Here is a 40,481-nt window from a genome sequence, read left to right on the forward strand (position 1 = left end):
AACGCCCGCAACATATCTGTAGGAGTGAGCTTGCTCGCGAAGAGGCCGTTACATCCGCCGCTGGTGCAGCGGCCGGTACATCCACCGCAGGTGCAGCGGCTGGCAAAGCGTTGCCTCAGTAGGACCGGCTTCAGCCGGGAAGAGGCCAGCGTGAGCACCCCGGGCGGTGTGCATCGGCAGCGGTACACGTGGGTACCCTTTCGCTGTTTACACCTCCCCCGGACAACCCGGTATCCTCCCTCTCATTCCCCTGTCAGGTGCATGTCGATGCTGCAAGTCCAAGGCGTGTTCAAAAGCTATGCCACGGCGCAGGGTCCGTTGGCGGTATTGCGGGGCGCGGATCTGCAGCTGGAACAGGGTGGCAGCCTGGCGCTGATGGGTGAATCGGGCAGCGGCAAAAGCACGCTGCTGCACCTGGTCGCCGGGCTGGATCAGGTGGACAAGGGCAGTATCGAGATCGCTGGCGAGCGTCTGGATCAGATGAACGAGGCGCAACTGGCGAACTGGAGGCGCACGCAGATCGGCCTGGTGTTTCAGCAGTTCAACCTCATCGGCAGCCTCAGGGTCGAGGACAATCTGGCGTTCCAGGCGCGTCTGGCCGGACGCTATCAGCCGCACTGGCAAGCAGAGCTTGTCGAACGGCTCGGTCTGGGCGCCTTGCTCAAGCGCTATCCCGAACAACTGTCCGGCGGGCAGCAACAACGTGTCGCCATCGGTCGGGCGCTGGCGTCGCGACCCAGCCTGCTGCTGGCCGACGAGCCCACCGGCAATCTCGATGAAGCCACCAGCGATGAAGTCCTGCAATTGCTGCTCGACATCCTCGCGGACAGCCCGACCAGCCTGTTGATGGTGACGCACAGCCCCAGGGTCGCCGCGCGCCTGCAGCGTCAGGCAGTTTTGCATCTGGGACGCCTGCTCCCGGAAGGCGAACGCTGAGATGCCCGTTTTCTACTGGACGCTGAAGGCGCTGCTCAGCCATTGGCGCCGCCATCCCGTGCAGTTTTTCAGCGTGTTGACCGGTCTGTGGCTGGCCACCAGTCTGTTGACCGGCGTGCAGGCGCTCAATAGCCAGGCTCGAGACAGTTACGCCAAGGCCAGCCAACTGATCGGCGGTGAGCCGCAGAAAATTCTGGTGTCACCCAACGGCGCGAATTTTTCACAAGAACTGTTTGTCACGCTGCGCCGCGCGGGCTGGCCGGTCTCCCCCGCGCTCAGAGGGCGCGTGACACTCAAGGAAGCGCCAGACCTGCGCCTGACGCTGTTGGGCATCGAACCCGTGTCGTTGCCCGTCGACACCGCACTGGCCGGGGAGTCGCTGAGCACCGCGCAGATCGTCGACTTCTTCACGCCCCCCGGCGTCACCTGGATTTCCCCACAGACCCTGTCCGCGCTTGGCCTGCACGAGGGGCAAAGGCCGTTGACCGAGTCGGGCCGCGCGTTACCGCCGTTGCACGCACAGGTGGACATGGCGCCAGGGCTGTTGCTGATGGACATTGGCTTCGCCCAGCAACTGCTGAACCAGCCCGATCAGATTTCGCGACTCGTGCTGCCCAAGGACTTCGCCGACAACGCCCCCGCTCTGCCGGCCGCGTTGAACGGCGAGCTGGTCATTCGCAAAAGCGGCGAAGACAACGACCTGGGTCGCCTGACCGAAAGCTTCCACCTGAACCTGGATGCGCTCGGTTTTCTGTCATTCGTGGTCGGGCTGTTCATCGTCCACGCCGCCATTGGCCTTGCGCTGGAGCAGCGTCGCGGACTGCTGAGGAACTTGCGTGCCTGTGGCGTCAGTGCCCGAAGCCTGATCGTCAGTCTGATCGTCGAACTTGGCGTGCTGGCCCTGCTCGGCGGTATTGCCGGGGTGATCAGCGGCTATTGGCTGGCGAGTGTGCTGTTGCCCGATGTCGCCGCCAGCCTGCGCGGCCTGTACGGCGCCGAAGTGGCCGGGCATTTGAACCTGAGCCTCTGGTGGTGGCTGAGCGGGTTGGGCGTGAGTCTGCTGGGCGCCTTCCTGGCCGGCGCCAGTAGCCTGCTGCGCGCCGCGCGGTTGCCGTTGCTGGCACTGGCGAACGCGCAGGCTTGGCACGAAACCCACGCCACCTGGCTCAAGCGGCAGGGCTGGATCGCCGGAGTTTCCGCGCTGATTGCAGTACTCGCCGCACTGTTTGGCAACAGCCTGGCGGCAGGCTTCGTGCTGATGGCCAGCCTGCTGCTCGGTGCGGCATTGGGGCTGCCTGTGCTGCTCAACGGCTTGCTCAATGGTCTGCTCGGCAAAAGCCGTTCCGTGCTGGGCCAGTGGTTTCTCGCTGACTGCCGCCAGCAGCTGCCGGCGTTGAGTCTGGCGTTGATGGCACTGTTGCTCGCAATGGCCGCGAACATCGGCGCCGGCAGCATGACCTCGGGTTTTCGACAGACCTTCACGCACTGGCTGGAGCAACGCCTGAGCGCCGAGCTGTACATCAATCCGCAAAACCCGGCTCAGGCCGCGCCGCTGCAAAAATGGCTGAGCGAACAACCGCTGACGTCCGCGGTGCTGCCCAACTGGCAGGTTTCGGTGCAACTGCACGGCTGGCCGGCCGAGCTGTATGGCGTGATCGATCACCCGCACTACCGACAGCACTGGCCGTTGCTGGAGTCGGCAGAAGGCGACCCCTGGGCTCGACTGGCCAGCGAGGACGCGTTGATGCTCAGCGAACAGTTGGCCCGACGGTTGAAGGTCAGTGTCGGCGACGAGCTCAAGGTGCCTGCGCCGGACGGCGACTGGCCGCTGCGCGTGGTGGGCATTTACGCGGACTATGGCAACCCCAAGGGGCACATGCTGGTGAACGCCGAGCATTTGCTCAAGCACTGGCCGCAACTGACGCCCAACCGCTTCAATCTGCGTATCGATCCACGGGCGATCCCGCAACTGCTACGGGTCCTGCACAACAAATTCACCATCGACGACAGCCGCATCGTCGATCAGATCCAGCTCAAAGCCTGGTCGCGCCAGGTCTTCGAGCGCACCTTCGCCGCCACCGCCGCCCTCAACAGCCTGACCCTGGGCGTGGCGGGCGTGGCACTGTTCATCAGTCTGCTGACCCAGAGCCAGAGCCGGCTCGGTCAGTTGGCACCGCTGTGGGCGCTGGGCGTCACGCGGCGGCAACTGATGTTGCTCAATCTTGCGCAGACCTGGCTGCTGGCGGTGCTGACGCTGGTGCTGGCGATTCCGTTGGGATTGTTGCTGGCCTGGTGCCTGGATGCCGTGATCAACGTGCAGGCATTCGGCTGGCGGCTACCCTTGCAAGTGTTCCCGATGCAGCTGTTGCGCCTGATGCTGCTGGCGATGCTCGCTACCCTTCTGGCCTCGGCGTGGCCGTTGTATCGCCTGTATCGCACCCGCCCTGCCGACCTGCTGAGGACGTTCGCCAATGAAGGTTAAGGCGCTGGCCGTGCTCCTCGTCGGCCTCTTGCTGAGCGCGTGCGACGACAAACCGGCTGAAGAAAAAGGCTTCGCCGGGCTGGCCGACGATGCCGCAAGTTACGCCCAGGTAACGCCAGGCAAGCGTTTCGCGTTTCCCGACGATCACGGCGCCCACGACGACTTCCGTATCGAGTGGTGGTACGTCACCGCCAATCTGACCGATGCCGACGGGCAAGCGTTCGGCGTGCAGTGGACGCTGTTTCGCAATGCCCTGCCGCGCGCCCGAGACGCAGCGGGCGCGACCGCCGGCTGGAGCAATCGCAACCTGTGGATGGGGCATGCAGCGGTGACGTCGAAGGATGAACATTACGCCGCCGAACGTTACGCCCGCGGCGGTGTAGAGCAGGCCGGAGTGAAGCTGGCGCCGTTCAGTGCCTGGATCGACGACTGGTCGCTGACCAGCGATGCCGCGCACGCCGATCCACTGGCGGACATGCACCTGCAGGCCGCAGGGCCGCAGTTCAGCTATCGCCTGCACCTGAAGGCCGACAAGCCGCTGGTGCTGCAGGGCAAGCAGGGTTTCAGTCAGAAATCCGAGGAAGGTCAGGCCTCGTACTACTACAGCCAGCCGTTCTTTCACGCTGACGGCAGCGTCGAGATCGACGGCAAAACGTATCAGGTCAGCGGGCCAGCTTGGCTGGACCGCGAATGGAGCAGCCAGCCGCTGACCGCCGATCAGACGGGCTGGGACTGGTTTTCCCTGCACCTGAACAATGGCGCCGAAGTGATGCTCTACCGAATGCGCAACAAAAACGGCGAACCGTACCTCACCGGGACCTGGATCAACAGCGACGGCAGCACCGAAATGCTCGCGCCCAGCGACATCGGACTCGAGCCCGAAGACACCACAGAGGTGGAGGGCCGCGACATGCCCACCCGTTGGTCGGTAAAAATCCCCGGCAAGGGCATCGATCTCTCGGTCGAGGCGCTCAACCCGAAGGCGTGGATGGACCTGCAGATCCCCTACTGGGAAGGCCCGGTGCAAGTGAGCGGAAGCCACGACGGCGTCGGGTATCTGGAGATGACGGGCTATTGAGGTTCAGGGGTGCACACATGCCCTGCGCAAGTGGGCTTGCTCGGGGCCGACATCGGACGAAGATTGATTTCCAACTACTGCATCTCCATAGGCTGCGCCGGCCTTTTCCCGGCTGAAGCCGGTCCTACGGACGTCCGGCAGATATTGAAAGCTGTTCGTAGGACCGGCTTTAGCCGGGAAGGCGACGGGTGTTACGCCGTTGATCGAAGGCCGAGTTAAAGGCCGCTGGCTCACTCCCACAACAGGCCGCACGCCTTGCCGGATGTGGCCTATGACACAGTCCCCCCACGCCACTTATAACTGATCGTTCTAAAACTCTGGCAAATCCTGCCGGTCAGTCTTTGGGTAGCCGGACTTCCCGTCTACGTTCCCCAACGGAAAACCGGTAAGGATTATATGTGCGGATTAGCTGGTGAATTACGTTTCGACAATCAACCTGCGGACCTCGCCGCAGTAGAACGCATCACCCATCATCTGGCGCCTCGTGGCCCGGATGCGTGGGGCTTTCATAGCCAGGGGCCGATTGCCCTCGGCCATCGCCGATTGAAAATCATGGACCTGTCTGACGGCTCTGCGCAGCCGATGATCGACAGCCATCTGGGCCTGTCACTGGCCTTCAACGGTGCGATCTACAACTTCCCGGAACTGCGTGCCGAGCTTGAAAGCCTGGGCTATCAGTTCCATTCCGGTGGCGACACCGAAGTGCTGCTCAAGGGCTATCACGCCTGGGGCGCAGACATGCTGCCCAAGCTCAACGGCATGTTTGCCTTCGCCATCTGGGAGCGCGACAACAACAGCCTGTTCATCGCCCGCGACCGTCTGGGCGTCAAGCCGCTGTACTTGTCGCGCACCGACAAGCGCCTGCGCTTCGCATCGGCGTTGCCCGCCCTGCTCAAAGGCGGCGACATCAACCCGATGCTCGATCCTGTGGCGCTCAATCACTACCTGAATTTCCACGCGGTCGTGCCGGCCCCGCGCACCTTGCTGGCGGGCGTCGAAAAGGTACCGCCTGCAAGCTGGATGCGCTTCAGCGCCGACGGCAAGGTCGAGCAGAAAGTCTGGTGGACGCTGCCGTACGGCCCGCGCGCCGACGAAGCCAATCTGACTCTCGAAGACTGGCGCGACCGCGTTCTGGACAGCACCCGCGAAGCGGTCGCGATTCGTCAACGGGCGGCGGTCGACGTCGGCGTGCTGCTGTCGGGCGGCGTGGATTCGAGCATGCTGGTCGGCCTACTGCGCGAAGTCGGTGTGAAAGACCTGTCGACCTTCTCCATCGGTTTTCAGGACGCCGGTGGCGAACGGGGTGACGAGTTTCAGTATTCGGACCTGATCGCGAAGCACTACGGCACCCGCCACCATCAGCTGCGGATCAAGGAAAGCGAAATCATCGAGCAGCTGCCAGCCGCGTTTCGCGCCATGAGCGAGCCGATGGTCAGCCACGACTGCATCGCGTTTTATCTGCTGTCCCGCGAAGTGGCCAAGCATTGCAAAGTGGTGCAAAGCGGCCAGGGCGCGGACGAGCTGTTCGCCGGTTATCACTGGTACCCGCAAGTCGATGGCGCGGCCGATCCTTATGCCGCTTACCGCGATGCCTTCTTCGACCGCAGCTACGACGAGTACGCGCAGACGGTCGCTCCGCAATGGCTGACGGCCAACGACGCCGCCGGTGATTTCGTCCGCGAGCATTTTGCGATGCCGGGCGCCGATGCGGCGGTCGATAAAGCGTTGCGTCTGGACAGCACCGTGATGCTGGTGGACGACCCGGTCAAGCGCGTCGACAACATGACCATGGCGTGGGGCCTGGAAGCGCGCACGCCGTTCCTGGATTACCGGCTGGTCGAACTGTCGGCCCGCATCCCCGCGCGCTTCAAGCTGCCCGACGGTGGCAAGCAGGTGCTTAAGGAAGCGGCGCGCCTGGTGATCCCGTCCGAAGTCATCGATCGCAAGAAAGGCTATTTCCCGGTACCGGGTCTCAAGCACCTTGAGGGCGACACGCTGAACTGGGTACGCGACCTGCTGCTCGATCCGAGCCAGGACCGTGGCCTGTTCAACCCGAACATGCTCGACAAGCTGTTGACCGATCCCGATGGTCAATTGACTCCGCTGCGCGGTTCCAAGCTGTGGCAGCTCGCGGCCCTTAATCTGTGGCTCAGCGAACAAGGACTCTGACCGATGAAAGCCAACGCTTCGATCTATAACCAGCGCCTCTTGCGTGGTCAGCCGCCGTCCTACGAGCGCCTGCAGGCGCGGCTCGCCGAGGATGGCAGCGCAATGGACGCCGAGCCTCTGGCCCTGCATTGCGGCTGGGGACGCCTGTTGATCGGGCATACCTATCCCGATCCTGCGACGCTGGCTGACGACCTGCTCAACGAAAAACCCGGGGAGCGCGACATCGCGCTGTATGTCGCAGCGCCCCAGCAAGTGCTGGCACAGTCGCCGCAGCAGCTGTTTCTGGATCCGTCCGACACATTGCGCCTGTGGTTCAGCGACTACCGCCCTGCGCAGCGGGTGTTTCGCGGCTTTCGCATTCGCCGTGCGCAGAATCAGGACGACTGGACTGCCATCAATAACCTGTACATCGCGCGCGGCATGCTGCCCATCGACCCGAGCCTGCTGACGCCCCGCCATCTGGGCGGCCCGGTGTACTGGATCGCCGAAGATGAGAGTACCAATGCGGTGATCGGCAGCGTGATGGGACTCAATCATCAGAAAGCGTTCAACGACCCGGAAAACGGCAGCAGCCTCTGGTGCCTGGCGGTCGACCCGCAATGCACGCGGCCCGGTGTCGGCGAAGTGCTGGTGCGTCATCTGATCGAACATTTTCAGAGCCGCGGTCTGGCGTATCTGGACCTGTCGGTCCTGCACGACAATCAACAGGCGAAAAACCTGTACGGCAAACTCGGCTTTCGCAACCTGCCGACGTTCGCCATCAAGCGCAAGAACGGCATCAACGAGAAGCTCTTCCTCGGCCCCGGTCCGCAGGCGGAATTCAACCCTTACGCGCGGATCATCGTCGATGAAGCCCATCGTCGAGGCATCGAAGTGCAGGTGGACGATGCCGAGGCGGGCCTGTTCACGCTGATTCATGGCGGGCGCCGGATTCGTTGCCGCGAGTCGTTGAGCGACCTGACCACGGCGGTCAGCATGACGCTGTGTCAGGACAAGCGACTGACGCAGAAAGCCCTCAAAGCCGCCGGTCTTGAAGTGCCGGTCCAGCAGATGGCGGGCAATGGCGACGACAACCTCGCGTTCCTCGATGAACACGAGCGGGTGGTGGTCAAGCCGGTGGACGGTGAGCAGGGCCAGGGCGTGGCCGTGGATCTGCGCACCATCGATGACGTGCAGGCTGCGGTCGAGCGCGCTCGGCAGTTCGACAGCCGTGTGTTGCTGGAAAGCTTCCACGAAGGGCTCGACCTGCGCATCGTCGTCATCGGCTTTGAAGTGGTCGCGGCCGCCATTCGCCGTCCCGCCGAAATCATGGGCGATGGCCGACACGCCATCGGCCAGTTGATCGAAGCCCAGAGCCGCCGACGCGCCGCAGCGACGGGGGGCGAGAGCAAGATCCCGATGGACGACGAAACCCGCCGGACTGTGGAGGATGCCGGCTTCACGTTCGACAGCGTGCTACCGGCCGATCAGCGTCTGGCGGTCCGTCGCACCGCCAACCTGCACACCGGCGGGTGCCTGGAGGACGTCACCGCGATCCTTCATCCAGTGCTCAAAGACGCGGCTGTCCGCGCCGCCCGCGCCCTCGACATCCCGGTGGTGGGCCTGGACCTGATGGTCCCTGCCGCCGATCAACCGGAATACGTGTTCATCGAAGCCAACGAACGCTGCGGCCTCGCCAATCACGAGCCGCAGCCGACCGCTGAACGCTTCGTCGATCTTTTGTTTCCCCATAGCTTGCCTGTGCACGGCTGAATAACAGCAGCGGCAAGCTTCAAGCCATAAGCTGCAAGCGAGGTCAGCGCGACCACTTGCAGCTTACAGCTTGAAGCTTGTAGCTGCTCTGATAGGAGCCTCCCATGACCACTGCAAAAAAAATCCTCGAACCGGATCTGAATTACCTGCAGAAAGTCCTGCTGGAAATGCTCGCAATTCCCAGCCCTACGGGCTTTACCGACACCATCGTGCGCTACGTCGCAGAGCGCCTGGAAGAGCTTGGCATTCCCTTCGAGCTGACGCGCCGGGGGACGATCCGCGCCACCCTCAAAGGTAAGCAGAACAGCCCGGACCGGGCCGTATCAGCTCACCTGGACACCATCGGCGCCAGCGTGCGCGAGGTCAAAGACAACGGCCGGCTAGGGCTGGCACCGGTAGGTTGCTGGTCGAGCCGCTTCGCTGAAGGCAGCCGCGTCAGCGTGTTCACCGACACCGGTGTGATCCGGGGCAGCGTGCTGCCGCTGATGGCATCGGGGCATGCGTTCAACACCGCAGTCGATACCATGCCGATCAGCTGGGATCACATCGAGTTGCGCCTGGACGCCTACAGCGCCACCCGCGCCGACTGCGAATCACTGGGCGTCAATATCGGCGACTTCGTGGCGTTCGACCCATTGCCGGAATTCACCGACAGCGGCCACATCAGCGCGCGCCATCTGGACGACAAAGCAGGCGTGGCCGCCCTGCTCGCTGCGCTCAAGGCGATTGTCGACAGTGGCGCGGAACCGATGATCGACTGTCATCCGCTGTTTACCATTACCGAGGAAACCGGCAGCGGGGCAGCGGGCAGCCTGCCGTGGGACGTCAGCGAGTTCGTCGGCATCGACATCGCCCCGGTGGCCCCAGGCCAACATTCCAGCGAACACGCGGTCAGTGTGGCGATGCAGGATTCCGGTGGGCCTTATGACTATCACCTGTCCCGTCACTTGCTGCGTCTGGGTCAGGAAAAAGAGCTGTCGGTGCGGCGCGACCTGTTCCGCTACTACTACAGCGATGCCCACTCGGCGATCACTGCCGGTTACGATACCCGCACTGCGCTGCTGGCCTTCGGCTGCGACGCGACTCACGGTTATGAACGCACGCATATCGACAGCCTCAACACCCTGAGCCGGCTGCTGACCGCCTACATCATGAGCCCGCCGGTCTTTGCCTCCGATGCGCATCCGTCCAACGCTTCACTGGAAAACTTCAGTCATCAACTGGAGCACGACGCGCAGATGGAAACCGACACCCGTGTGCCGTCCGTGGACACCTTGATGGGCCAACGCTGATCGGCCTGGTTGTGGAAGCCCGCTCGCGCTGAGCGGGCTTCCTACAGTCGCTTCCTACAGTCGAACGTAACCGGTGTGGGAATCTCACTCTGCAGATGTAGCCTCGATTCTCGGGCCGAGTTAGCATCGCCGCCATCCGCCTCTGCGCACACCGAGAATCCCATGCTGATCCCTCACGACCAACTCGAAGCCGACACCCTGACGCGACTGATCGAGGATTTCGTCACCCGCGATGGCACGGATAACGGCGATGAGACGCCGCTGGAAACCCGGGTTCTGCGCGTCCGCCATGCGTTGAGCAAGGGTCAGGCGGTGATTTTCTTTGACCTCGACAGCCAGCAGTGCCAACTGATGCTCAAGCACGACGTACCAAAAGAATATTTCGAAGAGTGAACCCGTCGTCTACCTGCCAGCCCCCTGAGCGGCCAGTTGCTGCAGGCGAGCAGTGATCCGTCGGTAGACCTCGGCACGATGGATCTTCACGTGCTGCGGCGCATCGATGCCGAGACGAACCTGATTACCCGTGATGCCCAGAATCTGCACAGTGATGTCGTCGCCGATGGAGAACGTGTCTCCGATTTCCCTCGTCAATACCAGCATCTTTCCTACTCCCTTGGAGGTAACCAAGTCAGCAGGTTGACCCGGAGGCATCAGTGCATCAATGCGTACAGGACAAATCAGTAACGCCCTTCAAAGATTCGCGCACATGGCCGACAGACGATTCCTACAAATGGCCGCGTCGGCTGGACTTCGCGTGAAATCCGCCTTACAGACGTCGGATTTTTCCAGGCCCGAAAAGGCTTGCGTCAAAGGGTCTGGGTCCAGCGAGGGCCCAGCAGAATGATGGTTGCGCCGATCACACAGAACGCAACACCGATCCAGTCGGAGCTCAAAGGCCGCGCGCGCTCGATGATCCCCAGCCAGACAATCGAGGCAATGATGTAGATGCCGCCGTAAGCGGCATAGGCCCGGCCGGCAAACTGAGCTTCCACACGGGTCAACAGCACGGCGAACAGGGTCAGACTGACCAGCGCTGGCACGATCCAGAGCGCACTTTTGCCCTGTCGCAGCCACATCCAGAAGGCGTAACAGCCGGCGATTTCGAACAGCGCCGCGAGGAAGAACCAGAGGTAGTTGAGCACGGGGAAATCTCTACAAAGGTGGCCAGAACGATGCCGGCCACCCTATCAGAAATGCCCGACTCCAGGCCGTCACGAACTGACCGATCTGACCTTCGCGCGCATCTTCTCAGCCATCGTTGCCATCTCGTCGTACAGCATCTGCGGATTTTTCTGCTTGAGCTGCCAGGCCATGCGCCCCTGTTCGTGAGGCAGAATCATGAACTCGCCTTCGGCCACTTGCCGGAAGATGTAATCGGCGATGTCACTGGCGCTGATCGGTGAGCTTTCCAGCAGCTTGCCGACTTGGGCCTTCATCGCAGGCGTCGGCCCGCGGAAGGAATCAAGCAGATTGGTCTGAAAGAAGGAGGGACACACGACGTGTACGCCGACCTCCGATTGACGAAGCTCGACCAGCAGGCTTTCCGACAACGCAACCACACCGGCCTTGGCAACGTTGTAATTGCTCATCGCCGGGCCCTGCATCAGCGCCGCCATCGAGGCGATGTTGATGATCTTGCCCTTGCTCTGCGCAAGCAACGGCAGGAACGCTTTGCAGCCCTTGACGACGCCCATCAGATTGATCGCGATCTGCCAGTCCCAGTCCTCGAGTGAAAGCTCGTCGAAAAATCCGCCAGAGGCGACACCCGCGTTGTTGACGATGACGTCGATGCCGCCGAACTTCTGCTCGCACGCCTGGGCCAATGCGGTCAACTGGCTGTAGTCCCGAACATCGCAGCGTTGCACGAAGCCTTCCCCGCCCGCCTCGCGCACACCCTTCAACGTCTCTTGTAGCCCGCTGTCACTGATGTCCGACAGCGCCAGTCGCCAGCCCTCACGCGCCCAGCGCAGCGCGATCTCGCGACCCAGTCCGGACCCGGCGCCAGTGATCATAATGCGATTTTGCATAGCAATTGCCTTGTCGGTTTCGAGGAAGTGGCCTCAGTTTAAACAGACAAATTGTCCGACAACCCCTTCATCAGCTCGCTGAATATGCAATGCAAACCGCCGCCCGCCTGAGCGGATTTCGCTTCATCTCCTCAGCAACGGCGGGCGAACAAAGACAATAAGCAAAAGATGCGACGGTGAGTCGACGTACCAAACCGAGGACGACTGTTAGCTTGCTTGCTATTACGGCAGGTTCAGAACTTTCTGCCGACCCATCCGTCAATCATTAGTTCCGGACTCAAACCGCGTCTTACAAGAGGAGATAAAGCGATTTAACATCATGCAAAGCCACTCAGTAAATATTACAAGCCTATGATTTTTAAGATATTTTTTCTGTTGTTAATTTTTATTTCTCGAATTCAGAACCTTTTGATTATGCCGACAGTCGGATTAATCAGGCAGCACAACATTTCGCCAAGTTGGCAGAATCTTGAACTGCACGGCCATCTACCAAGTACACAAGAAGGAACTCGTCATGGGCATCGGCACAATTCTTATCATCATTCTGATCCTCCTGTTGATCGGCGGTCTTCCCGTCTTCCCACACTCCAGAAGTTGGGGCTACGGTCCGTCGGGTATCATCGGTACGATCCTGGTGATCCTGTTGATTCTGGTGCTGCTCGGCAGGATATGACCTCCTGGCAACCAGTGAAAAAACCCGCCTTCGTGGCGGGTTTTTTTATGGGTGGCAAATAGAGATCCCTCCACTCCTCTTAAGGCCAGATGCGATCTGCACCAGCGGCGACTTGTTCCGCGAAGAGTTTCGTGCGCTGGCGATACATCGATCAACCCCACTTCCGCGGCCCTGAAACCCATAAAAAAACCCCGCCGAAGCGGGGTTCCTATGTCGTTGAAACCTCAAATCAGTGAGAAACCGCCCCACTGGCGCCAAGGCCGGTCTGCGAACGCACGAACTGCGGGAAGAACAGCGCTCGCTCGCCCTCGGCCGCTTTCGACTTGTCGGTGATCGAGAAGAACCAGATCCCCACGAACGCGATGATGATCGAGAAGAACGCCGGGTACTCGTACGGGAAGATGGCCTTCTCGTGGTGCAGGATCTGCACCCAGATGGTCGGGCCGAGAACCATCAGCACCACGGCGCTGATCAGCCCCATCCAGCCGCCGATCATGGCGCCGCGGGTGGTCAGGTTTTTCCAGTACATCGAGAGCAGCAGCACCGGGAAGTTGCAGCTGGCTGCGATCGAGAACGCCAGGCCCACCATGAACGCGATGTTCTGACTTTCGAAGGCGATACCCAGCACGATGGCGACGATTGCCAGCGCGACGGTGGTGATCTTCGATACGCGGATTTCATCTTTCTCGTTGGCTTTGCCCGCCTTGATCACACTGGCGTACAAGTCGTGGGACACCGCCGATGCACCGGCCAGCGTCAGCCCTGCTACCACCGCCAGGATGGTCGCGAACGCCACCGCCGAGATGAAGCCAAGGAACAGACTGCCGCCCACTGCGTTGGCCAGGTGAACCGCCGCCATGTTGTTACCGCCCAACAGAGCGCCCGCTGCATCCTTGAACGCCGGGTTGGTGCTGACCAGCAGAATCGCGCCGAAGCCGATGATGAAGGTCAGGATGTAGAAGTAGCCGATGAAGCCGGTCGCATAGAGAACCGATTTACGTGCTTCCTTCGCGTCGCTCACCGTGAAGAAGCGCATCAGGATGTGCGGCAGACCGGCGGTGCCGAACATCAGCGCCAGACCGAGGGAAAACGCAGAGATCGGATCTTTCACCAGACCGCCCGGGCTCATGATGGCCTCACCCTTAGGGTGAACCTTCACGGCTTCGGAGAACAGGACGTTGAAGTCGAAGTTGACGTGCTTCATCACCATCAGCGCCATGAACGATGCGCCGGAGAGCAGCAGCACGGCCTTGATGATCTGTACCCAAGTGGTTGCCAGCATGCCGCCGAACAGCACATACAGGCACATCAGGATACCGACGAGCACGACCGCGACGTTGTAGTCCAGGCCGAACAGCAGCTGGATCAGCTTGCCGGCACCGACCATTTGCGCGATCAGGTAGAACGCCACCACCACCAGCGAACCGCAGGCGGACAGGGTGCGGATTTCCTTCTGCTTCAGGCGGTAGGACGCCACGTCAGCGAAGGTGTACTTACCCAGGTTGCGCAGGCGTTCAGCGATCAGGAACAGAATGATCGGCCAGCCGACGAGGAAGCCGATCGAATAGATCAGGCCGTCGTAACCGGAGGCGTACACCAGAGCGGAAATACCCAGGAAGGACGCAGCCGACATGTAGTCACCGGCAATGGCAAGGCCGTTCTGGAAACCGGTGATCTTGCCGCCAGCTGCGTAATAGTCCGCTGCCGACTTGTTTTTCTTGGCCGCCCAGTAGGTCACGCACAACGTGGCGCCGACGAAGATCACGAACATGACGATCGCGGCAACGTTGAGCGGTTGTTTCTGCACAGCGCCAGTCAGGGCATCCGCCGCCCAGAGTGTCGGTGCAAAGGCCGCAAGGCCCAAAGCTGCAAACAGGCGCCTGATCATTGTTGTGCCTCCTTCAGGATCGCGTTGTTCAGCTCATCGAATTCGCCGTTTGCGCGACGAACGTAGATGGCGGTCAACACGAACGCGGAGATGATCAGACCCACGCCGATTGGCATTCCCCAGGTAATGGATGATGTGGCGCTGAGTTTGGCGCCAAGCACTTGAGGCCCGTAAGCGATCAGAAGGATGAAAGCGGAATAGAGCCCAAGCATGATCGCCGAGAGAATCCAGGCGAATCGTTCCCTTTTCGAGACCAGCTCCTTGAAACGGGGGCTGTTCTGAATCGAGAGGTAAATGCTGTCGTTCATTGTTTTTGTCCTCGCAGCACAGATGGATGTCACGTATTGCACTTTAGTCGGCTCTGAGCCGCACTCCAGACGACCTTAGTATTAGAACGACATTAGCTGATGTGCGCGGAGCTGCACGATTGCCGCCCCATCGAAAAATCAGAGGCACATTTGGCTGAATAACCGTGAATGCGACGGCGCCGGGATGCCACTCCAATGGAAGGCATGGCGTACTGGCATCCCAGAAAAGGCCAGACCGCGCGACCGCGGATAGCGCCCAGGGCAGGCAACGAGCGCCCCTCATCTTATCTACCAACAACGAGCACGGTCCCTGCACGGACAGCAGCCACTACTGCGCAGGGCGGTTCAGGTTTCGTGAGGTTCAACACTGGGTCACCGTTGATGGATCGCGGAGAAACCGGTCGAACAAGGTTTGCGTTTTTGCTCACTCGATAAATTCGAATGAATTTAGGCATAGCTCAAAGCCGCTCCCCCCTCCCGGATTAAGCCTGACTTTCATAACAGCACACTTCAGATCGTCCCCTCCCTCAAATACAATACTCAGATAATCTGGAACGCCCGCCACTGGATAGATGATATCTTCTTTATCGACAATCGCATCGCTCTCATTGAGGTAAGAAACCAACAACTTAGCCGACTCTTCATTGGGAGCTGTTCTATGTTGAAGTTTCATCTCTAGATGCCGAACTGGCTTCTTGAAATTAACCGTTAACTCTACAGCGGCTGTGCCGTTGAACTTTAGCGCGAGTCCATATGGAGTAACGGATCTACCATACAAACATACTCGATCACTACTCACATACCCGCTGGAATTACGGCAATAAAAAGGTGAAAGTTCTGTCCATCCGTCCCCAAGAACAGACATTGAGTTTTCATCAAGGTCTTCAAAGTTATAGCTAGTATCCGGGAGAATAGTGAACACACGTTCAGGGTCGCTGATGGTCCCGAGATAACCGGGTGCAATTTTATGCGGACCAGGCGACGAGCATTTATACTCCCAGCTTCCGTCTTCGTTCACCGCAGCATCGCCAATCCTTTCTCCATGATCGTAAATGTCCACACGCCTATCGCTCTTCCCTGACGTTGACTTAGTCATCGACGTACCCTTTAGCAGATTTGAGAATCTAGCTTAATTTAACAAGGCTGAATCACCGATTGTGGATTACAGAGAACCGGTCGAATAAGGCTTGCATTTTTGGCTCACTTAATAAACTCAAATGAGTTAAGACATAGCTGGACGAAGCCCCCCGCTCCCGGCACAAGCTTGACTTTTATGCCATAACACTTCCGTTCTGCACTTCCATTAAATTCAACAGGCAGGAACTCAGCAACGCCACCTACTGGATAGATGATGTCTTTTGTTTCTATAACATCACTCTCACCATTCACACCCCAGTAAGAAACCAGCAAATGAGCGGGCTCAACTGGAGGGGCTCTTCTATGTTGAAATTTCATTATCATCTGCTGAAAAGGCTTCTTGAACTGAACCGTTACCTCCGTAGTGGTTGTGTCGGTGGACAGGAGGGAAAGTCCATATGGATTCACGGATTTACCATACAAAAATACGCCTTCACTATTCACAACGCCGTCCGAATTTCGGCAATAAATATGTGAGAGTTCTAAAAATTTATCCTTAAGGAGAACGACTGAACCCTCATCAAGGTCTTCAAAGTTATAGCTAGTATCCGGGAGAACAGTGAACACACGTTCAGGCTCGCTGATGGTCCCTAGATAACCCGCCGTCATTCCATGCTTCCCAGGTGATGAACACTCAAATCTCCAGCTTCCGTCGTCGTTCACCTTAGCATCGCCAATCCTCTCTCCATGATCGTAAATATCCACACGCCTATCGCTCTTCCCTGACATCAACGTAGTCATCGCCATACCCTTGAGCAGATTTCAGAATCCAGCTAATCCGGCAGAACCTGACATACCGTCAGAGTGTTCAACCTGGCATCAGCACTTCTCTGAGTAAAAGACAAAAGCCTCGATCCTTCAACTCTTCACGGACCAGCTAACCAATCTGCCCATTAAGCAATGCAACTTAATAATCAATGAATTAGCGATAACGATGCGAATTGGCGATAATATCTATAGCTAATCGGTCTACAGGTACAGCCTCACAATCGCGGTCGCTGGACAATAAAAAACCGCTTGGCGATCACTCACCAGGCGGTTCGGGTACAGATTAAGTCTTTGTGGCGATTTACTTACCGGTCCACTCTTTCACGCGATCAGGGTGCTTGGCGACCCAGTCCTTGGCGGCAGCTTCAGGCTTGGCGCCGTCCTGAATGGCGAGCATGACTTCGCCGATCTCGTCTTTGCTGGTCCACTGGAATTTCTTCAGGAAGTCAGCCACGTCCGGCGCTTTCTTGGCCAGGTCCAGGCTGCCAATGTTGTCGACGGTTTCTGCTGCACCGTAAACGCCTTTTGGATCTTCCAGGAATTTCAGCTTCCATTTGGCGAACATCCAGTGAGGCACCCAGCCGGTCACGGCAATGGATTCCTTCTTGTTCTCGGCGCGGGTCAGCTCGGCGATCATGCCGGCGCCCGAACTTGCCTGCAGTTTGTAACCGTCCAGGCCGTAGTCTTTGATGGCCTGATCGGTCTTGATCATGACGCCCGAGCCTGCGTCGATACCGACGATTTTTTTCTTGAAAGACTCATCGGTCTTCAAGTCAGCCACCGAGTTGGCTTTCACGTACTCCGGCACGATCAGGCCGATTTTCGCGTCCTTGAAGTTAGGGCCGTAGTCGGTGACCTTGTCCTTGTTCTTGGCCCAGTATTCGCCGTGGGTCACAGGCAGCCAGGCGGACAGCATCATGTCTAGTTTGCCGGTTGCCACGCCCTGCCACATGATCCCGGCAGCGACCGCCTGCAGTTTCACGGGGTAGCCCAGTTTTTCCTTGATCACTTCGGCGGCCACGTTTGTGGTCGCAACGCTGTCGGACCAGCCGTCCACATAGCCGATGCTCAGCTCCGGTTTAGTGTCGGCAAGGGCCAGCGTGGAACTGATGGCAAGCGCCAGAGCGGCACCCGCACCCAGGATTTTTCGCATCTTCATCTTTACTTCCCCGGTAGTCCTGAACCCGACGGTCGTCGGGAATCGTTAACGTTTTTTTTGTCCGCGGCCCGCGCCCGCATTTGGCGCATCGCAGGACATTCACGCTTCAACCACTTGCCTGCGCAGCTGCACACGCTGCGTTGACCAGCCGATCATCTGCCCCCACCGACCTTGTGCCTTTCCTGTCAGCGACACTCAAACAGGTGGAAACGACATCACCAGGCCATCAACGACAGACAGGTCGTAAAACGAGGAGCAGTCAGTCCGGAAATTGCATGGTTAATCGAATATCCCGCGTGACGCACTTTGGCAGGAGCGTGGTCATCCCCGTGATGGGCTGCGAGGCAGTCGTCAAGACAGACGTTTGGCGTGCGTCAGCAATGACCGCAGTCCGAGGTTTCACGGCCGGTTCACGGCGGATCGTGCGACAAGCCAAGCACCTACAGATGTAACGGCGCCGTCTTGCTAGACTGCGGCCCTCTGCCCCCTCTCGGCTCCATCATGTCCGCCACTTCCCGCTCGCCTGTTGTGATCTACCTGTTCTCCTGTCTGATTGCGCTGATCGCGATGTGCGGCTACTGGTATGGCCTGGGCCGGCCGGTGGTTCTGCCGGATGCCGCGACGCCAACCCATAAACTGCAATGCGCCTCTTACACGCCGTTCGATAAGGATCAGTCGCCTTTCGATCAGCCGTTCACCCTGCGTCCGGCACGCATGGACGCCGACCTCGCCTTGTTGGCGACGCGTTTCGAGTGCATTCGCACCTACTCGATGACAGGCCTGGAAGCGATTCCGGAGATCGCCCGCAGACACGGTCTGAAAGTCATGCTGGGGGCGTGGGTGAATGCCAATCCGGTGGACACGGCGAAAGAAATTGCGGCTCTGATCAAGGCAGCCAATGAGGCACCGGACGTTGTCACCTCAGTCATCGTCGGTAACGAAACCCTGTTACGCAAGGAAGTGACTGGCGCTCAACTCGCCCGGCTGATCGGCCAGGTCAAAGCCCAGGTGAAGCAGCCGGTCACCTATGCCGATGTCTGGGAATACTGGCTGCAGTACCCCGAAGTCGCGCCGGCCGTGGACTTCCTGACGATCCATTTGCTGCCGTACTGGGAAGATGACCCCACCGGTATCGATGACGCGCTGGCCCATGTCGCGCAGATCCGTCAGGTGTTCGGTCACACATTTGCGCCCAAGGACATCGTCATAGGCGAGACCGGATGGCCGAGCGAGGGGCGTCAGCGAGAAACGGCACTGCCGAGCCGGGTCAATGAGGCGAAGTTCATTCGCAGTTTCGTGGCGATGGCGGAACAGAACGGCTGGCATTACAACCTGATCGAAGCGTTCGACCAGCCGTGGAAACGTGAGGCCGAGGGCGCGGTGGGCGGTTACTGGGGGCTGTTCGATGCCGACCGCCAGGAAAAGGGCGTGCTGGCGGGACCGGTTTCGAACTTGCCGTACTGGCCGCACTGGTTGGCAATCAGCGGCGCGATCGGCCTGCTTGCGCTGGCCATCGCAGGCCGGACCGCCCAGGCCCGCCAGGCGCTGGTGCTGCCGTTGATGGCCGCGTTCGGCGCTTGCTGCATCGCCACGTGGGGCGAACTGGCGCGGGTGAACAGCCGCTTCGTGGGCGAGTACATCTGGGCGGCGGCGCTGGTGGCACTGAATCTGGTGGTGCTAGCGCATGCCGCGCTGTCCCTGTCGGAAAGAACCGGCTGGCGCGGTCGCGCCTTCAACTCCCTTGAACGCCGCGCGGGCTGGTGGCTGAGCGCGGCAGGTTTCGCGGCGGCAGTGATGATGCTGGCGATGGTATTCGACCCGCGCTATCGCAGCTTTGCCACGCCAACGCTGTGGTTGCCCGCCCTCTTTTATCTGTTACGGCCAGTGAGCGCGCCACGCCGGGAGATCGCCCTGCTGGCGTCCATCGTCGGCGTCGGCATCGTTCCACAGTTGTTTCGTGAAGGGCTGAGCAATCCACAGGCCTGGGCGTGGGCGGCGGCCAGTGCCGTCATGACTCTGGCGCTGTGGCGCAGTCTGCGGCTCACACGCACGGTCGCGGCTACCGAAACGCCGCCGTTACCCAATCCAGAGCGTTCGGCGTGATGATGGGGCAAGGAACACATTGTGTTACCGATGGACCGATTCCAAATCAGAATGCGGGTAACACGGAAACAGAATAGCGGCGTCAAACGTGGGCTCCCAAAGCTGATCTTGTCCAAACCGTTGATTTCAAAGACTTTGCAAAAGTTGGCACGGCACCTGCTATATCTCCTGCATAACAAGAACAAAATGTGAAAACCCAATAAAAATAAGATGAATCGGCTCTGACATAACAAGAACAACGGTACAGAGACGCAGCCAACAGATTTTTTTGGAGTAGATGTGCTTTACAGAGGCCTCAAGCCTCACAGCCCGACCGAGAACAATAAAACTACCCTCAGGTAGCGTCCAGAACGGGTTGGATCCTTCGCCAAACGAAGGCATCGAAGCAGATCAGCGCTCAAAAAAATACGTTTGCTCTTGTGTCCCGGATGGGGACCACTGAAGACGCTGTAGAGGGACCGGTTGCCAAAAACAACAACAGACCGCCCTACAACAATAAAAAAGAGCACGTGCAACGATTTAAAGGGGAGCCTCGGCTCCCCTTTATGCTGTCTGGAGTATGGATTGCTGCGGTCGGACGCGACTCCGGGCAGATCGCCTGCAAGCAAGGCGCCTGCGCCCTCCCGGCAGAATCAAAAGCGGATCACCGCGCCCGCACCAACCGCAACCCCGCAATCACCACCGCGAACACCGCCAGACTGGCCGTGTACAGCACCAGTGCCAACACGCCCAGCAGCAATCCCACGATGGCCAGCCCGCGGCCGAGGCGTCTCGGAACGAACAACGCGACCAGCGACACGACCAGCGCGCCCCAGCCGAACACGCCGAAATGGATCAACAACCCCAGTTTCGCCCGCACAACACATTGCCATTGCGAAGCACCGTCGGCACACAAACCGACCCATCGCACCTCCTCCATCAACCCGTAACGCAAGCCGTAACTGGCGGCCAGCCAGAGAGCCAGTGCAATGAACGCTAAAACCAGCGGCAAACGACGCGACACGGAACGCTCCTGAGGGGAAAAACGACGCCCAGCATAGCCGCTGGCAGCACGGGATACGCACCTGTATGCATTAAAAGCACATACGCACACGCCATCCGAGCCAGAACGTGTATTGTCGCCTAGGATTTGTACGGGGCAGCGCGGTAAATAATGCAAAATGCCACTACGGCACTTTTCGCCCTCCCCCTGTGTCATAGCCTGCGTATCTCAACAGCACTTCTTTCCCAAGGGATTCAGTCATGCTTCGTTTTCTACGCCTCGCCGCCCTCTCCGGCGGCCTGTTTTTGAGTGCGTCCGTGATGGCGGTCGACATCGACCCGTCCAGCTATGGCTTCCCCTTGACCAATCCGTTCGAAGCGACGATCGCCACGACCCCACCGGATTTGCGTGCCAAGGTGCCTGAAGACGCCGACATCGATCAGGACGATTACAGCCTGACGCTGCGCCCCGAGCGCGAGTTCACGCTGCCGGACAACTTCTGGGCCGTTAAAAAACTGCGTTATCGCCTCGCCAAACAGGACCACCCTGCCCCGCTGATCTTCCTCATCGCGGGCACAGGTGCTCCTTACAACAGCACGCTCAACGAATACCTGAAGCGGCTTTATTACGGAGCTGGGTACAACGTCGTACAGCTCTCGTCGCCAACCAGCTACGACTTCATGAGCGCTGCCTCACGCTTTGCCACGCCAGGCGTGACCAAGGAAGACGCTGAGGACTTGTATCGGGTGATGCAGGCGGTGCGTGCCCAGCAGAACAAACTTCAGGTTACCGAGTATTACCTCACCGGTTACAGCCTCGGGGCGCTGGACGCAGCGTTCGTCAGTAAGCTGGACGAGACCCGTCGCAGCTTCAACTTCAAGAAAGTGCTGCTGATCAACCCGCCAGTGAACCTCTACACCTCGATCACCAACCTGGACAAAATGGTTCAGACCGAGGTTAAAGGCATCACCAACAGCACCACATTCTATGAACTGGTGCTACAGAAACTGACGCGCTACTTCCGCGAGAAAGGCTACATCGACCTCAACGACGCGCTGCTGTATGACTTCCAACAGTCCAAGCAGCACTTGTCCAACGAACAGATGGCGATGCTGATCGGCACCTCCTTCCGCTTCTCTGCCGCCGACATCGCGTTCACCTCGGACCTGATCAATCGACGCGGCCTGATCACGCCGCCGAAAACCCCGATCAGCGAAGGCACCAGCCTCACGCCGTTCCTCAAGCGTGCGCTGCAATGCGACTTCGACTGCTACGTCACCGAGCAAGTCATCCCGATGTGGCGTGCGCGCACTGACGGCGGCAGCCTGTTGCAACTGGTCGATCAGGTCAGTTTGTACGCGCTGAAGGATTACCTGAGCACCAGCAAGAAAATCGCCGTGATGCACAACGCCGATGACGTGATCCTCGGCCCAGGCGACCTCGGATTCCTGCGCAAGACCTTTGGCGATCGCTTGACCGTTTATCCCTACGGCGGTCATTGCGGCAACATGAACTATCGCGTCAACAGCGACGCCATGCTGGAGTTTTTCCGTGGCTAAACGTCTATTGCTTATCGCTGCCCTGCTGTGTGCAGGCGTGGCTCATGCCGACGACGCTCCCATCGTCTCCAAAGCCGCGCCGGTGCAACGCGTGGACAATCCGGACGGTTTCACCGAGCCGTTGAAGTCGCTGAAATTCAATCCGGGCCTCGACGCCCAGGAGTTCGAGCGCTCATCGCTCAACGCGTTGAATGTGTACGACCCGCTGGAGTCCTGGAACCGCCGGGTCTACCACTTCAACTACCGCTTCGACGAGTGGGTGTTCCTGCCTGTGGTCAACGGCTACAAGTACATCACCCCAAGCTTCGTTCGCACCGGCGTGAGTAACTTCTTCAGCAACCTGGGCGACATCCCCAATCTGGTGAACAGCCTGCTGCAGTTCAAAGGCAAGCGCTCGATGGAAACCACCGGACGCCTGATCATCAACACCACGCTGGGCATCGCCGGGCTGTGGGACCCGGCCACGAAAATGGGCCTGCCCAAGCAGAGTGAAGACTTCGGCCAGACGCTGGGCTTCTACGGCGTGCCTGCCGGCCCGTACTTCGTGTTGCCGATCCTGGGGCCGTCCAACTTCCGCGACACCGGTGGCCTGGCGTTCGACTTCACCGCGGAATCGCAGATCAACTTCCTCAACGTAGCGCAGGTCAGTCAGGACCATCCTGAGCTGTACCTGCTGCGCGCGATCGACCGCCGCTACTCCACCAGCTTCCGATACGGCCAGATGGATTCGCCGTTCGAGTACGAGAAGGTGCGGTACGTGTACACCGAAGCGAGGAAGTTGCAGATCTCGGAATAACCCCAGCCCTCTCGTAGGAGCGCGCTTACCCGCGATTGCAGTTTTCCGGCACACCGATGCCGACTGACTGAACGCCGTCGCGGGCAAGCGCGCTCCTGCAATGCTCCCTCAAAACAATCTATAAAATCGATCGATCCCTCGCAAAAACGTCACCCATCCATCGCCTCAACAGGCATACCATAGGCGCCATTCCCACCTGTTCTGGAGTGAGCCTCATGACTCAATTTCGTAAAGTGCTGTCGATCCAGGCCGGCCAGCCGACTTCGGACGGCGCTGGCGTCAAACTGACACGGGTCTTTGGCGGCCCGGGCGTCGAACTCTTCGACCCGTTCCTGATGCTCGACGAATTCGGTTCGGATAAAGCCGACGACTACATCGCAGGCTTTCCTCCCCACCCGCATCGTGGCTTCGAAACCGTGACGTACATGCTCGAAGGCCGCATGCGCCATGAGGACCACATGGGCAACGTCGGCCTGCTGCAAGGCGGTGGCGTGCAATGGATGACCGCCGCACGCGGCGTGATCCACAGCGAAATGCCCGAGCAGGAAGAAGGCCTGATGCGCGGTTTCCAGCTATGGCTGAATTTGCCGGGCAAGTCGAAGATGGGCGACGCCGGTTACGACGACATCCAGCCCGAACGCATTCCTCGTGTCACCACGCAGAACGGTGTCGAGGTGATCGTGATTGCCGGTCAGTTCGACGACGGTCAGACCCGTCAGGCAGGCGCAGTGCAGCGGCCTGATACCGAACCGCATTACTTCGACTTCCATATGCCGGCAGGCTCGACCGTCAGCCCGCGTGTACCGGAAGGTCATCGAGTGCTGCTTTATGTGTACGAAGGCGAGGTGGAGATCGCCGGACAGCCTCAGAAACTGGGCAAGAGTCGTCTGGCAAGGCTGTCGGAAAACGGCGAGCTGCAGCTGACGGCAGCAGTGGACACCAAGGTGTTGCTGATTGCCGGCAAACCGCTGCGCGAACCGATCGTGCAATACGGCCCGTTCGTCATGAACAGCCGCGAAGAGATCGAGCAAGCGTTGCGCGATTTCCGGGATGACAAACTCACGGCGTAGCCGATTGCGAGACGCCGCTGATGCTGCCGGGAACGCCTGACCTGAGGGAGTAAGGCAACTGTGTTTAACGCCTTCGATCAACGGCGTAACACCCGACGCCTTCCCGGCTAAAGCCGGTCCTACGGAAAGCTTGCAGCGTCTGTAGGACCGGCTTCAGCCGGGAAGAGGCCAGGGCTTATTTCGGCAGTGGACGGAAATCAGTCTTCGTCCGATGGCAGCCCCGAGCAAGCTCACACTCACAGAGTCCGCAGACACTTCAATCCAGACGCAAAAACTTCATCAGCTGTTCCTTCTGGGCCATCGCATCGCGTCGGCCCAGTTCGATCAGTTCGCTGCAATACCCTGACTCGAACAACAGATAACTCAGCACCCCTGCCCCGCTGGTCTTGGTCGCGCCCGGACCTCGCAGAAAAGTGCGCAAGGCCGCTGGCAGTTCCCGGCGATGCCGGGCAGCAATTTCATCGAGCGGCTGACTGGGCGAGATCACCAACACCTCCACCGGCGCCAGCGACTGAACCGGCGTGGGCTGCTCGGAAATCTGCGGGGATGGCTGATGAGGCATGCTCGGGGGCAGCATGCGGCTCAACAGATTCAAGCGCTCGAGCAATTCGATATCGCTTTCGAGGCTGTCGATGAACGTGCTGTTGAGCATGTGCCCGCTGATCTGCGCAAGGCTCGGCTGTGCGCCGCTCACGACCCGGTGAACGGGCTTGTTCGCGCCCGGTCCGCGCGGATTGCCGCTGACGCCCACGACCAGCACCCGATTGGCGCCCAGGTGCAAGGCCGGGCTGATGGGCGCCGACTGCCGCACAGCGCCATCGCCGAAATACTCGTGCTCAAGCTTGACCGGGGCGAACAGCAACGGGATCGCGGAACTGGCCAGCAGATGATCCACCGTCAGTTGCGTCGGCTGACCGATACGCCGATGGCGCAGCCAGGCGTCGATGGTGCCCTTGCCCTGATAAAAGGTGACGGCTTGCCCTGATTCGTAGCCAAACGCGGTCACTGCCACGGCGCGAAGATGCCGGTCGTTGATCGCCGCTTCGATGCCAGCCAGATTCAGCCGTTCGGTGAGCAGTTCCTTCAGCGGCGAGCTGTCGAGCAGCGCCACTGGCACCTGTTTGCGGCCGATCCCCAAGAGGCTGCGAACAAAAAACCGCGATGCCTGGCGCATGACCCCGGCCCAGTCGCTGCGCAACACCTGATGACTGCGAAAGCTCTGCCAGAACAGGGTCAGCTCGTGAATCGCGGTCCGAAAATGCGCCGCGCCGCTGGCCAGCTTGACTGCGTTGATGGCGCCAGCCGACGTGCCGACGATGACCGGGAAAGGGTTTTGCGCACCCGCGGGCAGCAGATCGGCGATGCCCGCCAGTACGCCGACCTGATAGGCCGCGCGCGCGCCGCCGCCGGAGAGAATCAGGCCGGTGACCGACTCCGCGACGGCAGGGGCATCGCAAGCGCTGCGCACGGTTTGTTGTTCGATGGCGCTCGTTGTCATGGGCATTCAGCTCTGGGTATCAACCACGCTTTTTATACAGTTTCGGCTCGCCGGGCGGTCGGCTCTTGAAGCGCCGATGCGCCCACAGATACTGTTCCGGGCATTCGGTGACGGCCCGCTCGACCCATTGGTTGATGCGCAGGCAGTCGGCCTCGTCGCTTTCGCCGGGGAAGTCTTCAAGGGGCGGATGGATGACCAGCTTGTAGCCGCTGCCATCGTCCAGACGCTTCTGGGTGAACGGCACGACCCGCGCGCGTCCCAGGGTGGCGAACTTGCTGGTCGCCGGCACCGTGGCTGCCGGAATGCCGAACAGCGGGACGAAGATGCTCTGCTTGGCGCCGTAGTCCTGATCCGGCGCATACCAGATCGCGCGGCCTTTGCGCAGCTGCTTGATCATGCCGCGCACGTCCTCGCGCTCCACCGCGATCGCGTCCAGATTGTGACGCTCGCGTCCGCGGCGCTGAATGTAGTCGAACAGCGCATTCTTGTGCTCGCGGTACATGCCGTCGATGGTGTGTTGCTGCCCCAGCAGCGCGGCGCCGATTTCCAGCGTGGTGAAATGCAGCGCCATGAGAATCACGCCTTGCCCGTCCTGGTGCGGCTGCTGGAGGTGCTCCAGCCCTTCGACATGGGCAAGCCTGGCGAGGCGTTGCCTGCTCCACCACCAACTCATGGCCATTTCAAAAAACGCGATGCCGGTGGACGCGAAATTCTCCTTGAGCAGGCGTTTGCGTTCCGCTTTCGAGTACTGCGGGAAGCACAGCTCCAGATTACGCGCGGCAATGATCCGGCGATCCGTCGCAAAGTAGTACATGACCGACCCCAGCATCCGGCCGATGGCCACCAGCATGCGAAACGGCAGCTGCACGACCAGCCAGAGCAGGCCCAGCCCCAGCCAGAGCGGCCAGTAGCGCGGATGAAGAAATTCGGCACGAAAACGCGGGCGTTCCATTACAGCTTCCGTCAGGGCAAAGGCGGGCATTCTACATGGGTTCGAGTGGATCGGTGACGCTTCGTCGGATGCGGCTCCCTTGCGGCTGGCGGGCGATCTCGTTATAAGTCTCGGCACTTTTAGCGACAAGCCGCTGTATGCCGACATGAGCCAAATCGAATTGCAAGATCAGGATCCCGTGTTTCAGTTGAAGGGCAGCATGCTGGCCATAACCGTGCTGGAGCTGGCCCGCAACAACCTCGAAGCGCTGGATCGTCAACTGGCGGCCAAAGTCGCCCAGGCACCCAATTTCTTCAGCAATACTCCGCTGGTCCTGGCGCTGGACAAGCTGCCGCCCAATGAAGGCGCGATCGACCTGCCGGCGATGATGCGGGTCTGCCGCCAGCATGGCCTGCGCACCTTGGCCATCCGCGCCAACCGCATCGAAGACATCGCCGCGGCCATCGCCATCGACCTGCCGGTTCTGCCACCCTCCGGCGCCCGTGAAAGACCGCTCGATCCGACGGAAGGCGAAGTCCGGAAAAAGCCTGAAGTCATCGAGAAACCGCCTGAGCCTCTGATCAAGCCGACCAAGATAATCACGGCTCCCGTGCGTGGCGGTCAGCAGATTTACGCCCAGGGCTCCGATCTGGTGGTGATTTCCTCGGTCAGTCCCGGCGCGGAACTTCTCGCCGATGGCAACATCCATGTGTATGGTCCGATGCGGGGCCGGGCGCTGGCAGGCATCAAGGGCGACACCAAAGCCCGTATTTTTTGCCAGCAGATGGTCGCCGAACTGGTCTCCATCGCGGGCCAGTACAAGGTTTCCGAAGACCTGCGCAGAGATCCTCTGTGGGGCGCCGGGGTACAGGTCAGTCTGTCCGGCGACGTGTTGAACATCACCCGTCTTTAACGGATACTGCGCCATTTTCAAAGCCACTCTGATTCGTCGCGAAAACGATGCAAAGGGAAAGGAAAACCGGGAAATTCGTTTGTTTTCTCGAAACATGAGCCCCAGCCGGGCTCTGGCTTCCACCGTTGCTCGCGTACCGTTGCGTCACGAGGGGCTATTCAGGGACTAGATTCGTTCGAAAAGTCGGCGAGCGAAGGTCAGGCAAGGCAAAAGCAGGCGAGCAAGCGGAGTTTAGGCCCCTAAATGAGCATTGCGAGCCTGCTTTTAACGCAGCATGACCGGCGCAGCCACTTTAAGGGCGAAGCTGGCCTTCCTTTTCCTCTAGGGGTGATTCACCTTGGCCAAGATTCTCGTGGTTACATCCGGCAAGGGTGGTGTGGGCAAGACCACCACCAGCGCCGCTATCGGTACAGGCCTCGCACTGCGCGGCCACAAAACAGTGATCGTCGACTTCGACGTCGGCCTGCGTAACCTGGACCTGATCATGGGTTGCGAGCGTCGCGTGGTGTATGACTTCGTCAACGTGGTCAACGGCGAAGCCAACCTGCAGCAGGCACTGATCAAAGACAAGCGCCTGGAAAACCTGTACGTGCTGGCTGCCAGCCAGACCCGCGACAAGGATGCCCTCACCCAGGAAGGCGTCGAAAAGGTCCTGATGCAGCTCAAGGAAGACTTCGAGTTCGTGGTATGCGACTCGCCGGCCGGTATCGAGAAAGGCGCTCATCTGGCGATGTACTTCGCCGACGAAGCCATCGTCGTGACCAACCCGGAAGTCTCCTCGGTACGTGACTCGGACCGCATGCTGGGCCTGCTGGCCAGCAAATCCCGCCGCGCCGAAAACAACGAAGACCCGATCAAGGAACACCTGCTCCTGACCCGCTACAACCCGCAGCGCGTCAGCGATGGCGAGATGCTGGGTGTCGAAGACGTCAAGGAAATCCTCTCGGTGACCTTGCTGGGCGTGATCCCGGAATCCCAGGCAGTGCTCAAGGCGTCCAACTCCGGCGTACCTGTGATCCTCGATGACCAGAGCGATGCTGGCCAGGCCTACAGCGACGCAGTTGATCGCCTGCTGGGCAAAGCCGTTGAGCACCGCTTCCTGGACGTAAAGAAGAAAGGATTTCTGGAACGTCTGTTCGGGGGTAACTAATGAGTATTTTTGACTTCTTTCGTGCCAACAAAAAGCCCAGCACCGCGTCGGTAGCGAAAGAGCGTCTACAGATCATCGTGGCGCACGAACGCGGCCAACGCAGCACCCCGGACTACCTGCCAGCCTTGCAGAAGGAACTGGTCGAGGTGATTCGCAAATACGTCAATATCGGCAACGATGACGTGCATGTCGCGTTGGAAAACGACGGCAGCTGCTCGATTCTGGAACTCAATATCACCCTGCCTGATCGTTGATCGAAAAGGCAGCCGCCACGGCGGCTCGGTTGCTCGCATCCTTGCACGGGATGCGGGTGAGCGAGCCGCCGTTGGCGTTTGCTACGGGACCGATTTTGTCCTGAGACTGTTTAGCTGCGAGGCTGTCTGATGCCGCTGTCCAACGTTCACATTCTCCATCAGGACACCGCCGTTCTGGTGGTGAACAAGCCTACCCTTCTGCTCTCTGTGCCCGGCCGGGCGGACGATAACAAGGACTGTCTGATCACCCGCTTGCAGGAAAACGGCTATCCCGAGGCGCGAATCGTCCATCGCCTGGATTGGGAAACCTCCGGGATCATCCTCCTGGCACGCGATGCCGATACCCATCGGGAACTGTCCCGGCAGTTTCACGACCGGGAAACCGAAAAAGCCTACACCGCGCTGGCCTGGGGACAACCTGAACTGGACAGCGGCAGTATCGACCTGCCCTTGCGTTATGACCCGCCGACCAAGCCTCGGCATGTGGTCGACCACGAATCCGGCAAACATGCGCTGACGTTCTGGCGGGTGCTGGAGCGTTACGACACCCATTGTCGGGTCGAGCTGACGCCGATTACCGGCCGTTCGCACCAGTTGCGGGTGCATATGCTGTCGATCGGGCACCCGTTGCTGGGCGATGGTCTGTATGCACCTCCCGAGGCACTGGCGGCGTATCCAAGGTTGTGCCTGCATGCGAGCATGCTGGCGTTCACGCATCCTGTGACGGGTGAGCGGGTGCGGTTTGAGTGCCCGGCGCCGTTTTGATGTTGTCAGTCAGTACAGACTTTGCATGATCGTTCCCGCGCTCCGCGTGGGAATGCGTGGCAAAACGCTCTGCGTCCAACTCGACGCGGAGCGTCAATCGATGCGTTACCACGCAGAGCGTGGGAACGATCAGCAAAGTCGCGTTTTGTGGTGTCTGGACGGTTGCGTCAAGAGCGATTCAGGCTGGAGCTAACGCTCCTCGCATTCTTCATTCGGTCATCGATCATCCGCACGCCCCGAAATGTAGGAGCGCGCTTGCTCTGGGCCGCACTCGGACGATCTGCCGGGAACCGGCAGCAAGACCGGTACATGCTGTATCTCAGGCATAACCGAGTCGTCTGGTTTTGCTACCGCTGCGCGGTAGATCGCGGGCAAGCGCGCTCCTACAGAATTCGCATCATCCGATGTTTTTGCTTTTGATCTTCATACCGAGAACGTTTGGACGACACAAAACGCGACTTGGGTGCCAGCTGAACGCAGGCGTCGCGGAGTGGCCCTGGCGTCATAAACTCAAGGTGCGTCGATACCGACGTCAGATATGCCCCCGCCATAAAATCCTGCAACCACCAAGCTCGCTACCTCACTCAGAGGCCTGTAAACTCCCGCCATTGCTGTCTGGAGTAACTTATGCGCGAAGAGCTGAACCAAGGCCTGATCGACTTTCTCAAGGCCTCTCCCACCCCGTTTCACGCCACCGCAAGCCTGGTGCAACGTCTGGAAGGCGCAGGCTATCAGCGACTGGACGAACGTGAGCCATGGCACACCGAAACCGGCGGTCGCTACTACGTCACCCGCAACGATTCCTCCATTGTCGCCTTCAAACTCGGTCGCCTGTCCCCCCTGATCGGCGGCATCCGCCTGGTCGGTGCACACACTGACAGCCCGTGCCTGCGCGTCAAACCGCAGCCTGAGCTGCAGCGCCAGGGTTTCTGGCAACTGGGCGTCGAGGTTTACGGCGGCGCCCTGCTCGCCCCGTGGTTCGATCGCGACCTGTCCCTGGCCGGGCGCGTGACCTTCCGCCGCGACGGCAAGGTCGAAAGCCAGCTGATCGATTTCAAACTGCCCATCGCGACCATCCCCAATCTGGCGATCCACCTCAACCGCACAGCCAACGAAGGCTGGCCGATCAACGCACAGAACGAACTTCCGCCGATCCTGGCGCAGTTCGCGGGCGATGAACGCGCCGATTTCCGTGCCCTGCTGACCGACCAGCTGGCCCGTGAGCACGGCCTGAACGCCGACGTTGTCCTCGATTACGAGCTGAGTTTCTACGACACGCAAAGCGCAGCAGTGATCGGCCTCAACGGCGACTTCATCGCCGGGGCGCGTCTGGACAACCTGCTGTCGTGCTTCGCGGGTCTGCAAGCGCTGTTGAACGCCGATGGCGACGAAACCTGCCTGCTCATCTGCACCGATCACGAAGAAGTGGGGTCGACGTCGGCCTGCGGCGCCGATGGTCCGATGCTCGAACAAGTGCTGCAACGCCTGTTGCCCGAAGGCGACGACTACGTGCGCACGATTCAGAAATCGCTGCTGATCTCCGCCGACAACGCCCACGGCGTGCACCCTAACTACGCCGAAAAGCACGACGGCAATCACGGCCCGAAACTCAACGCCGGGCCCGTCATCAAGGTCAACAGCAACCAGCGCTACGCCACCAACAGCGAAACCGCCGGTTTCTTCCGTCACCTGTGCATGGCTGAAGAAGTGCCGGTGCAGAGCTTCGTGGTGCGTTCCGACATGGCCTGCGGTTCGACCATCGGACCGATCACCGCCGGCCACCTGGGCGTGCGCACGGTCGACATCGGCCTGCCGACGTTCGCCATGCACTCGATCCGCGAACTGGCAGGCAGCCAGGATCTGGCGCATCTGGTCAAAGTCCTCTCGGCGTTCTACGCCAGTGCCGAGCTGCCTTGACTCGCAGTCGCGCAGGGGCCTGGCATGGCCGCCTGCGCGCACCGCATTATCCAGATCGGCATCCGGTCCAGCCTGACGGCCGGGTGCTGCGGTGCACGACTTTCGCAGCGCTGCTCACGGGCAAGCCCCGCGCCTGCACCTCAAGCGCACTACAATCTTATCGCCCGCCCGACTCGAGGTTGATGACCCGGTGACTGCTCCTCCCCGCTTTTGCACCCTGCCACGCCTGTTGCTGATCTTTCTGCTGGCACTGTTCCCCGTCGCCCTCACGCAGGCGGCTGGACTGCCGAGTCTGCTCAGTGGCCAGAAAGCTCAGCCGCAGGCGCAAGAGCCGTTGGGGCAGTCGCTGGATGAAGTGATCACGTCGCTGGAGAACGATCAACAGCGCAGCAAGTTGTTGGAGGACCTGAAGAAGCTTCGCGATGCCACGCAAAAAGCCCAACCCAACGCCGAGCAAGGCGTGCTGGGGCTGATCGGCAGTTCATTCGCGGAGCTGGAGAAACAGTTTACCGGGGACGACAGCCCGCTCAGCCGCTGGGCCGATGAGGTGTCGCAGGCGCAGGACGAACTCGTCGCATTGATGTTGCCGGCCAATCAATGGTGGCCGATCATCTTCGGTTTCGCCGTGGTTCTTGCGCTCTGGAGCCTGTTGGCGGCGGCGCTGATCTGGCTCGGGCACAAGGTGCGGCTGCGCTTTGGCCTGTCCGAAGAACTGCCGCAACACCCACGCCCGTGGGACATGCTGCGCTTTGCGCTGCGCAAGCTCGGACCCTGGCTGGTGGCGCTGGTGATCACGGTGTACCTGAGTTATTCGCTGCCGCCGTCGCTGGGTCGTGATCTGGCGATGGTGCTCGCTTACGCGCTGGTGGTCGGCACGCTGTTTTCGGCCATCTGCGTGATTGCGTTCTCGCTGCTGGATGGTCCTCATCGGCATCAGGCGCTGTACATCCTGCGCCACCAGGCCTTCCGCCCGCTGTGGTGGATCGGCAGTTTCGCAGCGTTCGGCGAAGCGTTGAGCGATCCGCGTCTGGTGGCAAGCCTGGGCGTGCACCTGGCGCACACCGCCGCGACACTGGCGAACGTCATGGCCGCGCTGTCGACCGGGCTGTTCATCATCCGTTTCCGTCGGCCCATCGCTCACCTCATTCGCAACCAGCCCCTGGCTCGCCGTCTGAAACGACGCGCGTTGAGCGACAGCATCGAAGTGCTCGGCAGCTTCTGGTACCTGCCCGCGCTTGTGCTGGTGGGCGTGTCGCTGTTTGCGACGTTTTTCTCTGCCGGCGATACCAGCACCGCGTTGCGTCAGGCGCTGATCTGCACGGTGCTGCTGGTGCTGTGCATGGTGATCAACGGGCTGGTGCGGCGTTACGCGCAAAAACCGTCCCATGGCCACAAGCGTCATGCGCTGTATTCGGATCGCCTCAAGAACTTTTTCTACACCGTCGTGCACCTGCTCATCTGGCTGGTGTTCATCGAACTGGGGATGCGCGTGTGGGGCCTGTCGCTGATTCGGTTTGCCGACGGCGACGGGCATGACATCAGCCTGCGAATCATTGGCCTAGCCACCACGCTGATGTTTGCCTGGCTGGTGTGGATTCTTGCCGATACCGCGATTCATCATGCCCTCACCCGCTCGCGCAAGGGCCTGGCCAACGCCCGCGCGCAGACGATGATGCCGCTGATTCGTAATGTGCTGTTCGTGACGATTTTCATCATTGCGGTGATTGTCGCGCTGGCGAACATGGGCATGAACGTCACGCCGCTGCTGGCGGGTGCCGGTGTCATCGGCCTGGCGATCGGTTTCGGCGCGCAGTCGCTGGTTGCGGACCTGATCACCGGCCTGTTCATCATCATCGAGGACTCGCTGGCGATCGACGATTACGTCGACGTCGGCGGTCACCTGGGCACCGTCGAAGGGCTGACCATCCGGACCGTGCGGCTGCGGGACATCGACGGCATCGTTCACACCATCCCTTTCAGCGAGATCAAGAGCATCCAGAACTACTCGCGGGAGTTCGGCTACGCGATCTTCCGCATCGCGATCCCGTCGAACATGAACATCGACGACGCCTTGAAAATGATCCGCGACGTCGGCCAGAAGATGCGCACCGATCCGCTGCAGCGCCGCAATATCTGGTCACCGCTGGAGATTCAGGGCGTCGAAAGCTTCGAGTCGGGCAACGCCATTCTGCGTGCACGCTTCAAGACCGCGCCGATCAAGCAGTGGGAAGTTTCGCGAGCGTTCAATCTGTCGCTCAAACGCTACCTGGATGAAGCCGGGATGGACCTGGCGACGCCGCGCCTGAATGTGCAGGTCAGCACCAGCGGCGGCAGCGTGAGTGAATTGCGCGGGAAGAAAGACGGCGCGTCCGCTGACTGATGCACCGCACGACCTGCGGGAGCGAGTCTGCTCCCACAGGTCCAAGCCTTGCCCGTGAATCAGCAGCAGGCCGCCCGCCCCTTTCTTACAGCTTCAAGGGCTGGTTGCGGCCGTCTTGTTGCCTTCTGCCATCGCCACGAACCGCGCCTTGTTCTGCGCGTAATAAGCTGCGACGACTTTTTCCGGCGAGTTGCCTGGCTCCCGCGCCGCCGACATCATTGTCTGCAAGTCAGCCTGTGGGATGGAGTAATGGGAGAAGAACCGGGCCACTTTCGGGTATTGCTCGCTGAATCCCTTACGGGCGACGACGTGAATCTGCTCGGTGCCGCCGAACAAATGCTCCGGGTCATCCAGATAGCGCAGCGGGTATTTGGCGAACATCCAGTGCGGACTCCAGGCGTTGACCAGTGACCATTTCCCGCGTTTGAGGTTGCGGTCCAGCTCGCTGAGCATGCCGCTTTCCGAAGACGCGACCATTTTGTAGCCGACGATCTTCTTGTCGTTGAGGACTTTCTCGGTCAGCTTGTACTGCCCGTTGCCCACCTCCGACGTCAGGATCTTGCCGTCGAATTGCTGCGCGATACCCGGCTTGTTCAGGTCGGCAAGGCTCGACACCTCGCTGGCCGGCACGATGTCCGGCACCGCCATGCCGATGCGGCCTTCATATAGCACGCCCAGATCTTCGAGCTTGTCCTTGTACTTGTCGTAGAAAGCCTTGTGCGTACCCGGCAGCCAGACCATGGGAATCAGGTCGATGTTGCCGTTGGCCATCGCTTGAAACTGGATGCCAATGTCGGCCATCACCAGCTTGACCGGCTGTTTCAGCTGATCTTCCAGAACGATGTTGGCCAGCTTGACGGCGATCTCCGTGTCCGACCAGTTCACCCAACCGATGCGAACCGGCGGCTGATCCGCGGCGTGGCTGAGCACGCTCACTGTCGTCAAAGCGATCCCTGCTAACCAACCAATACGTTTTTTCTTATACGGCGAATAAGCATCCATCGTGCATGTCCCCTGTCGTGTATGGGTGTTACTGGGTGCGGCAGTGAAAGTGTCGAATCGCCAGTCTTGGCCAGCTGTTCGGCCGATAGTAGCCACACGGTGCGTGTGGACGCAAGCAAAATGTACACAGCCGTCAGCCGTGCTTGACACCTATGTACATTCCACCTAATTTTGCGTCAAACCAAGCCTGATGTTCCCTCCCAGGAGCGCACCACGATGTCCAGCGATCCGCTGTTGCAGCCCTACACGATCAAGCACCTGACGCTCAGAAACCGCATCATCACCACCTCCCACGAACCCGCATATCCCGTGGACGGCATGCCCAAGGATCTTTACCGCGCCTATCACGTGGAGCGGGCGAAGGCCGGCGTGGCGCTGACCATGACAGCCGGTTCGGCCGCGGTGTCGCGAGACAGTCCGCCAGTGTTCAACAACGTGCTGGCGTACAAGGATGAAGTGGTGGGCTGGCTGAAGGACCTGACCGACGAGTGCCACGAACACGGCGCGGCAGTGATGATTCAGTTGACCCACCTGGGCCGCCGCACCCGTTGGGACAAAGCCGACTGGCTGCCGGTGGTTTCGCCCTCGCATCGGCGGGAGGCTGCACACCGCGCGTTCCCCAAGAAGCTCGAAGAATGGGACATCGGGCGCATCATCAAGGATTACGTCGATGCCGCCGAACGCATGAAAGCCGCCGGCATGGACGGGCTCGAGCTTCAAGCCTACGGCCATTTGATGGATCAGTTCTGGTCGCCACTGACCAACGAGCTCGAAGGGGAATACGGTGGCCCGCTGGAGAATCGACTGCGCTTCACCTTCGACGTCCTGCGCGGGATCCGCCAGCGCTGTGGCGAGGACTTCCTGCTGGGCGTGCGTTACACCGGCGACGAAGACCTGCCGGGCGGCTTCGGCGCCCAGGAAGGCATCGCGATCTCGCACCTGCTCAAGGACAGCGGGCTGGTGGATTTTCTCAACGTCGTCAAAGGCCACATCGACACCGATGCCGGCCTGACCGACGTGATTCCGATTCAGGGCATGCGCAACTCGCCGCACTTGGATTTTGCCGGCGAGATCCGTGCAGCGACCGGTTTTCCGACCTTCCATGCCGCGAAGATCCCCGACGTGGCGACCGCGCGTCATGCCATCGCCTCGGGCAAGGTCGACATGGTCGGCATGACCCGCGCGCACATGACCGACCCGCACATCGTGCGCAAGATCATCGAGAAGCGCGAAGAGGAGATTCGGCCCTGCGTCGGCGCCAACTATTGCCTGGATCGCATCTATCAGGGTGGCGCGGCCTACTGCATCCACAACCCGGCGACCGGTCGCGAGACCACCATGCCCCACGACATTCCCAAAGCCGCGACCCGGCGCAAGGTGGTGGTGATCGGCGCAGGCCCTGGCGGGCTGGAAGCTGCACGGGTCGCGGCCGAGCGCGGGCACGACGTGACCGTCCTGGAAGCGGCGGATCGGCCTGGCGGTCAGGTTCGGCTGACTTCATTGAGCGAGCGACGCCGCGAGATGATCAGCATCATCGACTGGCGCATGGCGCAGTGCGAACGCATGGGTGTGAAGTTTCACTTCAACACCTGGGCCGAAGCGCAGACAGTGCTGGATCAGGAGCCGGACGTGGTGATCGTCGCCACCGGCGGCCTGCCGGATACCGAGGTGCTCAAGCAGGGCAACGACCTGGTGGTGTCGGCCTGGGACATCATTTCCGGAGACGTGAAGCCAGGCAGGAACGTGCTGATCTTCGACGACGCCGGGGATCATGCCGCGCTGCAGGCAGCCGAAGTGATCGCACAAAGCGGCGCTCATCTGGAAATCGTCACGCCCGACCGGGCCTTCGCGCCGGAAGTGATGGCCATGAATCTGGTGCCCTACATGCGCAGCCTGCAGGACCTGGACGTGGTGTTCACCGTGACGTACCGCGTGGAGTCAGTGCTCAGGCGCGATGGCAAACTGGTGGCGGTGTTCGGCAGCGATTACGGCAGGGTCAACAAGGAGCGCGTCGTCGATCAAGTGGTCATCAACCACGGCACGTTACCGATGGACGAGTTGTATTTCGAACTACGTCCGCTCTCCAGCAACGGCGGCGCGGTCGAGCAGCATGACCTGATCGCGGGCAACGCGCAGCATCTGGTGACCAACCCCGAGGGGCGCTTCCAGTTGTTTCGCATTGGCGACGCAGTGGCTGCGCGCAACACCCATGCGGCGATTTACGATGCATTGCGTTTGGTGAAGGATCTTTAGAGCTTTGCAGGCGGCAAAGAGGTCACATCCCTCTGCGAGCGACCTCTGCGCCGGCCTGCACCGCCTCACCGATCTGCCGCTCGAAACCCGCATCCAGCAGGCTCTGCAACGCCGCCGCCGTCACACCTTTATAAGCGACCAGCGAATCAATCATCGCCTGCGGGTCATGTTTGGCGAGCAACTGACCGGCCGCCACCACCACACCGCGCGCCGCCTGATGCGCGACATCTTGAGGAATGCCCGCCGCCATCGCCTGGTGTGTCAGTGCGGTCATCAACAACGCCGGAAACGCCGGTCCTGTCCCAGACAAGGCACTGAGATAATCGATGCAATCCTCTGTCGGCACTCTGCTCGTCGTGCCGACGCACGCCAGCACATGCTCAATGAAATCGACCTCTGACGCCGGCAACTCCAGCGCGCAATGCCAGGGCGTGAAGGACTGCCTGATTTCAACTGCGGCATTGGCCATGGCTCGAACAACCGCCCTCGCCCCCGTCGCCTCGCTGATGGTCTGCGCCGTCACGCCGGCCATCAAGGAGATCACCAGCTTGCCCGACGCATCGATTTTCAGCGCGTTGAATTGCTCAGGGCGCACCGAAACAATCACGACATCGCTGGCGTCCACTAGCGCCTGATTGTCGCCGACAAGATGCGCGCCGGTGGCACTAAGCGGATGGCTGCCGGAGCGGTTCGACAGAAAGAGCTGCGCGGCGCTGACGAAGCCCGTGTCCAGCAGCGCCTGCGCCAGCGCGCCACCGAGCCAGCCGGTCCCGCCGATGATGCCCAGGGTTTCAGCTCGCACCGGCGCTCTCCTCGAAGGTTTCAGCCAGCGGCACGAATGCGCCCGGCTCTTTTTCGGCGTAACCGAAAGCGCCGTAGAAGCGGTCGAGCTCGCGCTTCTTCGGCGCCTTGCCGGTAAAGATCGCAACGTAGTGAGGGATGCGTCGGAAACGCTCGGTGATGTCTTCGGTGGTCTTCATCGAGATGTAACCGATCTGCGTCAGATAAATCGTTCGGGCACGCGTGTCAGCGGCATCGGCGTCGTAGCCGAAGCGTCGGAACATCGCCGACAAGCCGTTGATCCGTGCGTCATCCGCCGCGGCGATCTCCGTGGCCACTTCCTCGGACTGCAAGGCCCAACTGCGGACCGCGAACTCGAACTGCGAATCGAACAGTTCAGGGTTCAGCCAGCATTCGAAAACGTTAAGGATCGCTTCGGTGATGTTCTCTGCATAGCGTTCGGACTGCTTGAGCATGCCGCCGGTATTTTTGTCTTTCCAGCGCGCCAGCAAGGCGGCAAGCAGTTGTTCGCGATCCTGAAAAAACCAGTAAAAACTGGTGCGTGAAAGGTTCAGGCGCTTGGCCAGTGGCATCACGCGAACCGCATCGACTCCGGATTCCTTCAAGGCTTCATAGGCGGCTTCCAGCCACCCATCGGCGGAGCCTCTCCAACCGGAGTCATGAGGCTTGCCTCGCTCCTTGCCTGATACCGACATTGCGTATCGCCCTTACGTTGAGAATGAGTTAAGCGACTGTACGCGCATGATCTTTTCATGTACACCCCTGTACATTTGGGCGACATCCGCTTATGTCCGCATGGGATCACTCGCCGTGATAGCACAGGCCGAAGAACGCCATAAGGAGATCAAATGCTAGGCCTGCTCATCCAAGTCAATACCGACCAACGGTAGCAAAACCTGTCATTTCTGACAGTAGTCAATTCCTTCAATCCGGCGCTCAATGACTCCTGGAATTTCCCGACAGGAGTCAACCGCCATGCGCTCATTTCCCTGGAATCCGTTCGTTACCCCCGGTAGGCCCAACTCGCTGATCAACCTGGAAATCCCCGGCAGGGTGGGCCCTCTTCCCGAGCCACCGGCCGATCCTGGACAGGACTTGTGGGGAATCAATCGCGGCGCTGCCCTGGATAACTTTCCGAACAATGGCTTGCAGCTGTACATCCCGGCATGGTCGGACATGAAAGCAGCCGACAGCGTGTCCGTGTTACTTGATGGCACGGTCGTCTCGACAGAGATCATTGACCCGACAGACGTCGGCCAGCGGGTGACGACCTTCATCGATTCGAGGCGCCTTACCTCGGACAGACACACCCTTCAGTATTCCGTGAAGCGACAAAGCCAGGCCCCCGAAACCTCCGCTGCAATCGACATACTGGTCAAGCTCAATCGTCCCGGCGGAAAGGATCAGAACGGCGATACCCCTGGGCACTCGGCACTTGTGCTGACCCTGCCTGAGGAGATCATCAACGATGGCGTGGACGCCGATGACGCCGAGAACGGTGTGCCGGTCAAGATTACGCCCTACCCCGACATGACCGAAGGGGACCGTATCAAGCTCTCCTGGGGCGGAGAATTTGTGTACCACACGTTCACGGCTGAGGACGTAGAGGCTGGAAAAAATGACCAACCGATCGAGATCATGGTCGAGAAAGAGACCATTTGTGCGGGGGGAGACTCAGACGCAATCGGCCTGGCCGTGACGTTCGAACTCTACGACGTGGTGCAGAACCGTTCGGAAGACTGGGCTGCCGAGAGCCGTGTTGTCGTTGACACCGACAACTCGCGGCTGGACGCACCGATCATCTTGGAAGCATTCGACAACGTACTGAAGCTGGACGACCTGCAAGGCGGCCCGGTGACGGTGGAGGTCTGGGCGGTCACGGATCGCGAGCTGGAGCAACTCAGTCAGTCGTTGACGCCAGAACAGGCTTCACGATTGCAAGCGTCGAGGGGCAGAAAGACGCTCTCGCGCCTTCAGGCGCGCAAGGCCGACTTCGTCAAGGGCGACAGGATTGCGGTGACGTTGACGGGCACTACAGCCGAAGGCGCCCCGGTCAGCTATGACGCGCCGGTGATTACGATCGACCGCGTGCCGTATTCCTATGATGTGGAAATCCCTAATATTGTCATCCGAACGCTGGGTCAAACCCAGGCGGTGTTCTCCTATCGGCTGATTCATGAGGACAATACCGAGTCGAAGTCCAGAGGGGCGTTCATCAGTGTGATCGGTGAAGCTGAGCGCATGCCCGCGCCAGTAGCCGATAATGCCGTTGGCGGCGCACTCAATCCGGACCTTCCCACTACGACCGTGACGGTCCCGTGGGATGACCGCATGAAGGGAGACGATCGAATCACTCTGAAGTGGATCGGCACCCGGCCCGACCTCACCATTTACGACCCGCAGTTAGAGCCGCATGACATCAGCGACGGGGAAGCGTC

General features: G+C 60.3%; 33 protein-coding genes and 1 pseudogene. 20 read left to right on the forward strand and 14 right to left on the reverse strand.

Annotation, left to right across the window (positions count from 1 at the left end; genetic code table 11):
* Positions 1-267: 267 nt before the first annotated feature.
* The 7 genes from QRN36_RS25955 to QRN36_RS25985 all read left to right on the forward strand — a co-directional run bounded on the left by QRN36_RS25955 (position 268) and on the right by QRN36_RS25985 (position 10,102).
* Positions 268-936: an ABC transporter ATP-binding protein gene (locus QRN36_RS25955; protein ID WP_285426644.1), complete on the forward strand. Its 669-nt coding sequence runs from the start codon at positions 268-270 to the stop codon at positions 934-936.
* Position 937: 1 nt separating this feature from the next.
* Positions 938-3,418: an ABC transporter permease gene (locus QRN36_RS25960; protein ID WP_285426645.1), complete on the forward strand. Its 2,481-nt coding sequence runs from the start codon at positions 938-940 to the stop codon at positions 3,416-3,418.
* Positions 3,408-4,496 carry a lipocalin-like domain-containing protein gene (locus tag QRN36_RS25965; protein ID WP_285426646.1) on the forward strand — a complete coding sequence of 363 codons (1,089 nt, stop codon included), beginning with the start codon at positions 3,408-3,410 and terminating at the stop codon, positions 4,494-4,496. The genes QRN36_RS25960 and QRN36_RS25965 overlap by 11 nt, the downstream gene beginning before the upstream one ends.
* A gap of 396 nt (positions 4,497-4,892) precedes the next feature.
* Positions 4,893-6,665: an N-acetylglutaminylglutamine amidotransferase gene (locus tag QRN36_RS25970; protein WP_285426647.1), complete on the forward strand. Its 1,773-nt coding sequence runs from the start codon at positions 4,893-4,895 to the stop codon at positions 6,663-6,665.
* 3 nt (positions 6,666-6,668) lie between these two features.
* Positions 6,669-8,417 (forward strand): N-acetylglutaminylglutamine synthetase, encoded by a 1,749-nt coding sequence (gene ngg, locus QRN36_RS25975; protein WP_285426648.1) that lies wholly within the window; start codon positions 6,669-6,671, stop codon positions 8,415-8,417.
* 104 nt (positions 8,418-8,521) lie between these two features.
* Positions 8,522-9,709 (forward strand): osmoprotectant NAGGN system M42 family peptidase, encoded by a 1,188-nt coding sequence (locus tag QRN36_RS25980; RefSeq protein WP_285426649.1) that lies wholly within the window; start codon positions 8,522-8,524, stop codon positions 9,707-9,709.
* 162 nt (positions 9,710-9,871) lie between these two features.
* Complete coding sequence (locus tag QRN36_RS25985) at positions 9,872-10,102, forward strand: YheU family protein (RefSeq protein ID WP_093463826.1); 231 nt, start codon at positions 9,872-9,874, stop codon at positions 10,100-10,102.
* Positions 10,103-10,111: 9 nt separating this feature from the next.
* Here QRN36_RS25985 and csrA read toward each other — a convergent pair whose 3' ends face one another.
* From csrA to QRN36_RS26000, 3 genes are all read right to left on the reverse strand, one after another.
* A complete protein-coding gene (gene csrA, locus QRN36_RS25990; protein ID WP_285426650.1) occupies positions 10,112-10,309 on the reverse strand; it encodes a carbon storage regulator CsrA in 198 nt (65 codons plus the stop codon).
* Positions 10,310-10,515: 206 nt separating this feature from the next.
* Entirely contained in the window at positions 10,516-10,851 is a 336-nt protein-coding gene (locus QRN36_RS25995) for a YnfA family protein (protein WP_285426651.1), read from the reverse strand.
* Positions 10,852-10,920: 69 nt separating this feature from the next.
* A complete protein-coding gene (locus QRN36_RS26000) occupies positions 10,921-11,736 on the reverse strand; it encodes an SDR family oxidoreductase (RefSeq protein ID WP_285426652.1) in 816 nt (271 codons plus the stop codon).
* Between the two features lie 514 nt (positions 11,737-12,250).
* On the opposite strand from QRN36_RS26000, the gene QRN36_RS26005 reads away from it, so the two are divergent.
* Entirely contained in the window at positions 12,251-12,409 is a 159-nt protein-coding gene (locus QRN36_RS26005) for a DUF3309 family protein (protein ID WP_092410703.1), read from the forward strand.
* A gap of 229 nt (positions 12,410-12,638) precedes the next feature.
* Here QRN36_RS26005 and QRN36_RS26010 read toward each other — a convergent pair whose 3' ends face one another.
* The 5 genes from QRN36_RS26010 to QRN36_RS26030 form a co-directional block, all read right to left on the reverse strand.
* Complete coding sequence (locus QRN36_RS26010) at positions 12,639-14,297, reverse strand: cation acetate symporter (protein ID WP_285426653.1); 1,659 nt, start codon at positions 14,295-14,297, stop codon at positions 12,639-12,641.
* Complete coding sequence (locus QRN36_RS26015; RefSeq protein WP_093463813.1) at positions 14,294-14,605, reverse strand: DUF485 domain-containing protein; 312 nt, start codon at positions 14,603-14,605, stop codon at positions 14,294-14,296. The genes QRN36_RS26010 and QRN36_RS26015 overlap by 4 nt, the downstream gene beginning before the upstream one ends.
* Positions 14,606-15,029: 424 nt before the next feature.
* Positions 15,030-15,665 carry a hypothetical protein gene (locus QRN36_RS26020; RefSeq protein ID WP_285426654.1) on the reverse strand — a complete coding sequence of 212 codons (636 nt, stop codon included), beginning with the start codon at positions 15,663-15,665 and terminating at the stop codon, positions 15,030-15,032.
* A gap of 140 nt (positions 15,666-15,805) precedes the next feature.
* On the reverse strand, positions 15,806-16,447 hold the full coding sequence (locus tag QRN36_RS26025; protein WP_285426655.1) for a hypothetical protein: 642 nt from the start codon (positions 16,445-16,447) through the stop codon (positions 15,806-15,808).
* 364 nt (positions 16,448-16,811) lie between these two features.
* Positions 16,812-17,669, reverse strand: a complete 858-nt coding sequence (locus QRN36_RS26030) for a glycine betaine ABC transporter substrate-binding protein (protein ID WP_285426656.1) — start codon at positions 17,667-17,669, stop codon at positions 16,812-16,814.
* Positions 17,670-18,170: 501 nt separating this feature from the next.
* Between QRN36_RS26030 and QRN36_RS26035 the strand changes: the two genes are divergently transcribed.
* Positions 18,171-19,772 (forward strand): glycosyl hydrolase family 17 protein, encoded by a 1,602-nt coding sequence (locus tag QRN36_RS26035; RefSeq protein ID WP_285426657.1) that lies wholly within the window; start codon positions 18,171-18,173, stop codon positions 19,770-19,772.
* Between the two features lie 643 nt (positions 19,773-20,415).
* On the opposite strand, the gene QRN36_RS26040 is transcribed toward QRN36_RS26035, so the two are convergent.
* Positions 20,416-20,775: a hypothetical protein gene (locus QRN36_RS26040; RefSeq protein WP_285426658.1), complete on the reverse strand. Its 360-nt coding sequence runs from the start codon at positions 20,773-20,775 to the stop codon at positions 20,416-20,418.
* 239 nt (positions 20,776-21,014) lie between these two features.
* Between QRN36_RS26040 and QRN36_RS26045 the strand changes: the two genes are divergently transcribed.
* The 3 genes from QRN36_RS26045 to QRN36_RS26055 all read left to right on the forward strand — a co-directional run bounded on the left by QRN36_RS26045 (position 21,015) and on the right by QRN36_RS26055 (position 24,179).
* A complete protein-coding gene (locus tag QRN36_RS26045; protein ID WP_285426659.1) occupies positions 21,015-22,313 on the forward strand; it encodes a serine/threonine protein kinase in 1,299 nt (432 codons plus the stop codon).
* Entirely contained in the window at positions 22,306-23,109 is an 804-nt protein-coding gene (locus QRN36_RS26050) for a VacJ family lipoprotein (RefSeq protein WP_093463801.1), read from the forward strand. Before QRN36_RS26045 ends, QRN36_RS26050 begins: the two co-directional genes overlap by 8 nt.
* Before the next feature lie 215 nt (positions 23,110-23,324).
* Positions 23,325-24,179 (forward strand): pirin family protein, encoded by an 855-nt coding sequence (locus QRN36_RS26055; RefSeq protein WP_285426660.1) that lies wholly within the window; start codon positions 23,325-23,327, stop codon positions 24,177-24,179.
* 256 nt (positions 24,180-24,435) lie between these two features.
* Here QRN36_RS26055 and QRN36_RS26060 read toward each other — a convergent pair whose 3' ends face one another.
* Both QRN36_RS26060 and QRN36_RS26065 read right to left on the reverse strand, forming a co-directional pair.
* Positions 24,436-25,683 carry a patatin-like phospholipase family protein gene (locus QRN36_RS26060; RefSeq protein ID WP_285426661.1) on the reverse strand — a complete coding sequence of 416 codons (1,248 nt, stop codon included), beginning with the start codon at positions 25,681-25,683 and terminating at the stop codon, positions 24,436-24,438.
* A gap of 13 nt (positions 25,684-25,696) precedes the next feature.
* Complete coding sequence (locus QRN36_RS26065) at positions 25,697-26,629, reverse strand: lipid A biosynthesis lauroyl acyltransferase (RefSeq protein ID WP_285426662.1); 933 nt, start codon at positions 26,627-26,629, stop codon at positions 25,697-25,699.
* 145 nt (positions 26,630-26,774) lie between these two features.
* Between QRN36_RS26065 and minC the strand changes: the two genes are divergently transcribed.
* The 6 genes from minC (at position 26,775) to QRN36_RS26095 (ending at position 33,987) form a co-directional block, all read left to right on the forward strand.
* Positions 26,775-27,521 carry a septum site-determining protein MinC gene (minC, locus tag QRN36_RS26070; protein ID WP_093464182.1) on the forward strand — a complete coding sequence of 249 codons (747 nt, stop codon included), beginning with the start codon at positions 26,775-26,777 and terminating at the stop codon, positions 27,519-27,521.
* A 337-nt stretch (positions 27,522-27,858) separates the two neighbouring features.
* On the forward strand, positions 27,859-28,671 hold the full coding sequence (gene minD, locus QRN36_RS26075; protein WP_093463790.1) for a septum site-determining protein MinD: 813 nt from the start codon (positions 27,859-27,861) through the stop codon (positions 28,669-28,671).
* Positions 28,671-28,925 carry a cell division topological specificity factor MinE gene (gene minE, locus QRN36_RS26080; protein WP_037013831.1) on the forward strand — a complete coding sequence of 85 codons (255 nt, stop codon included), beginning with the start codon at positions 28,671-28,673 and terminating at the stop codon, positions 28,923-28,925. Before minD ends, minE begins: the two co-directional genes overlap by 1 nt.
* Positions 28,926-29,054: 129 nt before the next feature.
* Positions 29,055-29,690: an RluA family pseudouridine synthase gene (locus QRN36_RS26085; protein WP_285426663.1), complete on the forward strand. Its 636-nt coding sequence runs from the start codon at positions 29,055-29,057 to the stop codon at positions 29,688-29,690.
* Between the two features lie 627 nt (positions 29,691-30,317).
* On the forward strand, positions 30,318-31,607 hold the full coding sequence (locus QRN36_RS26090; RefSeq protein WP_285426664.1) for a M18 family aminopeptidase: 1,290 nt from the start codon (positions 30,318-30,320) through the stop codon (positions 31,605-31,607).
* 190 nt (positions 31,608-31,797) lie between these two features.
* Positions 31,798-33,987 (forward strand): mechanosensitive ion channel family protein, encoded by a 2,190-nt coding sequence (locus QRN36_RS26095; RefSeq protein ID WP_285426665.1) that lies wholly within the window; start codon positions 31,798-31,800, stop codon positions 33,985-33,987.
* Between the two features lie 93 nt (positions 33,988-34,080).
* On the opposite strand, the gene QRN36_RS26100 is transcribed toward QRN36_RS26095, so the two are convergent.
* Positions 34,081-34,989: a glycine betaine ABC transporter substrate-binding protein gene (locus QRN36_RS26100; RefSeq protein ID WP_285426666.1), complete on the reverse strand. Its 909-nt coding sequence runs from the start codon at positions 34,987-34,989 to the stop codon at positions 34,081-34,083.
* 216 nt (positions 34,990-35,205) lie between these two features.
* On the opposite strand from QRN36_RS26100, the gene QRN36_RS26105 reads away from it, so the two are divergent.
* A complete protein-coding gene (locus tag QRN36_RS26105) occupies positions 35,206-37,242 on the forward strand; it encodes an NADH:flavin oxidoreductase (RefSeq protein WP_285426667.1) in 2,037 nt (678 codons plus the stop codon).
* A gap of 22 nt (positions 37,243-37,264) precedes the next feature.
* Here QRN36_RS26105 and QRN36_RS26110 read toward each other — a convergent pair whose 3' ends face one another.
* Positions 37,265-38,044 carry a pyrroline-5-carboxylate reductase dimerization domain-containing protein gene (locus tag QRN36_RS26110; protein ID WP_285426668.1) on the reverse strand — a complete coding sequence of 260 codons (780 nt, stop codon included), beginning with the start codon at positions 38,042-38,044 and terminating at the stop codon, positions 37,265-37,267.
* On the reverse strand, positions 38,034-38,738 hold the full coding sequence (locus QRN36_RS26115) for a TetR/AcrR family transcriptional regulator (protein ID WP_285426669.1): 705 nt from the start codon (positions 38,736-38,738) through the stop codon (positions 38,034-38,036). Before QRN36_RS26115 ends, QRN36_RS26110 begins: the two co-directional genes overlap by 11 nt.
* A 280-nt stretch (positions 38,739-39,018) precedes the next feature.
* Here QRN36_RS26115 and QRN36_RS26120 point away from each other — a divergent pair.
* Positions 39,019-40,481, forward strand: a pseudogene (locus tag QRN36_RS26120) (hypothetical protein); the annotation flags it as partial.

Source organism: Pseudomonas sp. efr-133-TYG-103a, from assembly GCF_030209235.1.
GTDB lineage: Bacteria > Pseudomonadota > Gammaproteobacteria > Pseudomonadales > Pseudomonadaceae > Aquipseudomonas.

What these genes read in the sequence shown, in the direction of transcription:
- QRN36_RS25955 (WP_285426644.1), top strand. Translation starts at nt 268, where the DNA reads ATGCTGCAAGTCCAAGGCGTGTTCAAAAGCTATGCCACGGCGCAGGGT.
- QRN36_RS25960 (WP_285426645.1), top strand. Translation starts at nt 938, where the DNA reads ATGCCCGTTTTCTACTGGACGCTGAAGGCGCTGCTCAGCCATTGGCGC.
- QRN36_RS25965 (WP_285426646.1), top strand. Translation starts at nt 3,408, where the DNA reads ATGAAGGTTAAGGCGCTGGCCGTGCTCCTCGTCGGCCTCTTGCTGAGC.
- QRN36_RS25970 (WP_285426647.1), top strand. Translation starts at nt 4,893, where the DNA reads ATGTGCGGATTAGCTGGTGAATTACGTTTCGACAATCAACCTGCGGAC.
- ngg (WP_285426648.1), top strand. Translation starts at nt 6,669, where the DNA reads ATGAAAGCCAACGCTTCGATCTATAACCAGCGCCTCTTGCGTGGTCAG.
- QRN36_RS25980 (WP_285426649.1), top strand. Translation starts at nt 8,522, where the DNA reads ATGACCACTGCAAAAAAAATCCTCGAACCGGATCTGAATTACCTGCAG.
- QRN36_RS25985 (WP_093463826.1), top strand. Translation starts at nt 9,872, where the DNA reads ATGCTGATCCCTCACGACCAACTCGAAGCCGACACCCTGACGCGACTG.
- csrA (WP_285426650.1), bottom strand. Translation starts at nt 10,309, where the DNA reads ATGCTGGTATTGACGAGGGAAATCGGAGACACGTTCTCCATCGGCGAC.
- QRN36_RS26000 (WP_285426652.1), bottom strand. Translation starts at nt 11,736, where the DNA reads ATGCAAAATCGCATTATGATCACTGGCGCCGGGTCCGGACTGGGTCGC.
- QRN36_RS26005 (WP_092410703.1), top strand. Translation starts at nt 12,251, where the DNA reads ATGGGCATCGGCACAATTCTTATCATCATTCTGATCCTCCTGTTGATC.
- QRN36_RS26010 (WP_285426653.1), bottom strand. Translation starts at nt 14,297, where the DNA reads ATGATCAGGCGCCTGTTTGCAGCTTTGGGCCTTGCGGCCTTTGCACCG.
- QRN36_RS26015 (WP_093463813.1), bottom strand. Translation starts at nt 14,605, where the DNA reads ATGAACGACAGCATTTACCTCTCGATTCAGAACAGCCCCCGTTTCAAG.
- QRN36_RS26030 (WP_285426656.1), bottom strand. Translation starts at nt 17,669, where the DNA reads ATGAAGATGCGAAAAATCCTGGGTGCGGGTGCCGCTCTGGCGCTTGCC.
- QRN36_RS26035 (WP_285426657.1), top strand. Translation starts at nt 18,171, where the DNA reads ATGTCCGCCACTTCCCGCTCGCCTGTTGTGATCTACCTGTTCTCCTGT.
- QRN36_RS26045 (WP_285426659.1), top strand. Translation starts at nt 21,015, where the DNA reads ATGCTTCGTTTTCTACGCCTCGCCGCCCTCTCCGGCGGCCTGTTTTTG.
- QRN36_RS26055 (WP_285426660.1), top strand. Translation starts at nt 23,325, where the DNA reads ATGACTCAATTTCGTAAAGTGCTGTCGATCCAGGCCGGCCAGCCGACT.
- QRN36_RS26060 (WP_285426661.1), bottom strand. Translation starts at nt 25,683, where the DNA reads ATGCCCATGACAACGAGCGCCATCGAACAACAAACCGTGCGCAGCGCT.
- QRN36_RS26065 (WP_285426662.1), bottom strand. Translation starts at nt 26,629, where the DNA reads ATGGAACGCCCGCGTTTTCGTGCCGAATTTCTTCATCCGCGCTACTGG.
- minC (WP_093464182.1), top strand. Translation starts at nt 26,775, where the DNA reads ATGAGCCAAATCGAATTGCAAGATCAGGATCCCGTGTTTCAGTTGAAG.
- minE (WP_037013831.1), top strand. Translation starts at nt 28,671, where the DNA reads ATGAGTATTTTTGACTTCTTTCGTGCCAACAAAAAGCCCAGCACCGCG.
- QRN36_RS26085 (WP_285426663.1), top strand. Translation starts at nt 29,055, where the DNA reads ATGCCGCTGTCCAACGTTCACATTCTCCATCAGGACACCGCCGTTCTG.
- QRN36_RS26090 (WP_285426664.1), top strand. Translation starts at nt 30,318, where the DNA reads ATGCGCGAAGAGCTGAACCAAGGCCTGATCGACTTTCTCAAGGCCTCT.
- QRN36_RS26100 (WP_285426666.1), bottom strand. Translation starts at nt 34,989, where the DNA reads ATGGATGCTTATTCGCCGTATAAGAAAAAACGTATTGGTTGGTTAGCA.
- QRN36_RS26105 (WP_285426667.1), top strand. Translation starts at nt 35,206, where the DNA reads ATGTCCAGCGATCCGCTGTTGCAGCCCTACACGATCAAGCACCTGACG.
- QRN36_RS26115 (WP_285426669.1), bottom strand. Translation starts at nt 38,738, where the DNA reads ATGTCGGTATCAGGCAAGGAGCGAGGCAAGCCTCATGACTCCGGTTGG.